The organism is Pseudonocardia spirodelae (assembly GCF_037727765.1).
Lineage (GTDB): Bacteria > Actinomycetota > Actinomycetes > Mycobacteriales > Pseudonocardiaceae > Pseudonocardia > Pseudonocardia spirodelae.
The window spans coordinates 56,927-112,836 of record NZ_JBBJUP010000014.1 but is presented as its reverse complement, the minus strand read 5'-3'; the positions used below and the strand labels follow the sequence as shown (position 1 = coordinate 112,836).

At 75.3% G+C, this 55,910-nt stretch carries 55 protein-coding genes and 1 pseudogene (2 of these 56 running past the window's edge); 26 read left to right on the top strand and 30 right to left on the bottom strand.

The window, feature by feature from the left end; translation table 11 throughout:
• Positions 1-513, top strand: partial view of a M20 family metallopeptidase gene (locus tag WJX68_RS17715; protein WP_340292310.1) — the final stretch only. 798 nt of this gene lie to the left of the window's left edge; the window shows 513 of its 1,311 coding nt (coding positions 799-1,311); its start codon lies beyond the left edge, outside the window; the stop codon is at positions 511-513.
• An 11-nt stretch (positions 514-524) separates the two neighbouring features.
• Here the strand turns inward: WJX68_RS17715 and WJX68_RS17710 are convergent, their stop codons facing one another.
• The gene (locus WJX68_RS17710; protein ID WP_422785725.1) at positions 525-1,094 is read right to left on the bottom strand and encodes a helix-turn-helix domain-containing protein; all 570 of its coding nucleotides are present in this window, start codon (positions 1,092-1,094) and stop codon (positions 525-527) included.
• Positions 1,095-1,200: 106 nt separating this feature from the next.
• Between WJX68_RS17710 and WJX68_RS17705 the strand changes: the two genes are divergently transcribed.
• Complete coding sequence (locus tag WJX68_RS17705; RefSeq protein ID WP_340292306.1) at positions 1,201-1,848, top strand: class I SAM-dependent methyltransferase; 648 nt, start codon at positions 1,201-1,203, stop codon at positions 1,846-1,848.
• Here the strand turns inward: WJX68_RS17705 and WJX68_RS17700 are convergent.
• The 8 genes from WJX68_RS17700 to WJX68_RS17665 form a co-directional block, all read right to left on the bottom strand.
• Positions 1,845-3,083, bottom strand: a complete 1,239-nt coding sequence (locus WJX68_RS17700) for a GNAT family N-acetyltransferase (RefSeq protein WP_340292304.1) — start codon at positions 3,081-3,083, stop codon at positions 1,845-1,847. The two genes, WJX68_RS17705 and WJX68_RS17700, sit on opposite strands and share 4 nt — an antisense overlap.
• A 74-nt stretch (positions 3,084-3,157) precedes the next feature.
• Positions 3,158-3,952 carry a DUF4333 domain-containing protein gene (locus WJX68_RS17695; protein ID WP_340292302.1) on the bottom strand — a complete coding sequence of 265 codons (795 nt, stop codon included), beginning with the start codon at positions 3,950-3,952 and terminating at the stop codon, positions 3,158-3,160.
• Positions 3,953-4,002: 50 nt separating this feature from the next.
• The gene (locus WJX68_RS17690) at positions 4,003-6,942 is read right to left on the bottom strand and encodes a DEAD/DEAH box helicase (RefSeq protein ID WP_340292300.1); all 2,940 of its coding nucleotides are present in this window, start codon (positions 6,940-6,942) and stop codon (positions 4,003-4,005) included.
• A 126-nt stretch (positions 6,943-7,068) separates the two neighbouring features.
• Positions 7,069-7,815: a UMP kinase gene (gene pyrH / locus WJX68_RS17685; RefSeq protein WP_340292298.1), complete on the bottom strand. Its 747-nt coding sequence runs from the start codon at positions 7,813-7,815 to the stop codon at positions 7,069-7,071.
• A gap of 123 nt (positions 7,816-7,938) precedes the next feature.
• On the bottom strand, positions 7,939-9,012 hold the full coding sequence (gene tatC, locus WJX68_RS17680) for a twin-arginine translocase subunit TatC (RefSeq protein ID WP_340292296.1): 1,074 nt from the start codon (positions 9,010-9,012) through the stop codon (positions 7,939-7,941).
• Positions 9,013-9,025: 13 nt separating this feature from the next.
• On the bottom strand, positions 9,026-9,316 hold the full coding sequence (gene tatA / locus WJX68_RS17675) for a Sec-independent protein translocase subunit TatA (RefSeq protein WP_340292294.1): 291 nt from the start codon (positions 9,314-9,316) through the stop codon (positions 9,026-9,028).
• Positions 9,317-9,475: 159 nt separating this feature from the next.
• The gene (locus WJX68_RS17670) at positions 9,476-10,522 is read right to left on the bottom strand and encodes a helix-turn-helix transcriptional regulator (RefSeq protein WP_340292292.1); all 1,047 of its coding nucleotides are present in this window, start codon (positions 10,520-10,522) and stop codon (positions 9,476-9,478) included.
• The gene (locus WJX68_RS17665) at positions 10,519-11,517 is read right to left on the bottom strand and encodes a helix-turn-helix transcriptional regulator (protein WP_340292290.1); all 999 of its coding nucleotides are present in this window, start codon (positions 11,515-11,517) and stop codon (positions 10,519-10,521) included. The genes WJX68_RS17670 and WJX68_RS17665 overlap by 4 nt, the downstream gene beginning before the upstream one ends.
• Positions 11,518-11,691: 174 nt before the next feature.
• On the opposite strand from WJX68_RS17665, the gene WJX68_RS17660 reads away from it, so the two are divergent.
• The 4 genes from WJX68_RS17660 (at position 11,692) to glsA (WJX68_RS17645) (ending at position 15,313) form a co-directional block, all read left to right on the top strand.
• Positions 11,692-11,931, top strand: coding sequence for a hypothetical protein (locus tag WJX68_RS17660; RefSeq protein ID WP_340292288.1), 240 nt, complete (start codon positions 11,692-11,694; stop codon positions 11,929-11,931).
• Positions 11,932-12,010: 79 nt separating this feature from the next.
• Entirely contained in the window at positions 12,011-13,060 is a 1,050-nt protein-coding gene (gene glsA, locus WJX68_RS17655) for a glutaminase A (protein WP_340292285.1), read from the top strand.
• Between the two features lie 106 nt (positions 13,061-13,166).
• A complete protein-coding gene (locus tag WJX68_RS17650; protein ID WP_340292283.1) occupies positions 13,167-14,255 on the top strand; it encodes a sugar-transfer associated ATP-grasp domain-containing protein in 1,089 nt (362 codons plus the stop codon).
• A gap of 62 nt (positions 14,256-14,317) precedes the next feature.
• Entirely contained in the window at positions 14,318-15,313 is a 996-nt protein-coding gene (gene glsA / locus WJX68_RS17645; RefSeq protein ID WP_340292280.1) for a glutaminase A, read from the top strand.
• Positions 15,314-15,359: 46 nt separating this feature from the next.
• On the opposite strand, the gene pafA is transcribed toward glsA (WJX68_RS17645), so the two are convergent.
• A complete protein-coding gene (pafA, locus tag WJX68_RS17640; protein ID WP_340292277.1) occupies positions 15,360-16,721 on the bottom strand; it encodes a Pup--protein ligase in 1,362 nt (453 codons plus the stop codon).
• Positions 16,722-16,805: 84 nt separating this feature from the next.
• Here pafA and WJX68_RS17635 point away from each other — a divergent pair, with 84 nt between their 5' ends.
• From WJX68_RS17635 to WJX68_RS17620, 4 genes are read left to right on the top strand one after another with little or no spacing between them, the layout of a single operon-like run.
• Positions 16,806-18,341 (top strand): bifunctional phosphatase PAP2/diacylglycerol kinase family protein, encoded by a 1,536-nt coding sequence (locus tag WJX68_RS17635; protein WP_340292275.1) that lies wholly within the window; start codon positions 16,806-16,808, stop codon positions 18,339-18,341.
• Positions 18,342-18,346: 5 nt separating this feature from the next.
• A complete protein-coding gene (locus WJX68_RS17630) occupies positions 18,347-19,864 on the top strand; it encodes an amidohydrolase (RefSeq protein WP_340292272.1) in 1,518 nt (505 codons plus the stop codon).
• On the top strand, positions 19,857-20,528 hold the full coding sequence (locus tag WJX68_RS17625; RefSeq protein ID WP_340292270.1) for a class I SAM-dependent methyltransferase: 672 nt from the start codon (positions 19,857-19,859) through the stop codon (positions 20,526-20,528). Before WJX68_RS17630 ends, WJX68_RS17625 begins: the two co-directional genes overlap by 8 nt.
• A gap of 52 nt (positions 20,529-20,580) precedes the next feature.
• Entirely contained in the window at positions 20,581-21,810 is a 1,230-nt protein-coding gene (locus tag WJX68_RS17620) for an MFS transporter (RefSeq protein WP_340292268.1), read from the top strand.
• A gap of 4 nt (positions 21,811-21,814) precedes the next feature.
• Here the strand turns inward: WJX68_RS17620 and WJX68_RS17615 are convergent, their stop codons facing one another.
• Positions 21,815-22,723, bottom strand: coding sequence for an SDR family oxidoreductase (locus tag WJX68_RS17615; protein WP_340292266.1), 909 nt, complete (start codon positions 22,721-22,723; stop codon positions 21,815-21,817).
• A 48-nt stretch (positions 22,724-22,771) separates the two neighbouring features.
• On the opposite strand from WJX68_RS17615, the gene WJX68_RS17610 reads away from it, so the two are divergent.
• Positions 22,772-23,362: a TetR family transcriptional regulator gene (locus WJX68_RS17610; protein WP_340292264.1), complete on the top strand. Its 591-nt coding sequence runs from the start codon at positions 22,772-22,774 to the stop codon at positions 23,360-23,362.
• Here WJX68_RS17610 and WJX68_RS17605 read toward each other — a convergent pair.
• The 4 genes from WJX68_RS17605 to mobA form a co-directional block, all read right to left on the bottom strand.
• Entirely contained in the window at positions 23,313-24,497 is a 1,185-nt protein-coding gene (locus WJX68_RS17605; RefSeq protein ID WP_340292262.1) for a 2Fe-2S iron-sulfur cluster-binding protein, read from the bottom strand. The two genes, WJX68_RS17610 and WJX68_RS17605, sit on opposite strands and share 50 nt — an antisense overlap.
• Positions 24,494-26,383 (bottom strand): NAD(P)H-dependent oxidoreductase subunit E, encoded by a 1,890-nt coding sequence (locus WJX68_RS17600; protein WP_340292260.1) that lies wholly within the window; start codon positions 26,381-26,383, stop codon positions 24,494-24,496. Before WJX68_RS17600 ends, WJX68_RS17605 begins: the two co-directional genes overlap by 4 nt.
• A complete protein-coding gene (locus WJX68_RS17595; protein ID WP_340292258.1) occupies positions 26,384-28,309 on the bottom strand; it encodes a molybdopterin oxidoreductase family protein in 1,926 nt (641 codons plus the stop codon).
• Positions 28,310-28,371: 62 nt separating this feature from the next.
• Positions 28,372-29,160, bottom strand: coding sequence for a molybdenum cofactor guanylyltransferase (gene mobA / locus WJX68_RS17590; RefSeq protein ID WP_340292256.1), 789 nt, complete (start codon positions 29,158-29,160; stop codon positions 28,372-28,374).
• A gap of 51 nt (positions 29,161-29,211) precedes the next feature.
• Here mobA and fdhD point away from each other — a divergent pair, with 51 nt between their 5' ends.
• Positions 29,212-30,045: a formate dehydrogenase accessory sulfurtransferase FdhD gene (fdhD, locus tag WJX68_RS17585; protein WP_340292253.1), complete on the top strand. Its 834-nt coding sequence runs from the start codon at positions 29,212-29,214 to the stop codon at positions 30,043-30,045.
• Here the strand turns inward: fdhD and WJX68_RS17580 are convergent.
• Entirely contained in the window at positions 30,035-30,985 is a 951-nt protein-coding gene (locus WJX68_RS17580) for a DMT family transporter (RefSeq protein WP_340292251.1), read from the bottom strand. The two genes, fdhD and WJX68_RS17580, sit on opposite strands and share 11 nt — an antisense overlap.
• A 73-nt stretch (positions 30,986-31,058) precedes the next feature.
• Between WJX68_RS17580 and WJX68_RS17575 the strand changes: the two genes are divergently transcribed.
• Positions 31,059-32,006: a LysR family transcriptional regulator gene (locus WJX68_RS17575; protein WP_340292248.1), complete on the top strand. Its 948-nt coding sequence runs from the start codon at positions 31,059-31,061 to the stop codon at positions 32,004-32,006.
• 4 nt (positions 32,007-32,010) lie between these two features.
• On the opposite strand, the gene WJX68_RS17570 is transcribed toward WJX68_RS17575, so the two are convergent.
• A complete protein-coding gene (locus WJX68_RS17570; RefSeq protein ID WP_340292246.1) occupies positions 32,011-33,036 on the bottom strand; it encodes an LLM class flavin-dependent oxidoreductase in 1,026 nt (341 codons plus the stop codon).
• Positions 33,037-33,123: 87 nt separating this feature from the next.
• Here WJX68_RS17570 and WJX68_RS17565 point away from each other — a divergent pair, with 87 nt between their 5' ends.
• Positions 33,124-33,621 carry a copper chaperone PCu(A)C domain-containing protein gene (locus WJX68_RS17565; protein ID WP_340292244.1) on the top strand — a complete coding sequence of 166 codons (498 nt, stop codon included), beginning with the start codon at positions 33,124-33,126 and terminating at the stop codon, positions 33,619-33,621.
• 6 nt (positions 33,622-33,627) lie between these two features.
• On the opposite strand, the gene WJX68_RS17560 is transcribed toward WJX68_RS17565, so the two are convergent.
• From WJX68_RS17560 to dop, 5 genes are all read right to left on the bottom strand, one after another.
• Positions 33,628-33,966: an SRPBCC family protein gene (locus WJX68_RS17560; protein WP_340292242.1), complete on the bottom strand. Its 339-nt coding sequence runs from the start codon at positions 33,964-33,966 to the stop codon at positions 33,628-33,630.
• Between the two features lie 176 nt (positions 33,967-34,142).
• Positions 34,143-34,958, bottom strand: a complete 816-nt coding sequence (gene prcA, locus WJX68_RS17555; RefSeq protein WP_340292240.1) for a proteasome subunit alpha — start codon at positions 34,956-34,958, stop codon at positions 34,143-34,145.
• Between the two features lie 41 nt (positions 34,959-34,999).
• Positions 35,000-35,887: a proteasome subunit beta gene (gene prcB / locus WJX68_RS17550; protein WP_422785723.1), complete on the bottom strand. Its 888-nt coding sequence runs from the start codon at positions 35,885-35,887 to the stop codon at positions 35,000-35,002.
• 170 nt (positions 35,888-36,057) lie between these two features.
• A complete protein-coding gene (locus WJX68_RS17545; RefSeq protein WP_020626587.1) occupies positions 36,058-36,255 on the bottom strand; it encodes a ubiquitin-like protein Pup in 198 nt (65 codons plus the stop codon).
• Positions 36,256-36,365: 110 nt separating this feature from the next.
• Positions 36,366-37,874, bottom strand: coding sequence for a depupylase/deamidase Dop (gene dop, locus WJX68_RS17540; protein ID WP_340292419.1), 1,509 nt, complete (start codon positions 37,872-37,874; stop codon positions 36,366-36,368).
• 110 nt (positions 37,875-37,984) lie between these two features.
• Here dop and WJX68_RS17535 point away from each other — a divergent pair, with 110 nt between their 5' ends.
• Positions 37,985-38,437 (top strand): NUDIX hydrolase, encoded by a 453-nt coding sequence (locus WJX68_RS17535; protein ID WP_340292233.1) that lies wholly within the window; start codon positions 37,985-37,987, stop codon positions 38,435-38,437.
• A gap of 262 nt (positions 38,438-38,699) precedes the next feature.
• Positions 38,700-38,894: a hypothetical protein gene (locus WJX68_RS17530; protein ID WP_340292231.1), complete on the top strand. Its 195-nt coding sequence runs from the start codon at positions 38,700-38,702 to the stop codon at positions 38,892-38,894.
• A gap of 313 nt (positions 38,895-39,207) precedes the next feature.
• Here WJX68_RS17530 and lpdA read toward each other — a convergent pair whose 3' ends face one another.
• Entirely contained in the window at positions 39,208-40,611 is a 1,404-nt protein-coding gene (gene lpdA, locus WJX68_RS17525) for a dihydrolipoyl dehydrogenase (protein WP_340292229.1), read from the bottom strand.
• A gap of 9 nt (positions 40,612-40,620) precedes the next feature.
• On the bottom strand, positions 40,621-41,139 hold the full coding sequence (locus tag WJX68_RS17520; RefSeq protein ID WP_340292227.1) for a MarR family winged helix-turn-helix transcriptional regulator: 519 nt from the start codon (positions 41,137-41,139) through the stop codon (positions 40,621-40,623).
• Positions 41,140-41,231: 92 nt separating this feature from the next.
• Between WJX68_RS17520 and WJX68_RS17515 the strand changes: the two genes are divergently transcribed.
• Together WJX68_RS17515 and WJX68_RS17510 are read left to right on the top strand one after the other, a co-directional pair.
• Complete coding sequence (locus WJX68_RS17515; protein ID WP_340292225.1) at positions 41,232-41,789, top strand: YceI family protein; 558 nt, start codon at positions 41,232-41,234, stop codon at positions 41,787-41,789.
• A gap of 75 nt (positions 41,790-41,864) precedes the next feature.
• Positions 41,865-42,662: a DUF6597 domain-containing transcriptional factor gene (locus WJX68_RS17510; RefSeq protein WP_340292223.1), complete on the top strand. Its 798-nt coding sequence runs from the start codon at positions 41,865-41,867 to the stop codon at positions 42,660-42,662.
• A 26-nt stretch (positions 42,663-42,688) separates the two neighbouring features.
• Here WJX68_RS17510 and WJX68_RS17505 read toward each other — a convergent pair.
• Both WJX68_RS17505 and WJX68_RS17500 read right to left on the bottom strand, forming a co-directional pair.
• Positions 42,689-42,949, bottom strand: a pseudogene (locus tag WJX68_RS17505) (VOC family protein); the annotation flags it as partial.
• Between the two features lie 64 nt (positions 42,950-43,013).
• A complete protein-coding gene (locus WJX68_RS17500) occupies positions 43,014-43,982 on the bottom strand; it encodes a LysR family transcriptional regulator (protein WP_340292220.1) in 969 nt (322 codons plus the stop codon).
• Positions 43,983-44,092: 110 nt separating this feature from the next.
• Here WJX68_RS17500 and WJX68_RS17495 point away from each other — a divergent pair, with 110 nt between their 5' ends.
• From WJX68_RS17495 to WJX68_RS17485, 3 genes are read left to right on the top strand one after another with little or no spacing between them, the layout of a single operon-like run.
• On the top strand, positions 44,093-45,394 hold the full coding sequence (locus WJX68_RS17495) for a CitMHS family transporter (protein WP_340292218.1): 1,302 nt from the start codon (positions 44,093-44,095) through the stop codon (positions 45,392-45,394).
• A gap of 10 nt (positions 45,395-45,404) precedes the next feature.
• Positions 45,405-46,706: an acyclic terpene utilization AtuA family protein gene (locus tag WJX68_RS17490; RefSeq protein ID WP_340292216.1), complete on the top strand. Its 1,302-nt coding sequence runs from the start codon at positions 45,405-45,407 to the stop codon at positions 46,704-46,706.
• Positions 46,693-47,007, top strand: coding sequence for an AtuA-related protein (locus WJX68_RS17485; protein WP_340292214.1), 315 nt, complete (start codon positions 46,693-46,695; stop codon positions 47,005-47,007). Before WJX68_RS17490 ends, WJX68_RS17485 begins: the two co-directional genes overlap by 14 nt.
• 20 nt (positions 47,008-47,027) lie before the next feature.
• On the opposite strand, the gene WJX68_RS17480 is transcribed toward WJX68_RS17485, so the two are convergent.
• Positions 47,028-47,183, bottom strand: coding sequence for a hypothetical protein (locus tag WJX68_RS17480; protein WP_340292211.1), 156 nt, complete (start codon positions 47,181-47,183; stop codon positions 47,028-47,030).
• A 142-nt stretch (positions 47,184-47,325) separates the two neighbouring features.
• Between WJX68_RS17480 and WJX68_RS17475 the strand changes: the two genes are divergently transcribed.
• Positions 47,326-48,990, top strand: coding sequence for an SLC13 family permease (locus tag WJX68_RS17475; protein WP_340292209.1), 1,665 nt, complete (start codon positions 47,326-47,328; stop codon positions 48,988-48,990).
• Between the two features lie 64 nt (positions 48,991-49,054).
• Here the strand turns inward: WJX68_RS17475 and arc are convergent, their stop codons facing one another.
• The 3 genes from arc to WJX68_RS17460 all read right to left on the bottom strand — a co-directional run bounded on the left by arc (position 49,055) and on the right by WJX68_RS17460 (position 52,580).
• On the bottom strand, positions 49,055-50,875 hold the full coding sequence (gene arc / locus WJX68_RS17470) for a proteasome ATPase (protein WP_340292207.1): 1,821 nt from the start codon (positions 50,873-50,875) through the stop codon (positions 49,055-49,057).
• Positions 50,876-51,101: 226 nt separating this feature from the next.
• The gene (locus tag WJX68_RS17465) at positions 51,102-51,890 is read right to left on the bottom strand and encodes a tRNA (adenine-N1)-methyltransferase (protein ID WP_340292417.1); all 789 of its coding nucleotides are present in this window, start codon (positions 51,888-51,890) and stop codon (positions 51,102-51,104) included.
• Between the two features lie 153 nt (positions 51,891-52,043).
• Positions 52,044-52,580 carry a signal peptidase I gene (locus tag WJX68_RS17460; protein WP_340292205.1) on the bottom strand — a complete coding sequence of 179 codons (537 nt, stop codon included), beginning with the start codon at positions 52,578-52,580 and terminating at the stop codon, positions 52,044-52,046.
• 85 nt (positions 52,581-52,665) lie between these two features.
• Here WJX68_RS17460 and WJX68_RS17455 point away from each other — a divergent pair, with 85 nt between their 5' ends.
• The 4 genes in view from WJX68_RS17455 to WJX68_RS17440 are tightly spaced (at most 52 nt apart) and all read left to right on the top strand, a layout consistent with a single transcriptional unit that may run on beyond the window.
• Complete coding sequence (locus WJX68_RS17455) at positions 52,666-53,247, top strand: TasA family protein (protein ID WP_340292202.1); 582 nt, start codon at positions 52,666-52,668, stop codon at positions 53,245-53,247.
• Entirely contained in the window at positions 53,244-54,485 is a 1,242-nt protein-coding gene (locus WJX68_RS17450; protein ID WP_340292200.1) for a hypothetical protein, read from the top strand. Before WJX68_RS17455 ends, WJX68_RS17450 begins: the two co-directional genes overlap by 4 nt.
• A gap of 52 nt (positions 54,486-54,537) precedes the next feature.
• Positions 54,538-55,401 (top strand): RecB family exonuclease, encoded by an 864-nt coding sequence (locus tag WJX68_RS17445; protein ID WP_340292198.1) that lies wholly within the window; start codon positions 54,538-54,540, stop codon positions 55,399-55,401.
• Positions 55,402-55,409: 8 nt separating this feature from the next.
• Positions 55,410-55,910, top strand: the 5' portion of a protein-coding gene (locus WJX68_RS17440; RefSeq protein WP_422785722.1) for a thioesterase family protein. Its footprint extends 345 nt past the window's final position; the window shows 501 of its 846 coding nt (coding positions 1-501); the start codon lies at positions 55,410-55,412; its stop codon lies off the right edge, out of view.

The following is a 55,910-nucleotide window of genomic DNA, read 5'->3' as shown; positions in this document are numbered from 1 at the left end:
GCCGCGGCGCGCTACTACCTGCGTTCCGCGCACCCGGAGACGCTGCGGGACCTCACCACGCGGGTCGAGGCGATCGCGGTCGCGGCGGCGGCGATGACGGGCTGCGGCTACACGCTGGACTGGGACCCGCGGCCGCCGTACCTGCCGATCCGGCACAACCGGACCCTCGCCGCGCGCTGGGCGGTGCACCAGGCCGGGCGCGGGCGCACGGTCCTGCCGCGCGGGGTGGTGCCCGAGTCCCTGACCGGGTCGACCGACCTGGGGAACGTGTCGCTGCGGGTGCCGGCCATCCACCCGATGATCGCGATCGCCGGGCCGGGCACCGCCCTGCACACGACCGGGTTCGCGGCGGCCGCCGCCGGGCCGGGCGGGGACCGCGCGGTGCTCGACGGCGCCGCCGGGCTGGCCACGGTGGTGGCCGACCTGCTGCACGACGCGGCGCTGCGCGACGCGGTCGCCGCCGAGTTCGCCGAGCAGGGCGGGGCGGTGGACGTGCCGTCGTTCTTCGACTGACCCCGGCGGGCTCAGCGGTCCTTCGGCGCCGCCCGGATGTGGATCTTCTCGCCCTGCGGGCCGAAGAGGCTGAGCACCTCCACGCTGCGGGCGGGGTCGGCGGAGCCGAACCAGTGCGGGACGTGGGTGTCGAACTCGGCGGCCTCCCCCGCACCGAGCACGACGTCGTGGGCGCCCAGGACCAGGCGCAGCCGCCCGTCGAGGACGTAGAGCCACTCGTAGCCCTCGTGCACGCGCGGGTCGGGCCGGTCCCCCCGGTAGGGGATCAGCATCTTGAACGCCTGCAGCCCGCCCGGGCGCTCGGTGAGCGGCACGACGGTCATGCCGTTCGCCCGGCGCGGGCGCAGCCGCACCCGGGGGTCGCCGACCGGCGGGGCGGCGACGAGCTCGTCGAGCGGCACCTGGTGCGCGGCGGCGATCGGCAGCAGCAGCTCCAGGGTGGGTCGGCGCCCGCCGGACTCCAGCCGGGACAGCGTGCTCACCGAGATGCCGGTCGTCTCCGACAGGCCGGCCAGGGTCATGCCGCGCGCGGTGCGCAGACCCGCCAGCCGCGGGCCGACGCCGGCCAGGGTGTCCGCGATCGCCTCGTCCACGCCCCCACCTTGCCAGTCCGACAACCCGGTTTGCCACCGTGCGGTCACGGCGAGCAGGGTGGCGGTACCGTCACCGCCTCCGGAGGGAGACCCCATGAGCACCCCGTCCACGACCGGGGACCGCTGGTCCGCCGAGTTCTGGGACGCCCACTACGCCGGGCGCCCGCAGGTCTGGTCCGGGCGGGTCAATCCCGTCCTGGCCGAGCAGGTCGCCGACCTCGCGCCCGGCCGCGCCCTCGACGTCGGCTGCGGCGAGGGCGGCGACGCCGTGTGGCTGGCCGGGCGGGGCTGGCGGGTCGACGCCGTCGACGTCTCCGCCGTCGCCCTGGACCGGGCCCGCGGCGCCGCCGAGGCCGCCGGGGTGGCCGAGCGGATCACCCTGCGGGCGGCGGACCTGCGCACCGACCCGCCGCCGCCGTCGTCCTACGACCTGGTCAGCGCCCAGTTCCTGCACCTGCCCCCGGACGTGCGCCGCCCGCTGTACGCCGCGCTGGCCGAGGCGGTCGCGCCGGGCGGGACGCTGCTGCTGGTGCTGCACCACCGCCGCGACCTCGACGCCGGCATCCCCCGCCCGCCCGAGCCGGAGGTGTTCCCCGACGAGCGCGAGCTCGCCGCCGAGCTCGACCCCGCGGGCTGGGAGGTGCTGGTCGCCCGGGCCCGGCCGCGTCCGGCGACGCTGCCCGACGGCACCGCGGTGACCGCGCACGACACCGTCGTGCGGGCCCGCCGTACCGGCGCCTAGAAGAACGTCCCGCACCACGGGGCCGGGCCGGTCACGGCGAACAGCGCGTCCGCCCGGGCCGCCGCCCCCGCGGTGTGCTCGCTGCACCGCCCGGCCGCGACCAGCCGCGACGGCGCCCGGTCCCCCAGGAACACCGTCGCCAGGCCGTCCGCGGCGCACTCCAGGTCCGCGACGGCGCCGGCGGCCGGCGCGGCGCCGCCGGGCCCGATCCGCCAGGTGCCCCCACCGAGCAGCGGGTCGTGCACCCGCAGCACCACCGGCATGCCCTCGCCCCAGCTGCGGGCCGCGAGGGCGGCGCCGGGGTCGACCAGGCGCAGCCACAGGTCGTCGCCGCGGCCGGTGACGCGGTGGCGGCGCGCGTCGGCGAGCATCAGGTCGAGGTCCTCGTCGAGCGGGCGCGACCACCCGCGCACACCGCTCGACAGGTCCAGGCCGGTCAGGAACCGCCACAGCCCGGCGGTCGCGTCCGGCCCGTCCGCCCACAGCTGCTGGATCTCGACCTCGTCGCCGCCGCCGGTGCGCAGGTCGCCCTCGACGACGCCCCAGACCGCGAACCCGTCGTCGGCGCCGTCGGCGCCGGTGTGCACGGCGACGCCCTTGTACTGCCCGGCGGTCGGCCCGGCCGGGCGCAGTGCGCGGCGCCACCAGCGTGGTGAGCGGGTCATCCCGCCGGGGCGCCGGGCGGCCAGGCGCTCCTGCAGCGCGGGCAGCACGGTGGCGGCCCGGTCGGGTCCGAGCATCCGCACGGTGCCGCCCGCCGGTGCGCCGGGGCGCCAGTCCGGGCGGGCGTCGAGCCGTACGTGCTCCCCGCGGGAGGCGACACCGTAGCCGTAGCGGCCGTAGATCGCGGCCTCGGAGGCCCGCAGGACGGTCGCCACGTCGCCGCGGTCGCGGGCGGCCGCCAGCTGGGCGCGCATCAGGGCCGACAGCCGGCCGGCGCGGGTCCGGTCCGGCCGCACGCCGACCCCGCTGACGGCGGCGGCGCCGACCACGGCCCCGCCGGGCAGCGTCAGCCGGGTCGGGAACGAGTACGCGGAGCCGACCGGGTCGTCCGGGCCGTCGCCGTCGAGGCCGAGCCAGTGCTCGTCGGGGGCGTGCCCGTGGGCCTCCCACGCCTCGTCGGTCAGCGGGCCGTGGTGCAGCGTGGACAGGAACAGGTCGAAGGCCCGGCGGCGCTCGGCGGGGTCGGTCAGGGTGCGGACGGCGTGCGGGGATGCGGGGGGCTCGGGGCTCACAGCCGCCGAGCCTGCTGCCCGCAGGGGGTGCGCGCCACCGGATTCGGGCCCGGTGGCGCGCGGCCGGGGCCCGGTCAGACCCGCGAGACCTGGTAGTCGCCCTGGTCGCTGGTGACCACGACCGGCACCTCGACCTGCTCGCCGTCGACGACGGCCTGGCAGGTGAACCGGGTCCCCGCCGAGACCGCGACGTCGTCGGGGCAGGCGACCTCGCCGACCTGCAGGCCGTAGTCGCGGCTCAGGACCTGGTTCACCCCGGCCTGCAGCGCGGTCCGGTCGAGGGTGTCGCTGCCGAGCACCCCGGTCCAGAACAGGGACCCGAGTACGAGCGCGGCGACCACGACGGCGCCGATCCCGGCCAGGACGTAGAGCCGGGTCCGTGACGGCCCCTGCACCGCGTCGCGCGACACCCAGGGCTGCTCGCCGCCGGTGCCCGGGTTCTCCCAGGCCCCACCGCCCCAGCTGCCGTCGGACGCGGCGCCCGGTCGGGCGTCCTCGCCCCGGGCCGCGGCGGGCGAGGTGGTCGGCACGGCCTCGGTGGGCGCGTCGGCCTCGGCGGCGCGACGCCGGCGGCGGCGCCCGGTCGGGACGGCCCAGCCGTCGTCGTCGCCGGTGCCCTCGTCGCCCCACAGCGGCTCGGCCGCACCGGGGTCGCGGCCGGCGTCCTGCCGGGCCGCGGACGGGTCCCACCCGGCGTCGGCACCCGGGTCGGCCCAGCCGGCCCGCTGGTCGTGCTCCGGCGACCACGCGCCGGTGGCGGCCGGGTCCTCGCCCCAGCCGCCGGGCGGTGGCGTGCCCCAGGCGGGGATCTCCCCGGTCCGCTCCGCGGCGTCCTCGCGGTGCCGCTCCGGTCCCTGCGGGTTGCTCATCGCCTACTCGTCCGCCCGTCCGTCTCTCGTCGTCGCCCGGTGTGCCGGGCTCACTGCATCCCCGCCGCGACCACGCCGCGGCGTACCGCACCGGAGGCCCGGTGCGCGGCCTTCCCGACCGCGCTCGACCGGCCCGCCACACCGGCGATCTGGTCGAGCAGGTCGAGGACCTGCCGTGCCCAGCGTACGAAGTCGCCCGCGGACAGCTCGTGCCCGTTCCGTTCCGCGGCCTCCAGCACCTGCGCCAGGGACTCCCCGCGGGCCCACCGGTGCATCGGCCAGGCGAAGGCCAGGTCGGGTGCCCGGGTGCGCTCGGCCTTGTGGCGGCGCTGGTCGGCGTCGAGATCCTCCCAGAGCCGCACGGTGCGTTCCAGCGCGTCGCTGACCGGCCCGGCGGGCAGCCGCGGCATCGGCGCGTCGTCGCGGCGGGACTCGTAGACCAGCGCGGACACCACCGCGGCGAGCTCGTCGGGCTCCAGTCCCTCCCAGGCGCCGTGGCGCAGGCACTCGGCGGCGAGCAGGTCGGACTCGCCCCACAGCCGGGCCAGGACGCGCCCGTGGTCGGTGATCTCCTCCTCGCCGGTGGAGCCCTGCCCGGCGGGCACGAGGTAGCCGCGCTCGGTGAGCAGCGCCCGGATCCGGTCGAACGCGCGGGCCAGCGAGTGGGTCGTCGCGCGCACCTTCTGGCGCAGCGTCTCGACCTCGCGGTCGAGCCGGGCGTACCGCTCGCCCCAGCGGGCGTGGGCCTCGCGGTCGTCGCAGCCGTGGCAGGGGTGTGCCCGCAGGGCGCGGCGCAGCGTCGCCAGCTCCGGGTCGTCGTTCACGCCGTGCCGGCGCCGCCGCCCGGTCGCGGCCCGGCCCTCGCCGAGCCGCGAGGCGCGCAGCGAGGACGCCAGGTCCCGGCGGACCTGCGGGGAGCGGTGCTCGACCCGCTTGGGCAGCTTGATCCGGCCCAGCACCTCGACGGCGTCGGGGAAGTCGGCGGAGGACAGGCGCCCGGCCCACCGGTCCTCGGTGCAGACCAGCGGACGCGGCTCGGCGTCGCGCCCGGCGGCCGACACCGCCCCGATGCCCGGGTCCAGCACGACCGCGATCCCGGCCCGCTTGCCCGAGGGCACCGCGATCACGTCGCCCGGGCGGAGCTCGCGCAGCGACTCGGCGGCCTCGTCGCGGGCCGCGGCGGTGTTCTGGCGGCGCAGCGACCTCTCCCGCTCGGAGATCCGGCGGCGCAGGTCGGCGTACTCGGCGAAGTCGCCGAGGTGGCAGGTCATGGCCTCGCGGTAGCCGGCCAGCGCCTCGGTGTCGCGGTCGATGCGCCGGGCCAGGCCGACCACCGAGCGGTCGGCCTGGAACTGGCCGAAGGACCGCTCCAGCAGCTCGCTCGCCGCGTCGGTGCCCAGCCGGCCGACGAGGTTGACCGACATGTTGTAGACCGGGCGGAACGAGCTGCGCAGCGGGTAGGTGCGGGTGGAGGCCAGGCCACCGACCTGCTCCGGGTCCATGCCGGGGGTCCACAGCACGACGGCGTGGCCCTCGACGTCGATCCCGCGCCGCCCGGCGCGCCCGGTGAGCTGCGTGTACTCCCCCGGGGTCAGGTCGACGTGGGCCTCGCCGTTGTACTTCACCAGCCGTTCCAGGACGACGGTGCGGGCGGGCATGTTGATGCCCAGCGCCAGGGTCTCGGTGGCGAACACGCAGCGCACCAGCCCGGCGACGAACAGCTCCTCGACGGTCTCCTTGAACGCCGGCAGCAGCCCGGCGTGGTGGGCGGCGATCCCGCGCTCGAGGGCGTCGCGCCACTCCCAGTAGCCGAGCACCCCCAGGTCGGCCTGCGGCAGGTCACCGGTGTGCTTCTCGACGATCCGGCGGATCTCGTCCACCTCGTCGGGCTCGGTGAGCCGCACCCCGGCCCGCACGCACTGTCCGACCGCGGCGTCGCACCCGGCCCGGGAGAACACGAAGGTGATCGCCGGGAGCAGGCCCTCGCGGTCGAGCCGGTCGATGACCTGCACCCGCGACGGCGGGCGGAACCCGCCGCCGCGCCCCGGCCCGCCCGGCCCGCGCCCGACGACGGCCTTCGAGTCCGGCTGCCCGCCGCGGGTCCGGCGGCGCCCGTCGCCGCCGCGCCCGGCCCCCCGCCCCGGGCCGCCGCGCCCGCGCGGCCCGCGGTCCCCGGCCCGGTCGGCGGAGCGGGCGCCGGCGGAGTCGCGGCGCTGCATCTCGCGGGTGTGGCGCAGCAGCTCCGGGTCGACGACGAGCGCGGCGCCGCCGGCGTCGCCGGGTGCGCGCCGCTCCCCGAACAGGTCGAACATGCGGTTGCCGACCATCATGTGCTGCCACAGCGGCACCGGGCGGTGCTCGTCGACCACGACGCGGGTGTCGCCGCGGACCTCGACCAGCCAGTCGCCGAACTCCTCGGCGTTGCTCACCGTGGCCGACAGGCCGACGACGGCGACGTGCTCGGGCAGCTGGAGGATGACCTCCTCCCACACCGCGCCGCGGAACCGGTCGGCGAGGTAGTGGATCTCGTCCATCACGACGTAGCCGAGGTGGTCCAGGCGCCGGTTCGCCGCGGCGTCGGAGTCGGCGTAGATCATGTTGCGGAGCACCTCGGTGGTCATCACGACCACCTGGGCGTCGCCGTTGACGGCGGTGTCCCCGGTGAGCAGCCCGACGGCGTCGGCGCCGTAGCGCTGGACCAGGTCGGCGTACTTCTGGTTCGACAGCGCCTTGATCGGGGTGGTGTAGAAGCACTTGCGGCCCTCGGACAGGGCCAGGTGCACCGCGAACTCCCCGGCGACGGTCTTGCCGGCGCCGGTCGGCGCGCAGAGCAGGACGCCGTGGCCGTCCTCCAGGGCCTCGCAGGCCTCGCGCTGGAACGGGTCCAGGTCGAAGGGCATCAGGCCGGTGAACTCGGCCAGCCGCGGGTACGCGGCGCGGGCCTTCGCCGCCGCGTACGCGGCGGCCGGGTCGGCGGCGGAACCAGTCACGGCCCCAGGCTGTCACACGGCGCCGACAGCACGCGCCGTCACGCGGTGAGCCGCGCCACGACCGGGCCGGGACCGGGGCGCCGTACCCCGCCCGGCCGCTGCGCACCGGCCGGGCGCCGCCCCGCGCTACTCCGCGCGGGCGAACTCCGGCTCGACGATGTCGGCGTTGATCTCGGTGCCGTGGTGCTCGCCGCGGCAGATCGCGGCCATCAGGCCGTCCTTCTCGATGTCGAACACGTGCAGCGGCAGACCGTGGTCGCGGGCCAGGATGAACGCGGTCTGGTCCATCACCGCGAGCCGGCGCGACAGCACCTCGTCGTACGGCAGGCGCTCGTAGCGGCGCGCATCGGGGTTGGTGCGCGGGTCGGTGTCGTACACGCCGTCGACGCCGTGCTTGGCGACCAGCAGCGCGTCGGCGCCGATCTCCAGTGCGCGCTGCACGCTCGGGTAGTCGGTCGTGATGAACGGCTGCCCGTTGCCGCCGGAGAAGATCAGGATCGCGTCCTTCTCCAGGTGCCGCTTGGCCCGCAGCCGCAGGAACGGCTCGGCGACGGCGTTGATCGGGATGGCGGTCATGACGCGGACGTTGTCCTCACCGCCCGCGGACAGCTTGCCGCGCAGCAGCAGCCCGTTGATGACGGTGCCGAGCATGCCGATGTTGTCGGCCTCGACGCGGTCGATCCCCCAGGTCTCCGACCGGTTGCCGCGGAAGACGTTCCCCCCGCCGACGACGACCGCGACCTGCACGCCGAGCGCGCGCATCTGCCGGATCTGGTCGGCGAGGTGGGCGAGGGCCTGTGCGGAGAACCCGAAGCCGTCGGCCCCGGCCATCGCCTGGCCGCTGAGCTTGATGACCACCCGGTTGTACTTCATCTGTCTCCGACCCGCTCCTCACCGTGCCGCCGTCCGGTCCGGTGGCAGCCTACGCAGGGCCCGCCGCGCCGGGGCGCGGCGGGACCACGGGCCGGGGCCGCGCCACCGCTGCGCAGCCGGTGATCAGGTGATGTCGTCGTAGCGGGGCGGCTCGGCGGGCGGGGCCGGCGCGACGGGGCCGGCGCCGTTGCCCGTGGACGCCGGGGGGCCGGCCGAGGACGGGCGGTCCGCGGCGCGCCCGATCACCGGGACGGCGGCCGGGACGGGGGCCGGCGCGGAGACCTCCGACGGCCCGCCGACGTCGGACGGCCCGTCGATCCGCGACGGCGTCACGTCCAGCGGGGAGGGCTCGTCCGGGTCCAGGGAGTCCCAGCCCTCGGCCGCGCGGCGCCGCGCGCGCCGCCGGTCGGTGATCCGGCAGACCTGGATCGCGGCCTCGAACAGCAGGGTCAGCGCGAACGCCAGCGCCAGCATCGAGATCGGGTCCTGGCCGGGGGTGGCGATCGCGGCGAAGCAGAACAGGCCGAAGACCAGCCCGCGGCGGCTCCTGCGCAGCAGCTCGTAGGACACGACCCCGGCGGCGTTGAGCGCCACCACCAGCAGCGGGATCAGGAAGCTGACCCCGAAGATGACGATCAGGTTCACGACCAGCGAGAAGTACGACGTGCCGGTCAGCGCGGTCGTCTGGATCTCGCTGCCGATGGTGAGCAGGAAGCCCAGCGCCTGCGGGATGATCAGGTAGGCCAGCACCGCGCCCGCGACGAACAGCACCGCGGCCACCGAGACGAAGCCCAGCGCGTAGCGGCGCTCCTTCTTCAGCAGGCCCGGGGTGATGAAGCCCCACAGCTGGTAGAGCCACACCGGGCAGGCCAGGATCACCCCGGCCGTCGCCCCGACCTTCAGGCGCAGCATGAACTGGTCGAACGGCGTGGTGCCCAGCAGGGTGCAGGTGTTCGGGTCGGCCGTCAGCGACGCCCGCGACGACGCCGGCAGCGAGCAGTACGGCTCCTTGAGCAGCTCACCGAGGCTGGGGAGGCCGAAGAACGCGACCTCGAACCAGATGTAGCCGAACACCGTCGTCACCACGATCGCGACGATCGAGATGCCGAGCCGGTTGCGCAGCTCGTAGAGGTGCTCGATCAGGGTCATGGTCCCGTCGGGGTTGAGCCTGCGCTTCCGACGGAACGGGGCCTTCACGGCGGCGGCTGCCTCAGGACGCCTGGCCGGTGCCGCGGTCGGTCGACTGCGGCGCGGCCGGGGGCTGGGCCTGCGGGGCGGCCGCGGGCGGGGTCTGCTGCGGCGCCGCCGGCGGGAGCTCCTGGGTGCGGGCGGGCTCGTCGGCCTGCTTGGCGCGGGCGTCGTCGTCCTTGAGGCCCTTCATCTCACCCTTGAACACGCGGGCGGACTGGCCGACCGACCGTGCCATCTCGGGCAGCTTCTTGGCGCCGAACAGCAGGAGCAGAACGGCGATGATGATCAGCCACTCGTAGCCACCGGGCATGGGGTCCACCTCGTCGTCGTCGTGCCGGGTCCGTCCCGAGTGTAGACACGGGTACGGGGTCGTCCCGGTCCCCCCGCCGCCGTCGGTGCCCGCGGTCACCCCGTGTTCACGTGCCGGACGCGCGGCCCCCGGCCGGGTGTCGGCGGGCGGCACGCACGGTCACGGCGCGTCGGCGACGTGCAGCGCGGCGCGGGCACGCTCGCGCACCGCCGCCGCCAGCGCGGGCGGGTCGACGATGCGCGCCGCCCCGCCGAGGCCGAGCACCAGGCGGACCAGCCAGTCGTCGTCGGCGAAGCGCAGCAGCACCCGCAGCCGCCCGTCGCCCGGGGGCGCCGCCGCGGCCCGCTGCGGGGTCCCGGGCGGCAGGTCGCCCTCGACGGCCGCGCCGTCGTCGGGGGCGGGCGGCGGGCCGGTGCGGATCTCGTCGACCGGGTAGTACTCGGCGACCCAGTGCGCCTCGGGCCCGAGCTCCAGCACGGCGAAGCGGTGCTCCGCGCGCGGGCTGAACAGCCCGTGCGAGACGTCCGTGGGCCGGGCCTCGGGGTGTGCGCGGGCGGGCTCGTCGAGCTCCTGCGCCTGCTCGACGCGGTCGAGCCGGAACAGCCGCACGTCCTCCGCGCGCCGGCACCACGCCTCCAGGTAGCCGCGCCCCCCGGTCACGACCAGCCGCATCGGGTCGACGTCGCGGCGCGAGACGGCGTCGCGGCCCGCGGTGAAGTACACGATCCGCAGCGCCCGGCCGGACTCCAGCGCCCGGCGCACCACCGCGGTCGTCTCCCGCTCGCCGATGCCGGGCTCGACGGTGACGAGCCCGCCCGGGCCGGCGGCCTCCCCCACCGCGGCCTCGACCTTCGCGATCGCGCGCCCGACGGCGTCGGAGTCCACCACCCCGGCGGTCTGGTGCAGCATCCGCAGCGCGACCAGCAGCGCGGTCGCCTCGGTGGTGGTCAGGCGCAGCGGGCGGGTCAGCCCGGCGTCGAACACGACGTCCACGGTGTCCCCGGCGAAGGACAGGTCCACGAGGTCACCGGGGCCGTAGCCGGGCAGCCCGCACATCCACAGCAGCTCGAGGTCCTTGCGGAGCTGCCGCTCGTCGACGCCGAAGTCGGCGGCCGCCTCCGCGACCGGCACGCCGGGGTGCGCCCGCAGGTAGGGCACCAGCGACAGCAGCCGGGGCAGGCGCTGCGCGACCCCCTGGCGGCTCACCGGCCCGTCCCCGTCCCGGTCGCCGCCGGGCCGAGTGCTGCGGTCCACAGCGCGCGCACGGCGGCGGCGAGCTCCGGCGGGTCCAGGACGGCGACGTCCGGGCCGTGCCCGGCGAGCCAGCGCGCGACCACGGCGGGGTCGCGCACGTCCAGCTCGATCTCGACGCCGTCGCGCCCGGCGCGGGTGAGCGGGCCCCGCTCGCGTCCGGTGCGGCGCAGCCCCGTGGCCCGGCCCGCGGCGACCCACACCCGGGCGGTGCCCGACACCGGGCGCGGGCCGGCCGAGGCCCGCACCAGCGCGCGCAGGTCGACGCCGTCCGGGATCCGCACCGCGCCCTCCGGGCCGGTGGCGCGGACCGCGCCGTCGATGCGCGAGAGCCGGAAGCAGCGGACGTCGTCGCGGTCGCGGTCGTGCCCGACCAGGTACCAGCGGCCCCGGAAGGACACCACCCCCCAGGGCTCGACGGTGCGGTGCACCGCCTCCCCGGTGGGGCCGCCGCGGCGGTGGTCGAACCCGACGACGCGCCCGGTGCGCACCGCGGCCAGCAGCGGGGCGAGCGCGGGCTCGCCGGCGGCCGCGCCGGGCGCGATCGCCGCGGCCGGGGTCTCGGCGACCTCGACGCCGGCCGCGCGCAGCTTGACCAGCGCCCCGTGCGCCGCGCCGGACAGCTCCGGGGAGTCCCACAGGTTGCCCGCGAGGGCGACGGCGGTGGCCTCGTCGGGGGCGAGCTCGATCTCGCCGAGCTCGTAGTCGGCGCGGGCGATGCGGTAGCCCTCGACGGTGTCGAACACCGAGGTGTGCCCGGTCTCCAGCGGCACACCCAGCTCGCGCAGCTCGGCCTTGTCCCGCTCGAACATGCGGAAGAACGCCTCGTCGCCGGCCGCCTCGGCGTAGCCGGGCACGATCGAGCGGATCCGCTCGGCGGTCAGGTACTGGCGCGTCGACATCAGGCACAGCACCAGGTTGACCAGTCGCTCGGCGCGGGCGGCGGACACGACCGGCATCGTAGCCAGGCCCGCCCGGCCGGGCCGGAGGGCCCGCACCGGCGGGCACGGCCGGCCGCGACCGGGTGTCTCATCCTGCGACAGGGTCGTTGACCGGCCGTCGTACCGGGGACCAGGCTCGGCGGGGGTGCGGCACCGCGGCCGTACCGGCCGTGGAGGTGGCGCATGTCCGGTGAGCAGGAGACCTTCAACCCGTGGACCGTGGTGAACCTCGTGTTCCACCATCTCGCCGGAGAGGGGCTGCACCCCGCGCTGGGCGGGGCCGGCGACCCGGCCGTGGCGGCGACGCAGCTGCTGCGCTCGATGGGCATCGCCCCGGCCCCGGAGAAGGCGGGCCCGGCGGACCCGGACGTACAGGACGAGCTCGCCGAGCTGCGCCGCCGGATCATGCCCGGGATCGAGTGAGCACCGGGGTGTGATCTAGGTTCCGCCACGCACCGGTCGTGGGGCGGGCCCGCCGCCGGGCGTCCGGCGGAGGGGCGGGATGGAGCAGACCGAGCGCGAGATCGTGCAGCTGCAGCTCGACGAGCTGCACCGGACCCTCGGGCGCCCGGGCGGTGTCCCGGACGCGCGCGTGGTCGCCTACTACCCGCCGTCGATGGCCGCGCAGGCGCACCTGTTCGGGCTGGCCGCCACCGACGTCGAGGGCACCCGCTGGACGGTCGGCGACGCCGACGTGCGCTTCCCGCTGCACTCGATCTCCAAGGTCTTCACCTACGGCCTGGCGCTGGAGGACAACGGGCGCGAGGAGGTCCTGCTGCGGGTCGGCGTCGAGCCGTCGGGCGACCCGTTCAACTCGATCACCTTCGACGAGGTCAACCACCGGCCGTTCAACCCGATGATCAACGCCGGTGCGCTGGTCGCGGCGAACCTGGTGCACGGCGGGTCCAAGGAGGAGAAGGTCGAGCGGCTGCTCACCCGGCTGCGGATCTACGCGGGCAACCCCGACCTGGCCGTCGACGAGGACGTGCTCGCCGAGCAGCTGGTCTCCAACGACCGCAACACCTCGCTGTCCTACCTGATGCGCAGCCTCGGGATGCTGCACGGCGACATCGAGGACAACCTCTACGTCTACCTGGCCGCCTGCTCGGTGACGGTGACCGCGGCCGAGCTGTCGACGATGGCCGCGACCCTGGCCCGGGGCGGCGCGAACCCGTTCACCGGGGTCCCGGCGCTGCCGCGCACCTACACCCGCGACGTGCTGAGCGTGATGAGCATGTGCGGCATGTACGACGCGGCCGGGCAGTGGGCCTACGACGTCGGCATCCCGGCCAAGTCCAGCGTCTCCGGGGCGATCCTGGCCGCGATCCCGGACGCGATCGGGGTCGGCGTGTGGTCCCCCGGGCTGGACCGGCACGGGAACTCCGCGCGCGGCGTCGCGGTCTGCCGGGAGCTCTCCGACCGGTTCGGGCTGCACGTGTTCGCCGACCCCTCGGAGTCGCGGCTGGGCCGGATCGTGCGGCCCGGGCGGCGCGACGCCGACGCCACCGAGATGTACCCCTCCGGCGACGGCTGGCTGCCCGACGGCCTCTGAGCTCCCGCGGCGCCCGCGACCCGGCGCGGCGTCCCCCGATCGGGTGTCCCCCGGGCCGGTCCCGTGCCAGGGTGTCGTTCCACGACGACACACGGGAGTGCGCCGCATGACATCGCTGGAAGCCGTCGCCGAGCGGGCCGCGCGCAGCGCCTTCGCCTACCGGTTCCACCGCAGGCACCGCAGCGAGGCGGCGCGCCTGCTGGCCACGATCGAGGCCGACCGCGGCCCGCTGCCCGGCGCGGTCGCGCAGCAGTGCGACGACTGGGCGGGCGACGTGCTGGGCTGGCGCGGCTACGCCCCGTGGCTGCGGGTCTACGCCGCCGTCGCCGGGCGCTTCCGGGAGGGGTGGATCCCGGACAACTACTACGGCCGCGTCGTGCTGCCCGCGGTGCAGGGCCCCTACGGCGAGGTGTCCAAGCTCAAGCCGCTCTCGCGGCGGCTGCTGCAGTCCGACCTGATCGCCGACGTCGCCTACTGGGTCAACGGCGGCCTCTACGGCCGCGACCTGCAGCACCTGGACCGCGCCGACCTCGCCGCGGCGCTGTTCGACGGCGCGGACCGTGCGGTGTTCAAGTCCGACGACTCCATCCAGGGCGCCGGGGTGCGGGTCCTGCACCGCTCCACGTTCGACCCCGCCGCGCTCGCGACGCTGCCGTCGGGGGTGTTCCAGAGCTGGGTCGAGCAGCACCCGGTGCTGGCGGCGGTCACCCCGGACTCGGTGGCGACGGTGCGCGTCACCACCGCGGTCACCGACGACGGGAACGCGTCGGTGCGGGCGGCGTACCTGCGCTTCGGGCGGGCCGCGGACACCCACGTGCGCTCCGACAGCCACGTGCGCGTCGCCGTCGGCACCACCGACGGGCGGCTCGCCGCGGAGGGCTTCACGCCGCGCTGGACGACGGTGGCGGCGCACCCGGACTCGGGGGCCGGGTTCGCCGGGCTCACCGTGCCCGGCTTCGCGGCCTGCACCGGCGCCGTGCTGGAGCTGCACCGGCGGATGCCCTTCGCCCGGTGCGTGGGGTGGGACCTGACCGTCGACGCGGGCGGGCACCCCGTCGTGCTGGAGTGGAACGCCGGGCACAACGACATCAAGTTCTCCGAGGCCACCCAGGGCCCGTGCTTCGCGGACATGGGCTGGGAGCGGCTGTGGCGGCGCGGGCGGACGATCCCGGCCCAGCGGGGCCCGGGCGACTGAGAGGCCCGCCGCGGCCCACGCCGCTACGGTGCGACCGGACACCGCAGACGGAAAGGGACGCCATGGTCGCGCAGGACGAACAGGACCTGGTGCAGCGCCAGTTCGAGGAGCTGCAGCGCTCCTGCACCGCGACCGCCGGGATCCTGCTGCCCGGCGAGGAGGTCGTCAGCTACTACCCGCCGGAGATGGAGGCCCGCGCCGGGGAGTTCGGGCTGGCCGGCACGAACGTCGACGGGACCCGCTGGCAGGTCGGCGACTGCGACGTCCGGTTCCCGCTGCACTCGATCTCGAAGGTCTTCACCTACGCCCTGGCGCTGGAGGACCACGGCCTGGACGCGGTGCTGGACCGGGTGGGCGTCGAGCCGTCCGGGGACCCGTTCAACTCGATCACCTTCGACGAGGCGCGCAACCGGCCGTTCAACCCCATGATCAACGCCGGTGCGCTGGTCGCCGCGAACCTGGTGCGGGGCGGGTCGAAGGAGGAGCGGGCGCAGCGGCTGCTGGAGCGCGACCGGCTGTTCACCGGCAACCCCGGCCTACAGATCGACGCGCGCGTGCTGGAGGAGCAGCTCGTCGCCAACGACCGCAACCTCGGGCTGTCCTACCTGATGCGCAGCCTCGGGATGCTGCACGGCGACATCGACGACAACCTCTACGTGTACCTGGCCGCCTGCTCGATCGCCGTCACCGCACCGGAGCTGTCGGCGATGGGGGCGACGCTGGCCAACGGCGGGGTGAACCCGCTGACCGGTGAGCGCGCGCTGCCGCGCGAGCACCTGCGCACGGTGGTCAGCGTGATGAGCATGTGCGGCATGTACGACGCGGCCGGCGAGTGGGCGCACGACGTCGGCATCCCCGCCAAGAGCGGGGTCTCCGGCGGGATCATGGGCGTGCTGCCGCGCTGGTTCGGGCTCGGCGTCTACTCCCCCGGGCTGGACCGGCACGGCAACTCGGTGCGCGGCGTCGCGGTGTGCCGGGAGCTGTCGCGCCGCTTCGGGCTGCACGTGTTCGCCGACCCGTCGGAGTCCCGGTTCGGGCGGGTCGCGCAGCCGGAATGAGCCGGCGCCCCGGGGGCGGGCACGGACCCACCCCCGGGGACGGCGGTCACAGCGAGGCGATCAGCCGGTCCACGCGCTCGTCGACGGCGCGGAACGGGTCCTTGCACAGGACGGTGCGCTGGGCCTGGTCGTTCAGCTTCAGGTGCACCCAGTCGACGGTGAAGTCGCGGCCGGCTGCCTGCGCGGCGGCGATGAAGTCCCCGCGCAGCTTGGCCCGGGTCGACTGCGGCGGGGTGTCCTTGGCCGCCTCGATCTCGCCGTCGTCGGTGACCCGGTCCACCAGTGCCTTGCGCTGCAGCATGTCGTAGAGGCCGCGGCCCCGGCGGACGTCGTGGTAGGCGAGGTCCAGCTGGGCGACGCGGGCGCTGGACAGCTCCAGGTCGTGCCGGGCGCGGTAGCGCTCCACCAGTCGGTGCTTGATGGCCCAGTCGATCTCGCGGTCGATCAGCGACAGGTTCTGGGACTCGACGGCGTCGAGCGTGCGGCCCCACAGCTCGACCACGCGCGCCATCGCCGGGTCGGCGTGCCCGTTCGCGGCGAGGTACTCCACGGCGCGGGCGTGGTACTCGCGCTGGATGTCCAGTGCGCTGGCCTCGCGTCCCCCGGCCATCCGCACCGGGCGCCGCCCGGTGAGGTCGTGGCTGATCTCGCGGATCGCCCGGATCGGGTTGTCCAGGGTGAAGTCCCGGAACTGGACGCCGGCCTCGATCATCTCCAGCACCAGGGTGGCCGACCCGACCTTGAGCAGGGTCGTCACCTCGGACATGTTGGAGTCGCCGACGATGACGTGCAGCCTGCGGTAGCGCTCGGCGTCGGCGTGCGGCTCGTCGCGGGTGTTGATGATCGGGCGCGAGCGGGTGGTCGCCGAGGAGACGCCCTCCCAGATGTGCTCGGCGCGCTGGGACAGGCAGTAGACGGCGCCGCGCGGGGTCTGCAGGACCTTGCCGGCGCCGCAGACGAGCTGGCGGGTGACCAGGAAGGGCAGCAGGACGTCGGCGATGCGGGAGAACTCGCCCTGCCGGGCGACCAGGTAGTTCTCGTGGCAGCCGTAGGAGTTGCCCGCGGAGTCGGTGTTGTTCTTGAACAGGTAGATGTCGCCGCCGATGCCCTCGTCGACCAGCCGGCGCTCGGCGTCGACGAGCAGGTCCTCGAGGATGCGCTCACCGGCCTTGTCGTGCGACACGAGCTGGGTCAGCGAGTCGCACTCGGCGGTGGCGTACTCGGGGTGCGACCCGACGTCGAGGTAGAGACGGGCACCGTTGCGGAGGAAGACGTTGGAGGAGCGGCCCCACGACACCACCCGCCGGAAGAGGTAGCGCGCCACCTCGTCCGGGGACAGTCGGCGCTGCCCGTGGAAGGTGCACGTGACACCGAACTCCGTCTCGACCCCGAAGATCCGACGCTGCATGCCCTTCAGGGTATGCGTCCGACCCCCTCTAGTGTCACGACTGTGAGTGGATGGTTCGAGCGCGTCGCACGTCGGTCCCGCCGGTTGGACAGGAGCGTCGACTCCGTCTCGCGGGCGGACAAGGCCGTCACCGACTTCATCGCGAGCCGCCCGCCCAGCCGGGTGGACACCTCCCTGCGCCGCCTGACCCGCACCGCCGACCACAGCGTGCTGTGGTTCGCGATCGCCGCGCTGCTCGCCGCCCGCAAGGGCGCGGGGCGCCAGGCCGCGCTGCGCGGGGTCGCCTCGATCGCGCTCACCAGCTTCACCGCGAACGCCGTGCTGAAGCCGCTGCTGCCGCGGCGGCGCCCGGCCGCGGCCGAGCTTCCGGTGTACCGGACGGTGGCCGACCCGCCGTCGTCGTCGTCGTTCCCGTCGGGGCACGCGGCCTCGGCCGCGGCGTTCGCGACCGCGGTGGTGATGGAGAACCGGCGCGCCGCCCCGGTCGTCGTGCCGCTGGCGGTGCTGGTCGGGTGGTCGCGGGTGCACGTGGGCGTGCACTGGACCTCCGACGTGCTCGTCGGTGCGGCCATCGGCACCGGCGTCGCGCAGGCCACCCGGCGCTGGTGGCCGGTCCGGCCCTCCGACGAGGCCCGGGCCCGCCCGATGGACACCGTGCCGGTGCTCCCCCAGGGCGAGGGCCTGGTCATCGTGTCGAACCCGTTCTCCGGCCCGCCCGACCACGACGTGTCCGAGGAGGTCCGCGAGCGGCTGCCCGCCGCGCACCACCTCGTCGTCGGCGACGGGGTCAAGGTCGAGGACATGCTGGAGGACGCGCTGCGCGAGCGCGGGCAGTGGGTCCGCGCGGTCGGCGTCGCCGGCGGCGACGGCACCGTGGCCACGGCGGCGTCGGTCGCCGACCGGCACGGGCTCCCGCTGGTCGTCGTGCCGGGCGGGACGCTGAACCACTTCGCCCGCGACGTCGGCGTCTACGACACCCAGGAGGCCGTCGACGCCACCCAGGCCGGCGAGGCCGTCGCGGTCGACCTGGCGCTGGTCGAGGCGCACCCCGGGCGCCTGGACGACCCGGAGGACGTCTCGGTCACGCGGACCCGCTACTTCATCAACACCGCCTCGATCGGCTCCTACCCCGAGCTGGTCCGGCTGCGCGAGCAGTGGCAGCCCCGCTACGGCAAGTGGCCCGCCTTCGCCGCGGCGCTGATCACCGTGCTGCAGCGCTCGGAGAAGATCAGCGTCAAGATCGAGGACCGCTGGTACAAGGTGTGGTTCCTGTTCGTGGGCAACGGGCCCTACTTCCCGCGCGGCGCGGTGCCGGCGTGGCGCCCGACGCTGGACTCCGGCCTGCTCGACGTGCGCTGGCTGCGCGCCGACGTCCGGTTCTCCCGGCTCCGGGTGGTCCTCGCGCTGATCCTGGGCGCGCTCGGGCACAGCCGCGTGTACCACCAGCGGGAGGTGTCGCGCCTGGACGTCGAGCTGCTGGAGCCGAGCATGCTGGCCACCGACGGCGAGGTCGTCGAGGAGGCGGGCCGCTACACCTTCCGCGTGGCGGAGAAGCCGATCCCGGTCTACCGCCGCGACGAGGACCGCTGGACCGGGCGCGACCGGCCCTACCAGGGGTGACGGGCGTGCTGCTGCGGTCGGTCCGGCCCCTGCTGCCCGGCTGCGACGGCCTCGCCGATCCCGTCGACGTCCTGCTGGGCGAGGGCCGGGTGCTCGCCGTCGGTCCCGGGCTGGACCCGGGCGGCGCCGAGGTGGTCGAGGCCGACGGCCGCGCCCTGCTGCCGGGCCTGTGGGACCACCACGTGCACATGGCGCAGTGGGCGCTGGCGCGGCGCCGGCTGGACCTGTCCGGCGCGCGGTCCGCGGCCGACTGCGCCGCGCTGGTCGCCACGCGGCTCGCGTCCGCTCCCCCGGAGCCCGGTGAGGTGCTGGTCGGGTTCGGCTTCCGCGACGCGCTGTGGCCCGACGAGGCGCACCGCGACCTGCTCGACGGCCTGCACGGCCCGGGCACCGCGGACGTCCCCGTGGTGCTGGTGTCGGGCGACCTGCACCAGGGCTGGCTCAACGGGCCCGCGCTGGAGCGCTTCGGGCACCGTGGCCACCCGACCGGGCGCATCCGGGAGTCGGAGTTCTTCGCCGTCACCGTCGCGCTGCAGGACGTGCCCGACGCCGTGCTGGACGGCTTCGTCGCCGACGCGGCCGCCGCGGCGTCGGCGCGGGGAGTGGTCGGGATCGTCGACTTCGAGGCGCCGTGGTCGCTGCCGGACTGGCGGCGCCGCATCGACGCCGGTGTCACCGGGCTGCGGGTGGAGGCGTCGGTGTGGCCCGAGCGCCTCGACGACGCGCTCGCGACCGGGCTGCGCACCGGCGACGTCGTCGAGGGCACCGGGGGGCTGCTCACCGCCGGGCCGCTGAAGGTCATCACCGACGGCTCGCTCAACACCCGCACCGCCTACTGCTACGACCCCTACCCCGCGCCGCCGCGGAACCCGCTGGAGCACCCGTGTGGGCTGCTGCTGGTACCGCCGGCGCAGCTGCGGCCGCTGCTGGCGCGGGCACACGCGGGCGGGCTCGACGCCGCGCTGCACGCCATCGGCGACCACGCCAACACCCTGGTCCTCGACGCGTTCGCCGCGACCGGTGCCCGCGGGCGGGTGGAGCACGCCCAGCTGCTGACCGGCGAGGACGTGCCCCGCTTCGCCGAGCTGGGCCTCGTGGCGAGCGTGCAGCCCGAGCACGCGCTGGACGACCGCGACGTCGCCGACCGGCTCTGGGCGGGCCGCACCGCGCGGGCGTTCGCGTTCGCGACGCTGCACGCGGCCGGGGCCCGCCTCGCCCTCGGCTCCGACGCACCCGTCGCGCCGCTGGACCCGTGGATCGCCCTGGCCGCGGCCGTGCACCGCTCCGCCGACGGGCGCGAGCGCTGGCACCCCGAGCAGGAGATCGACCGGGCCACCGCGCTCGGCGCGTCGTCCGGGGTGGTGGCGGGCTCCTACGGTGCGGGCGCGCCGGCCCCGGGCGCGCGGGCGGACCTGGTCCTCACCGACGCCGACCCGACCACCTGCGACGCGGCGACGCTGCGGTCGATGCCGGTCGCGGCGACGCTGGTCGGCGGCCGGCTCACCCACCGCGCCGGTGTCTGAGCCGGTGCGCCGGGCGGTGCCGGGCCCGACCGGTCCCGGTGTGCTGGAACACCTCGCGCTGCCGCGGGGCCCGCTGACCCTGCTGCGCCCGGCCGACCCGGACGCCGTCGCCCCGGACCCGGTGCCGGGCCCCGCGGGCGTCGAGGAGCTGCACCCGGCGCACTGGGCGCGGCCGTGGCCCGCGGGTCGGGCGCTCGCCGCCGCCGTCGACGGGGCCGGGCCCGCCCGGCTGGCCGGGCGCCGGGTGCTGGAGCTGGGCTGCGGGCTGGGGCTGCCGTCGCTGGTGGCCGCCCGCGCCGGCGCCGCACCGGTGCTCGCGACCGACCGGTCGGCCGCCGCGCTCGCGTGGGTGGCGGCCAACGCCCGCCGGGCGGGTCTGACCCTGCAGACCGCGACGACGGCGTTCGACGCGCCCGCCGAGGCGGTGCGCGGGCACCGGTGGGACCTGGTGCTCGCCGCGGACGTGCTCTACGGCGCGGCCGCCGCCGATGCCCTGCTGGGGCTCCTGGTGCAGCTCACGAGCCGCCGCGCGGCGGTGTGGCTGGCCGACCCGGGGCGCCCGGAGACGCCGCGCTGGCTCGCCGCGGCCCGCGCGGACTGGACGGTGCGCACCCGCCCGCTGCCGCACGGGGTCGACCTGCACGTGCTGCGGCGCCGCCCCTGACCGCCCGGCGGGGCCGGGCTGCGCCGCGGGCGCCGGTCGGCGATCATGACCGGTGCACCGCGCAACGCGAGAGGGGTCCGTCATCCGCCGCCTGCCACCGGCCGCCGCCTTCGCCGGTCTCGCCGTCACGTTCGCCGTCGTCATGCTCGGCGCGACGATGCCCACCCCGATGTACGCGCTCTACCAGCGCGAGCTCGGCTTCTCCCCGGTCGTGCAGACGGTCGTCTTCGCCGCCTACGCGGTCGGGGTGCTCGCCGCGCTGCTGGTGACCGGACGCTGGTCCGACCAGCTGGGCCGCCGCCCCGTGCTGCTCGGCGGGGTGGCGCTGTCGCTGGCCAGCAGCGTGGTGTTCCTGCTGGCCGGTCCGGTGTGGGTGCTGCTGCTGGGACGGCTGCTGTCGGGGCTGTCGGCCGGCATCTTCGCCGGTGCCGCGACGGCCGCGGTGATCGAGGCCGCCCCCGGGTCGTGGCGCTCGCGCGGCCCGGCGGTCGCGACGGCGGCGAACATCGGCGGCCTCGGGCTCGGCGCGGCACTGGCCGGGCTGGCGGTGGAGTACCTGCCCGCGCCGCTGCACCTGTCGTTCGCGGTGCACGCGGTCGCCGTCGCGCTGTGCGGGCTGCTGGTGTGGGCGGCGCCGGAGACCGTGCGCGACCGGCCGCGGCGGCCGGTGCTCGCGCCGCAGCGGATGGAGGTCCCGCCGTCGGTGCGCGCGGTGTTCGCCCCGGCCGCGACGGCGGGGTTCGCCGGGTTCGCGGTGCTGGGCCTGTTCACCGCGCTGTCCCCGCGGATCGTCGCCGAGCTGATCGGCGACCCCGACCACGCGGTGGCGGGGGCGATGTCGCTGCTGCTGCTGGGCGCCTCGGTCGTCACCCAGATCCTGGTGCAGCACACCGACACCGACCGGACCCTGGACGCCGGCTGCGTGCTGCTGGCCGCCGGGGCCGGGCTGGTCGCGCTGTCGGTGGCCCAGGGTTCGATGGCCGAGCTGGTCGCGGGAGCGCTGGTGGCCGGGGCCGGGCAGGGCATGACGTTCTCCAAGGGGCTGGCCGCGGTGAACTCCCGGGTCGGGGCCGCGCAGCGGGCGGGGACGACGTCGTCGTACTTCGTGGTGGTCTACGTGGCGATCTCGCTGCCGGTGGTGGGGCTCGGCGCGGCGAGCCAGTCGTGGGGGCTGCGCACGGCGGGGATCGTGTTCTGCGCCGGGGTCGCGGGGCTGGCGATGCTCGCGCTCGCGGCGCTGCTGGTGCTGCAGCGCCGCGAGGCGCGGACCGCGGCGGCGTGAACGCTCAGCGGTAGCCGGTGACGTCGGCGGGGCGGCCGGGGTCCTGGACCTCGACGACGTAGCGCCAGGCGTCCGGGCGCGACCCGTCGACGTCGTCGACGCCGTAGACGCGTCCCAGCTCGCCCGAGGAGGTGGAGCGGCCGGTCCAGCGGTGCCGGTCGGGGTCGGCGGCCAGCGCGGCGATGCCGCGCCCGACGAAGCGCGGGGTCTCCGAGATCGCGAAGTGCGGCTGCGCGGCGAGGGCGTCGCGCCAGGTGTCCTCGGTGACGCCGAAGGCGTCCAGCATGATCTCCGAGCGCAGCCAGCCGGGGGTGACCGCGACCGCGGTGCCGCCGTGGTCGCGCAGCTCGTGCGCCCAGCTGCGGGCCAGCCGGATCGGGGCGATCTTGGCCAGGTCGTAGTAGGCGTTGAGCCGGTAGTGCTCGGCGTTGTAGTCCGCGGTGCCGTCGGTGACCTCGACGACCAGCCCGCCGGGGGTGGCCGCGAGCAGGCGCAGGGCGTGGTGGGCGGTGACGAGGTGGGTGTCGATCGCCAGGCGGAGCGTGCGCAGGCCGCCGGCGAGGTCGTGCTCCCACACCGGGACCTCCCACTCGACCAGCAGCTCGGCGCCCCAGATGTCGTTGACGAGCACGTCGAGCCGACCGTGGTCGCGCCCGATCCGCGCGACGAGCGCGGCGACGGCGTCGGGGTCGAGGTGGTCGCACGGCACCGCGATCCCGGTCCCGCCCGCGGCGGTCACGAGCTCGGCGGTGTCCTCGATCGTCTCGGGCCGGTCGTACTCCGAGCGCCGGGCACGCGTGCTGCGCCCCGTGCAGTACACGGTGGCCCCGGCCGCGCCGAGCTCGACCGCGATCCCCCGTCCCGCGCCCCGGGTGGCCCCCGCGACCAGTGCGATCCGTCCGTCCAGCGACATGTGCCCTCCACGTTTATGAACAAGTATTCGTTTATATACGATGGTGGTATGCCCCGGCGCAAGCAGGTTCCCGACTCCGAGGTGCTCGACCACGCCCTGGCCGTCCTGCACGACGGCGGGCCCCGCGGGCTCACCTTCGCCGCGCTGGCGGCCGTGTGCGGACTGGCCCCGGCCACCCTGGTGCAGCGCTTCGGGGGCCGCGGGGAGCTCCTGCGCCGGGCGCTGCTGCACGCCTGGGACGGCCTGCAGGCCCGCACCGCCCGGCTCGGCGCGGACGCCGAGCCCACCCCCGGCGGGGCGGTGGCCTTCCTGGTGGCGCTGTCCGAGCAGTACGGCGGCATCGACAGCTACGCCGACGCGCTGCTCGTGCTGCGCGAGGACCTGCGCGACCCGCAGGTCCGGCGGCGCGGCGTCGCCTGGCGCGAGACGCTCACCGCGGTGCTCGCCGGCTGCCTGGGCGGCGACCGGGTCGCCGCCGGGGCACTGGCCACCCAGTGGCAGGGCTGCCTGCTGTGGTGGAGCTTCGACCCGCACCGCCCGGTGACCGAGCACGTGCGCGACGAGCTGACCGCGTTCGTGGACCGGGTGCTCAGCCCTCCGGCAGGTTCTGCACGTGGCGGAACCCGAACCGGCCCTTGATGCACAGGTGCCCGTGGGTCACCGAGTGGTCCGACGGGCTGGTGACGTTGACGATCTCGCCCTGCTGCACGTGCAGTTCCAGGTTGCAGCCGACCCCGCAGAACGAGCAGATCGTCGTCGTGACCGTCTCGTCCTCGGGGTGCCAGTCCCCCGCCTCGCGCCGGTCGTACTCGGCCACCGACACCAGGGCCCCGGTGGGGCAGACGCCGATGCAGTTGCCGCAGTACACGCACGCCGACTCGGGCAGCGTCACGTCGTGCTCGGTGGCGATGCGGGCGTCGAAACCGCGCCCGGCCGCCGCGATCGCGAAGGTGAACTGGGCGTCGGTCCCGCAGGCGTGCGTGCACTTGTAGCACATGATGCAGCGCGAGTAGTCCCGCACGTAGAGCTCGTTGTCGATCTTCACGGGCTGGGCGACGGTCTCCCGCGTGCGCCCGTCGGGGGCCCGGTGGTGCCCGGCGTGGCGGCGGTCGCGCTCCCCCTCCCCCGCCGGCGGGGCGGGCGGGCCGTAGCGGTCGGCGTCGACGCCGTACTCGCTCATCCAGCGGGCCACGTCCGCGCTCGCCCGGGACATGTCGGCCGAGGACGCGAGCAGCTCCAGCACCATCCGCCGGCTGTGCCGGACCTTCTCGGTGCCGGTGCGGACCTCCATGCCGTCCTCGCAGCGCCGCGCACAGGACGGCACCAGCGTGCGCGACCCCTCGACCTCGACGACGCAGGCCCGGCAGGCGTTGATGGGGTCCATGTTCGGCGCCCAGCACAGCGTCGGGGTGTCGGCCTGCTCCGGGGTGCCCTCGGCGTGCAGCGCCTCCAGGATGGTCGTGCCCTCCGGGACGCGGACCTGCGTGCCGTCCAGCGTCAGCCCGACGGTGCGCCGGATCGCCCCCAGCATCACCGGGCCCGCGGCGAGCCGCTCGGCCGGCCCGGGGGCCGTGCCCGCGGGGTCGGCCACGGTGACGCCGGGACTGGTGTCGGTGCGGCGCAACGACGCGACGCCCTCCCCGGCACCGGGCCCGTCGCCGGGGGTGCCGTTGCCGGTGACGACCGACTCGGGCGTGCCGTCGACGTCGCCGGCCGCCGGCGCGCCCGACCCGCCGCCCGGTCCGGCCGGGCCCTTGCCGCTGGTGGTCGTCATCGCGTCCCCCGGTGTCCGTTGCTGCGCGCGGGCGGCGGCGCGGCGATCAGGCCCAGGTCGATCGCCGAGAGCACCGCCGACGGCGCGGTCTGCCCGAGCCCGCAGATCGAGGCGTCGCGCATCACCCGGGCCAGGTCCGACAGCAGCGCGAGCTCGGTCTCCCGTGAGCCCAGCGGTGCGCCGCGTTCGAGCCGGGCCAGCGCCTCCTCCTGGCGGACGGTGCCGACCCGGCACGGCACGCACTGCCCGCAGGACTCGTCGCGGAAGAACGCCGCGATCCGCCGCAGCGTGCCGGTCAGGTCGGCGGCGGTGTCGAACACCAGCACCACGCCCGAGCCGAGGGTGGCGCCGATCTCGCGGGCGCCCTCCAGGGTCAGCGCCACGTCGAGGTCCGAGGGCAGCACGAACCCGCCCGCTGCCCCGCCGAGCAGCACCGTGCGCAGCTCCCCGCGCACGCCGCCGGCGAGGTCGAGCAGCTCGCGCAGGGTCGTGCCGAAGTCGACCTCGTACACCCCCGGCGTGGCGACGGCGCCGGACACGCAGAACAGCTTCGACCCCGTCGAGCGGCCGCCGCCGACCCCGGCGAAGGCCTCGCCGCCGATGTTCAGGACCTCGAGCACGTCGTAGAGGGTCTCGACGTTGTTGATGGCGGTCGGCCTGCCGAACAGGCCGGCGGTGGCGGGGAACGGCGGCTTGTTGCGCGGCTCGCCGCGGTGCCCCTCGATCGACTGCAGCAGCGCGGTCTCCTCGCCGCAGATGTAGGCGCCGGCGCCGCGGCGCAGCTCGACGTCGAACGCGAAGCCCTCGCCCATGACGTCCCCGCCGAGCAGGCCGCGCGCGCGGGCCGCGGCGATCGCGTCCTGCAGGCGGCGGGTCGCCAGGGGGTACTCGCCGCGGACGTAGAGGTGCCCGACGGTGGCGCCGGTGACGTAGCCGGCGATCGTCATCGCCTCGATCAGCCCGAACGGGTCACCCTCCATCAGCACCCGGTCCTTGAAGGTGCCGGGCTCGGACTCGTCGGCGTTGCACACGAGATGGTGCGGCCGTTCCGGGGCCGCCGCGACGGTCTCCCACTTGACGCCGGTCGGGAACGCGGCGCCGCCGCGCCCGGTCAGCGAGGACGCCTTCAGCTCCTCGATCACCCGGCTCGGCCCGAGCGCGACCGCGCGGCGCAGCGCCGAGTAGCCGCCGCGGGCCCGGTAGTCGTCGAGCGAGGACGGGTCGACGACGCCGACCCGGCGCAGCAGCCGCAGATGCTCGCCCGTGCCCGTCTGGGGTGCGGAGACCCCGGCGTCGGCGAACGCGGTGTCGGCGGTCTCCGCCTGCGCGCCCGCCGGGTCGGCGGGGGCGGTCGCGGCGCCCAGCACGCCGTCCGGGGTGGCCGGGGCCTGTGACAGGTCGGGCTCCCCGGCGCGCTGGTGCAGCACCGCCGGTGCCCGCTCGCACAGGCCCAGGCAGGGGCTGCGCACCACGCAGGTCCGCTCGTCGGACAGCCGCTCGTCGAGGGCCGCGAGGATCTCCTCACCGCCGGACGGGCCGCAGGCGACGTCGTCGCACACGTGCACCACCCGCGGCGGGCGCGGCTCGACGGAGAACATCGCGTAGAAGGTCGCGACGCCGTACACCTCCGCGGGCGGCACCTGCAGGGTCCGCGCGACGTGGGCGAGCGCGCCCTCGGAGAGCCAGCCGACGGTGTCGTGCACCGCGTGCAGCAGCGGCAGCAGCAGGTGGCGCCGCGACCGGACGGCGTGCCCGGCGTGCCGCGAGCGGGTCGCCCGGTCGCCGGCGGTCAGCTCCGCGGCGGCCGGGGCGAGCAGCGCGAACGCGGTGTCGACGGCGTCGCGCTCGGCCGTGGTCGGCTCCGCCGCGGAGATGTGCAGGTCCATCTACAGCCTCTCGATGCGGACCGCGGTCGCCTTGAACTCCGAGGTGCCCGACTTGGGGTCCCAGGCGTCGTTGGTCAGGACGTTCACGTCGACCTGCTCGGTGAAGTGCGGGGTGAACGACGCCAGCCCCGGCCGCAGCGACGGGTCGACCCACACCGGCGCCTCGACGCTGCCGCGCCGGCTGGTCACCCGCACCCGGTCGCCGTCGGCGACGCCGAGGTCCGCGGCGTCGGCGGCGTCGATGCGCAGCGACTCGCGGCGGCGCAGCGGCGAGGCGTAGCCCCCGCTCTGCACGCCGGAGTTGTAGGCGTCGAGCAGCCGGACCGTGGTGAGCCGGATCGGGAACTCCGCGGTCAGCTCGTCGACCGGGGCGACGTGCTCCACCGGTGTGAACGGCGCCGGCGCACCGCGCTCGTCCTCGTCGTCGGCCCACAGCCGGGCGTGCATCAGCGGCGTGCCGGGGTGGTCCTCGTCCGGGCACGGCCACTGGATTCCGCCGAGCGCGTCGAGCCGGGCGTAGCTCATGCCGTGGTGCCAGTTCAGCGACACCGACCGCAGCTCGTCCCACACCTGCTCGGCGGTCGGGATGCCCCAGTCCTGGCCGAGGCGGGCCGCGACGTCGCACAGGATGTGGGTGTCGGGCCGGGCCAGGCCGGGCGGGTCGAGGGCCTTGCGGACGCGCTGCACCCGCCGCTCGGAGTTGGTGACGGTGCCCTCGTACTCGCACCAGTCCGCGGCCGCGGGCAGCACGACGTCGGCGAGCTCGGCGGTCGCGGTCCGGAAGATGTCCTGCACGACGAGGTGGTCCAGGCCCGAGAGCAGGGCGCGGGCGTGGGCGGCGTCGGCCTCGGACTCGGCCGGGTTCTCCCCGACGCAGTAGAGCGCGGTCATCTCCCCGGACTCCATCGCCTCGAACATCTGCGACAGGTGCCTTCCCGGGCGGTCCGGGAACTCCTTGCCGCCGTAGACGGCCCGGAAGCGGGCGCGGGCGTCGGGGTCGGCGACGTCGTAGCCGCCGGGCAGCTTGGCCGGGATGGAACCCATGTCGCCGCCGCCCTGCACGTTGTTCTGCCCGCGCAGCGGCACCAGCCCGGAGCCGTAGCGGCCCACGTGCCCGGTCAGCAGCGCGAGGTTGATCAGCGCGAAGACGTAGTCGGCGGCGTTGTGGTGCTCGGTGATGCCCAGCGTCCAGCAGATCTGGGCGCGGTCGGCGCGGGCGTAGGCGTGCGCCAGCTCGCGGATCGACGCCGCGGGCACACCGGTGATCTCCTCCGCGCGCTCGAGCGTGTACGGCTCGACGGCGGCGGCGTAGTCGTCGAAGCCGGTGGTCGCGCGGCGCACGAACGCGCGGTTGACCAGCCCGGCGTGGATGATCTCGCGGCCGACCGCGTTGGCCAGCGCGATGTCGGTGCCCACGTCGAGCCCGAGCCAGGAGTCCGCCCAGTGGGCGGTGGAGGTGTGGCGCGGGTCGACCGAGAACATCCGGGCGCCCTTGCGGATCCCCTGCAGCACGTGGTGGAAGAAGATCGGGTGCGTCTCACGCGCGTTGGAGCCCCACAGCACGAGGAGGTCGGCGTTCTCCGCCTCGACGTAGGAGGAGGTGCCGCCACCGGCACCGAACACAGCCGTCAGACCGACGACACTGGGAGCGTGTCAAGTGCGGTTGCAGCTGTCGACGTTGTTGCTGCCCATCACCGCCCGGGCGAACTTCTGCGCGACGTAGTTCATCTCGTTGGTCGCCTTGGAGCAGCTGAACATGCCGAAGCGGTCGCCCGGGACACCGGCGAACCCGGCCGCGGCGCGGTCGAGCGCCTCGTCCCACGACGCGGGGCGCAGGACCCCGTTCTCGCGCACGAGCGGCTCGGTGAGACGGACGTGACGGGGGCGGAAACCCCGGCGCGATCCCTGCGGGCGGGTGGCGGTCATCGTCGACCTCCGGCGTGGTGGTGTCCTTCGGTCCCCGCACCGTAGCAAGGTCGAGACCGGCGTCACACCCCTTCGAGCTCGTCGCCGGTCACCAGCGGGAACCACGACGGCAGCGGCCCCGTCCCGCCGGCGACGGCCACCGGGCGCCCGAGCTCCCCCGCCGTGCGGGCGTGGACGGTGCGGACCCGGCCGTGCGCGTGCAGCAGCACCGCGGGCAGCGGGCGGGCGCGGGCGGAGGCCAGCTCACCGGGGGTGTTGACGTTGGTCAGCGACGCCAGCTCCGGGTCCAGGCGCGCCAGCACCGGGTCGGCGCGCAGGGACGGCTCGTCCAGGCGGCGCACCGCGCAGCGGGCGAACAGCGACGGCGGGCGGCCCTGCCCGGCCGCGGTCAGCCCGTCGATCACCGGGGCGAGCGCGGTGGCGTAGGCGGCCGCCAGGGGCTGGTGGTGGCCGAACGCCTCGGGCAGCGCGACGTCGTGGGTCCCGCGCAGGTCGAGCACCCGCGCCGCGAACGCGGGGTGCAGCAGCGGCAGGTCCACCGACGCGACGAACGCGGCCTGCGCCCGGTCGGCGACCGCGGCCAGCCCGGCCCCGATCGCGGGCAGCGGGCCCAGCCCGGGCACCGGGTCGTCGACCACCTCGGTGCCCGGCGGCAGCTCCGGCAGCTCCTGCCCGGCGGCGCGCACCACGACCACCGGCCCGTCCACCGCCCGGCCCAGCACGGCGACGGTGCGGGTCAGCAGCGCGGCCCCGTGCCAGTCCAGCCACGCCTTCGGTGTCCCCATCCGCGACGAGGCGCCCCCGGCCGGCACGATCCCGGCCGCCGGCCGTCGTCCCCCGTACCCGCGCACGTCCCCGATCCTGCTCCTAGGCTGGAGGGCGACGTCGGGGAGGGGATCGGAATGGGACGGCTGACCGTGCGGCGCCCGGTGCTGCGGCTGAACCCGGACGGCGGCACCCGCTCGCGTCCGGACACCCTGGTCGTCGAGGAGCCGCTGGAGCTGCGGGTCGGCGGGAAGGCCCTGACGGTGACGATGCGCACCCCGGGCCACGACGTCGAGCTCGCGCACGGCTTCCTGCTCACCGAGGGCGTGATCGCCTCGGGCCTGGACCTGGCCGGGGCGCGCTACTGCAACTCCGTCGACGAGGACGGCCGCAACACCTACAACGTGCTCGACGTCGACCTCGCCGAGGGCGTCGCCCCGCCGGACACGTCGGTGGAGCGCAACTTCTACACGACCTCGTCGTGCGGGGTGTGCGGGAAGGCGTCGCTGGACGCGGTCCGGCTGAAGACCCGCCACTCGCCCGCGGCGGACCCGCTGCGCATCGGGCGGGAGCTGCTGCTGTCGCTGCCCGGCCGGCTGCGCGAGCACCAGAAGGTGTTCGGCTCCACCGGCGGGCTGCACGCCGCGGCCCTGTTCGACGCCGACGGCACCCTGCTGGCCGCCCGCGAGGACGTCGGCCGGCACAACGCGGTGGACAAGGTGCTGGGCCGGATGGTGATGGACGGGCGCGTGCCCGCCGCCGGCACCGTGCTGATGGTGTCGGGGCGGGCGTCGTTCGAGCTGGTGCAGAAGGCCGTCATGGCCGGGGTGCCGGCGCTCGCGGCGGTGTCGGCGCCGTCGTCGCTGGCGGTGGAGCTGGCCGAGGAGTCCGGCATGACGCTGGTCGGGTTCCTGCGCGGGGAGACCGGCAACGTCTACACCGGCCGGGAGCGGCTCGACCTCACGGCGTGAGCGTCGCCCAGGCCCGCTCGTGGCGGCGGGCGAGGCCGCGCAGCCGGGCCCCCGTGCCGGGCGGCCCGACCAGCGCCGCGACCGTCGCGACGACCAGCGCGCAGCCCGCGAGCTGCACGGCGGTCGGCGACTCGCCCAGCACCAGCATGCCCAGCAGCACCGACAGCACGGGGTGCACCAGCAGCAGCGCGCCCGCGGTGCCCGGCGCGAGCCCGGCCGAGCCGCGCCCGATGAGCACCCAGGACACGACCTGCCCGGCCAGTGCCAGCACGATCAGCCACGCCCAGCTCGCCGCGGGCAGCGCGACCGCGATCCCGTCCCCGGCGAGGCCGACCGCCCCGCACAGCACCCCGGCACCGACGGTGGCCAGGGCGACCGGGGTCACCAGGTGGCGCGGGCTCGTCCGCGACACCGACCGGTTGAGGTGCAGGAACCCGGCGTAGGCGACGCCCGCGAGCGTGCCGAGCACCGCGCCGCGCACCGGCTCGGGACCCCCGACACCGGCACCGAGCACCCCGCCGGCCAGTGCGATCCCGCCGAGCAGCAGCGGGGCGGCGAACACCAGCCGCCGCGGTACCCGCTCGCCCGCGACCACCCACGCGATCAGCGGCAGCGCCAGCACCTGGATGTTGAGCACGACGTTCGCGACGCCGGCGCCTGCGTCGAGCACGGCGCGGGTCCACAGCAGGAAGTCCGCGCCCAGGAACAGCCCGGACAGCAGCGACCAGCCGGCCGTCGCGAGCGGCAGCCCGCCGGAGCGCCGGCACTCCGCCAGCGCCCACGGGGCGAGCACGACCAGCGCGAGCACGCAGCGCCAGAACGAGGCGCTGGCCGGGTCGGTCCCGGCCAGGGCGACGAGGACGCCGGTCCAGGACAGGACGGCGGCGCCGGCGAGCAGGAGCAGGACCGACTGCGGGTCGGGGGCGGTGCGTGCGTTCACGATCTCCACGATCCCCGCCGACACCGCATAGTTCCAATGATTGTTCCTACGGTGTACCGCTAAGCTGAGCTGTGTGATCGCATGGGATCGACTGCGGGTGTTCCGGGCGGTGGCCGAGCACGGGTCGGTCGGCGCCGCCGCGGCCGCGCTGCACATCACCGGCCCGGCGGTGACCCAGCAGCTGCGCAAGCTCGAACGCGAAGCCGGGACCCGGCTCGTCGAGCCCGACGGGCGCGGGATCCGGCTCACCGCCGCCGGGCACGTGCTGGCCGGGCACGCGGCCGTCGCCGCGACCGCCGTCGCCGACGCCGAGCGCGACCTGGCCGCCCTGCACGACGACGCGGCCGGCCCGCTGCGCATCGGCTCGGTCGCGAGCGCGCTGCGCAGCCTGCTGCCCGAGGTGCTACACGCGCTCACCACCCGCAACCCGCGCCTGGTCCCCACCGTCGACGACGGCGAGGTCGTCGACCTGCTGCCCGCGCTGCGCTCGCGCGACCTCGACGCGGTGCTGCTGGAGAGCTGGACCCAGCGCCCGGCCCGGCTGCCCGCGGGCGTGCGGGTGACGGCGCTGGTCACCGAACCTGCCCAGCTCGCCGTGCCCGCCGAGGACCCGCTGACCGGACCCGACCCGGTGCCGCTGCGGACGCTGACCGGGCGGGTGTGGGCCTCGGGACCGACCGGGACCGAGCCGTACGAGGCCCTGCTGCAGCTGCTGCGCGGCGCGGGCGCCGAGCCCGACATCCGCTACCGGGTCGGCGACTTCGCCACCCAGCTCGCGCTCGTCCGGGCCGGGCTGGCGGTCGCGCTGCTGCCGGCGATGGCCGTCGCCGGGCTCGCGGTGCCCGGCGGCACCGGCCCGGTCCCCGCGGGCGACGACGACGGCGTCCGCCTGCTCCCCTGCCGGCCCGCGGTCGGCCGCTCGCTGCTGCTCGCGACCCGCGAGTCCGACGCCGGGCTCCCCTCGGTGCGCGCGCTGGTCGACGGCCTGCGCGCCGCGGCCGCCCGGCTCGGCCCGTCCTGAGCGCTCAGGCCAGCAGCTCGCGCACCATCGGGATCACCCGCGTGCCGTAGAGCTCCACGGCACGCAGCCGCGCGGACACCGGCTGCGGCCCGACCGTGTAGATCAGGTCGAACCGCTGCGCGCCCAGCGACCGCACCGAGTCCGCGATCCGGCGGGCGACGGTCTCGGGCGACCCGACGTGCAGCGCGCCCCCGGCGACCTCGGCCTCGAACCGCGCGCGGTCCAGCGGCGGCCAGCCGCGCTGGGCGCCGATCCGGTCCATCTGGGTCTTGTAGGGGCCGTAGAAGACCTCCATGGCCTCCTCGTCGGTGTCGGCGACGAAGCCCGGCGAGTGCATGCCGACCGGCTTGGGGGCGTTGCCGAACTGCTCGACGGCGCGGTGGTAGAGGTCGACGTAGGGGGCGAAGCGGCCGGCCGGGCCGCCGATGATCGCCAGCATCAGGCCCAGGTCGTGGCGCGCGGTCCGCACGACCGACTCCGGCGAGCCGCCGACCCCGACCCACACCGGCAGCCGCCGGCCGGTCGTCGGGAAGACCTCGGCGCCGGCCAGCGCCGGGCGGGTGGCGCCGCGCCAGGTCACCGGCTTCTCGTCGAGCAGGGCCACGAACAGCTCGAGCTTCTCCTCGAACAGCTGCTCGTAGTCGTCCATGGAGTAGCCGAACAGCGGGAAGGACTCGGTGAACGAGCCGCGGCCGACGATGACCTCGGCGCGGCCGTCGGACAGGGCGTCGAGGGTCGCGAAGCGCTGGTACACGCGCACCGGGTCGTCCGAGCTGAGCACCGTCACCCCGGAGGACAGCCGGATCCGCGACGTCCGGGTCGCGATCCCGGCCAGCACCGTCTCCGGCGTCGAGATCGCGTACTCGGGGCGGTGGTGCTCCCCCAGCGCGACGACGTCGACGCCCGCGCCGTCGGCGAGGACGACCTCGTCGACGACCTGGCGGATCGCCTGCGGGTGGGTCAGCAGGTCGCCGTCGTCGCCGACCGGGACGTCGCCGAAGGTGTCCAGGCCGAACACGATCTCGCTCATGCGCTCCTCCACGGATGGTTGATCCTTCAATCATGCCATCGCCGGCGGACGCGCGTGGCCCGGGCCCGGAACGGGCACACCGCGCACATGCGACGTACCGTGCCCGCCCTGCTGGCCCTGTTCCTGCTCGCCGGCTGCGGGACCGCCGCCCCCACCATCGACGTCGACGACCCGATGGGCACCGCGGGCGACGCCGTCGCCACCGCCGGGACGGTCGAGATCCGCGACGCGGCCGTCGAGCCCGGTGACACCGGCTCGGACATCGCCCACCCCGCCGGCGGCGACGCGGAGCTCACCCTGGTCGCCGTCAACACCGGCGACGCCGCCGACCGGCTCGTCTCGGCGAGCTCACCGGTCGCCTCCGCGGTCGACGTGTCCGGGGAGACCGTCCTGATCGGCGGGACGACGCTGCTGGTCGGCGACACGGGCTCGGCGGTCCCGGCGGGCTCGGCGTCGGTCACCCGGGCCGCCGTCACCCTCGACGACCTCCGCCAGGCCCTGTCGGTGGGCCCGACCTACCCGGTCACGCTGGTGTTCGAGCGGGGCGGGCCGGTGACGCTGGAGGTGCCGGTCGACAACCCGTGAGCGGGCTCAGCGCTCGCGGGCCCCGAGGCGGCGTAGCAGGTTCGCCGCGAACCGGTCACCGGTGGCGTCCATGGTCGCCTTCATCGTGCGCGTGACGACCGGTGCGGCCAGGCGCGAGAGCGGCATGTCGACGTCGACGGTCAGCGAGATCTCCAGGTGCGTCGCCGGGGACCCGTCGGGCTCGGGGTCGGCGTCGCGCAGGGCGTAGTGGCCCTCGGCGCCCGCCCACTCGGTGACGCCGGCGGGCGGCGCGTGGGTGAACTCGATGCGCTTGCCCTCGGTGAAGGTCATGCGCTCGGTGAACACCGGCTTGATGCCCACACCGAGCACGGCGATCCGCACCATGTGCCAGCGCCACAGCTCGTAGCCGTCGGTCGCGGCGTTCGTGCCGGTGTCGGCGTCGATCCGGTTGAGCAGCGGTGTCAGGGTCGGCAGGATCTCGGGATCGGTCAGGACGCGCCAGACGTCGTCGCGGGCCGCGGTGACGACGGCCTCGGACTCGGTGGTCGCGGAGAAGCGGGTCAGGACGTCCCGCCCTCGCCCAGCGCCCCGCCCGCGGCCGGTGCGTCGTCCCCGCCCGCGACGTCGGGCTCCGGCTCGTCGGTGCCGCGGTTGGCCGCCGGCAGCAGGTCGGCCAGCGCCGCGCCCTCGATCCGGCGGAACGTGCGCCGCGGACGGGCGCGGTCGAGCACCGCGACCTCCAGCGCCTCGGCGCCCAGCACGCGGGGCTGGGCGTTCGCGCCGTTGCCCGGCGACGCCGGGTCCGCGCCGGGGACCTGCAGGCCGCCGAGCGCGACCTCGATCGCCGCGCCCAGCTCGAGGCCGTGGGCGTAGGTCTCGGACAGCTTCTGCGAGATGGGCTCGGTCTGCCCGCCCATCACGACGAAGCGGGGCTCGTCGGTGATCGAGCCGTCGTAGGTGATGCGGTAGAGCTGGTCGCCGTCGGCCTCGGCACCGACCTCGGCCACGCACAGCTCGACCTCGAAGGGCTTCTGCTGCTCGACGAACGCGGTGCCCAGCGCCTGGGCGTAGGCGTTGGCCAGCATCCGGCCGGTCACGTCGCGCCGGTCGTAGGTGAAGCCGCGGAAGTCGGCCATCCGGATGCCACCGGTGCGCAGGTTCTCGAACTCGTTGTAGCGGCCGACCGCGGCGAAGCCGATCTTGTCGTAGATCTCGGAGACCTTGTGCAGGGCCGTCGAGCGGTTCTCCGCGACGAACAGGACGCCGCCCGCGTAGGTCAGCACCACGACGCTGCGGCCGCGCGAGATGCCCTTGCGGGCCAGCTCGGACCGGTCGCGCAGCAGCTGGTCGACGGAGGAGTAGAACGGCATCGTCATGGGGAGACGCTCCAGGCTCGTGCTCGTGCGGTGCGGAGAGGTCAGCGGGTGGGACCGCCCGGGCGCTCGCGGCGCCCGGCGATCACCTGGTCGACGACGGCGGCGATCTCGTCCTCGTCGCGGCGGGCGGCGCCCTCGGCAGTGATGCCGACGACCACCGGGTAGATGCGCCGCACCGTGTCCGGCCCGCCGGTGGCGGTGTCGTCGTCCGCGGCGTCGTAGAGCGCCTCGATCGCGGTGCGGACCGCGCCGGCCAGGTCGGCCCCGGGGTCGTGCAGCTTCTTCAGCGACGACTTCGCGAACACCGAGCCCGAGCCGACGGCGTGGAAGCCGAGGTTCTCGTCGTAGCGCCCGCCGGTGGGGTCGAAGGTGACGATCCGCCCGGCGCGGGCCGGGTCCGGCTCGTGGGTGTCGTAACCGGCGAACAGCGGGACGACGACGAAGCCCTGCATCGCCGCGCCCAGGTTCTGCCGGATCATCCCCGCCAGCTTGTTGGCCTTGCCGTCGAGGGAGAGCGGCACGCCCTCGAGCTTCTCGTAGTGCTCCAGGTCGACCGAGAACAGCCGGACCATCTCCAGCGCGATGCCCGCCGAGCCGGCGATGCCGACCGCGGAGTGGGTGTCGGTGACGAACACCTTCTCGATGTCGCGCTGGGCGATGACGTTGCCCGCGGTCGCGCGCCGGTCACCGGCGATGACGACGCCGCCGGCGAACACCAGCGCGACGATCGTGGTGCCGTGCGGGACGCCGAGGGCGTCGGCCGCGGTGCCGCCGCCCGCCTGCGGGGCCAGCCCCGCCCCGGGCAGCAGGTGCGGGGCCGCACTCCCGACGAAGTCGGAGAAGGACTGTGACCCCGTCATGTAGGTGCCGAGCTGACCCGTGTGGTGCCCGGGCAGCAGCCCGGGGGTGACCGACGGCCGGAACTCCATCTTCTCGGACGTGCCTTTCGTTCGAGCTGCGTACGCCGGCGGTCCCGCTCCCCCGCCGCGGCGGGGTGACTGCGGCCCTTCCGGCACGGCCGGGTCCGCAGGTGCGGACCCGGCCGGAACGGTACTGCGATGCTGGACGGTGCGCTCGTGAGCGGCCCGGGCAGGGGCGCTCACTCACCGCCCTTCTGGACGTAGGACCGCACGAAGTCCTCGGCGTTCTCCTCCAGCACGTCGTCGATCTCGTCGAGGATGGTGTCGACGTCCTCGCCGAGCTTCTCGCGCCGCTCCTGTCCGGATCCCGACGCGTTCTCGCCGGACTCGTCGTCGCCGTCGCCGCCACCCTGGCGCTTGGTCTGCTCCTGGGACATGACGCCTCCTCCTCGCAGAGTCCTCTGCTGTGCACTCACACTACCCACCGGGACCGACAAAATCGCCTGTTGCGCAGCGGCGTGTGATCGGCTCCGCGGCCCGGCCGGGATCACGACGCGGTGAGCTTGTCCACCAGTTCCTCGGCGGTCGAGACCGCGTCGAACAGCTCCCCGACGTGGCGCCGGGTGCCGCGCAGCGGCTCCAGCGTCGGGATGCGGACCAGCGACTCGCGGCCCAGGTCGAAGATCACCGAGTCCCACGACGCGGCGGCCACCTCGACCGGGAACCGGCCCATGCAGGTGCCCCGGAAGTAGGCGCGGGTGTCGGTGGGCGGCGCGGTCATCGCGGCGGCGACCTGCTCCTCGGTGACCAGCCGGCGCATCGACCCGCGGGTGACGAGCCGGTTGTAGAGCCCCTTGGCCAGGCGGACGTCGGAGTACTGCAGGTCGACCATGCCGAGCCGGCCCGAGGCCCAGCTCAGACCGTCGCGCTCGCGGTAGGCCTCGAGAAGCTTGAGCTTCGCGGTCCAGTCGAGGCGGTCGGCGGTGAGCATCGGGTCGCGCTCGAGGTCGACGAGCACCGACTCCCACTCCTCGACCACCTCGCGGGTGTCGGCGTCCCACTCCGCACGCTGCGCGGACACCGTCTGCTCCATGTGCTCGACGGCGCGGGCCAGGTACTCCTGCTGGATCTGCACGGCGGTGAGGTGACGCCCGTCGGCCAGCGGCACGGTGCACCGCAGCGTCGGGTCGTGGCTGATCCGCGAGACCGACTTGACCGGCTCGGCCAGGCGCAGGTCCTCGAACGAGCGGCCCTTCTCGATCATGTCGAGGACCAGTGCGGTGGTGCCGACCTTGAGCAGCGTGGCGATCTCGGACAGGTTCGCGTCGCCGATGATGACGTGCAGGCGGCGGTACTTGTCGGCGTCGGCGTGCGGCTCGTCGCGGGTGTTGATGATCCCGCGCTTGAGGGTGGTCTCCAGCCCGACCTCGACCTCGACGTAGTCCGAGCGCTGGGCGATCTGGTAGCCCTCCTCGTCGCCCTGCTGGCCCAGCCCGACCCGGCCTGCGCCGCACACGACCTGGCGGGTGACGAAGAACGGCGTGAGGCCGGTGACGATCGAGGGGAACGTCGTCGAGCGGGCCATCAGGTAGTTCTCGTGCGAACCGTAGCTCGCGCCCTTGCCGTCGACGTTGTTCTTGTACAGCTGCATCCGGGGCGCGCCCGGCACGGTCGCCGCCCGGTTCGCCGCCTCCAGCATGATCCGCTCGCCGGCCTTGTCCCAGACCACGACGTCGCGCGGGGTGAGGACCTCCGGCGTGGAGTACTCGGGGTGGGCGTGGTCGACGTAGAACCGCGCGCCGTTGGTGAGGATGACGTTGGCGGCGCCGAGGTCGTCGAGGTCGGTGTCGAGCTGGGGCGCCAGCGACGGTGCGGACAGGTCGAAGCCGCGGGCGTCGCGCAGCGGCGACTCCACCTCGTAGTCCCAGCGTGCGCGCCGGTTGCGCGGCACGTCGGCCGCGGCCGCGTAGGCCAGGACCACCTGCGTGGAGGTGACGACGGGGTTCGCGGTGGGGTCGCCGGGCACGGCGATGCCGTACTCCACCTCGGTGCCCATGATCCGGCGGGCCGTCACGACGTGCCCCCTGCGCGAGACTGCATTGCACGAGCCTAACCGTCCGTGGCCCCCGCCGTCGCGAACCGCGCCCCGGCGGGATCATCACCGGTGTGACCGATCCCGCGCGCGAGCTCCTCACCGTCTTCGACGCCGACGGCCGCCCCACCGGGTCCGCCGAGCGCGGCGAGGTCTACGCCCGCTCGCTGTGGCACGCGACCACCGCGATCGCGCTGCGCTCGACCGACGGCGAGCGGCTCTACGTCCACCGGCGCACCGACACCAAGCTCGTCATGGCGGGGCTGTGGGACTGCTGGGCCGGCGGGGTCCTCGACGACGGCGAGACCCCGGACGAGTGCGCCGCCCGCGAGCTCGCCGAGGAGCTCGGGGTGCGCGGTGTCGCGCTGCAGAAGCTGTTCGTCCTGCCCTTCGACGCGGCCGCGCTCGGCATCGACACCGGGCCGGGCACCGGCCCGGCGGGGCTGCGCGCCCACGTGCACGCCTACCAGGCCTTCTCCGACGGCCCGGTGACCCACCAGCCGTCGGAGGTGGCCGAGGGCGGCTAGTGGACCCTCGACGAGCTGCGCGGCCGGCTCGGCACACCGGGGTGGCCGTGGGTGCCCGACGGTCTGCACGTCACCCGCCGCTGGCTCGCCGACGGCGTCGGTTAGGGTCCCTGGGCCGCGCGTTTACCGGTGGGTAACATACGTCACCCACACCGGTACCTGTATCGGTCAACACCCGGCGGGTCGCGCGACGCCACCACCGGAAGGGCCCAGCGTGGGGCTCCCCGGACGACACCACCACGCCCACCCAGCAGGAGTTCCCATGGTCAGCATCTCGGTCTCGGCCCGCTCCCTCGCCGCCGCCCGGCTGATCGACCCCGACGTCAACACCGCCGCCGTGCAGGCCGCCGTCGAGGCGGCGCTGGCCGCCGACGGCCGCGAGAAGCGCGACGGCGTCCGCCCCTCCGCCCGCCGCGAGCACACCGCCCGCCGCGAGCCCGACGCCCTGCGCTCCTGACCCGCCGCCCGGCTCCCCCGCCGGCCCGCGCCGTCCCGCCACGGCTCCCGCGCCGCCGCTCCCGGGGTGCCGCGCACCCTGCCGCCGGGCACCCTCCGGGTGCTCCCAGGGGCACTCTCGGGGCTTAGAGCGCCACGAGGGTTCCCCTCGGAGCGCCGGGAGGCAGGGGCGCAGGGCGCCGGGAGGCAGGGGCGCCGGGCGCAGGGCGCCGGGCGCGCCCCGGTACGCGCTCGCCGGAGCGCGGGGCGCCACGGGGTCGGAACGCGACGGAGCCCGCCCCCGGGTGCGGGGACGGACTCCTGTGTACCCGCGGTCAGAAGTTGATCATGTGGCCGGCGAGGCCGTGGATCGACTCCTGCAGGCACTCGGACAGGGTCGGGTGCGCGTGGACGTTGCGGGCCATCTCGTGGACGGTCAGGTCCCACTTCTGGGCCAGGGTCAGCTCCGGCAGCAGCTCGGTCGCCTCGGCGCCGATGATGTGGCCGCCGAGGAGCTCGCCGTAGGTGTCGTCGGAGATCAGCTTGACGAAGCCGGCGGGCTCGGCCATGCCGTGCGCCTTGCCGTTCGCGGTGAAGGGGAAGGTCGCGACGTTGACCTTCCAGCCCTTCTCGTCGGCCAGGTCGCGGGCCTCGGCCTCGGTGTAGCCGAACGACGCGACCTGCGGGTTGCAGAAGGTCGCGCGCGGCATCATCTTGTAGTTCAGCTCCTGGGTCTCGGCGCCCGCCAGGGTCTCGGCGGCGACGATGCCCTGCGCCTCGGCGACGTGGGCCAGCATGAGCTTCGCGGTCACGTCGCCGATGGCGTAGACGTGCTCGACGTTGGTGCGCATGTAGTCGTCGATCGCGATGGCGCCGCGCTCGGTGAGCTCGACACCGAGCTTGTCGAGGCCGTAGCCGTCGACCCGCGGGGCGAAGCCGATGGCCTGCACGACCTTGTCGGCGCGCAGCTCCTCGGTGCCCTTCTTGGACGACACGGTGACGGTGACGCCCTTGCCGTCGTCGTCGATGGACTCGACCTTGGTCGAGGTGCGCACGGTGACGCCGAGCTTCTTGTAGGCCTTGGCGAGCTCCTTGGACACGTCGGCGTCCTCGAGCGGCAGCAGGCGGTCCAGGTACTCGACGACGGTGACGTCCACGCCGTAGTTGGCCAGCACGAACGCGAACTCGACGCCGATCGCCCCGGCACCGGCGATGATCACGCTCTCCGGCAGCTCGCGGGTGAGGATCTGCTCCTCGTAGGTCACCACGCGCTCGGACAGCTCGGTGCCCGGCAGCAGCTTGACCGTGGAACCCGCGGAGATGATGACGTCGTCGTAGGTGACGGTCTCGTTGCCGCCCTTCGACAGGTCGACCTCGATCTCGCCCGGCTTGGTGAAACGGCCGAACCCGTCGAACTCGGTGATCTTGTTCTTCTTCATCAGGAAGTGCACGCCCTTGACGCGCCCGTCCGCGACGGACCGGCTGCGGTCGAAGGCCGCGCCGAAGTCCAGCGACACCTCACCGGAGAGACCGAAGGTCTTCTGCTCCTTGGTGACGATGTGCGCGATCTCGGCGTTGCGCAGCAGCGCCTTGGACGGGATGCAGCCCACGTTCAGGCACACACCGCCCCAGTACTTCTCCTCGATCACCGCCACACTGCGGCCGAGCTGGGCGGCCCGGATGGCCGCCACGTATCCGCCGGGTCCGGCTCCGAGTACGACGACGTCGAAATGAGGCATGTGCCCAGCCTAGGACGCGCGGGCCGGCTCCGGGCCCTCCGGTCCCGAGTCACCCGTCACGGGCCAGGACCCGCCCCCGGACAGGTGCGCGACGACGGCCTCGCACGCCTCGCGCAGGGCGGACCGGTGCTCGGGGCTCAGGCCGTCGAACAGGGCCTCGCGCACGCTCTCGACATGGTCCGGCGCGGCCGCCTCCAGAACCGCGAACCCGGCGTCGGTCAGGTGCGCCAGCTGGCCGCGGCGGTCGGTCGGGCAGGACCGCCGTTCGATCCAGCCGGCCTCCTCCATCCGCGCCACCGCGTGCGAGACGCGGCTGCGCGAGGACAGCGCGCAGTCGGCCAGCACGCTCATCCGCAGCGTCCGCTCCGGCGCCTCGGAGAGCCGGACGAGGATCTCGTAGTACGCCTGCGGCATCCCGGCCCCGGCCTGCAGCCGCCGCTCGACCTTGTCCGAGACGAGCCGCTGGGCGGAGAGGAACGCCCGCCAGGTCCGCTGCTCCTCGTCGTCGAGCCAGCGCGTGTGAGCCACGACACCCTCCGAAACATTTGAACGTTCATCTTCCTTGGTTCTAGTATCGCTCTCAACAAGTGAGAGTTCAACTAGCACGCGAGGGAGTCACCATGACCACCGCCACGCAGATCCCCGGCTACGTCGTCGGCACCTGGGACATCGACCCGGTCCACTCCGACGTCTCCTTCGTCGTCCGGCACATGATGGTGAGCAAGGTGCGCGGCCGCTTCGAGAAGGTCGCCGGCGAGCTCGTCACCGGCGAGACCCTCGAGGGTTCCTCGGTCTCCGCGACCATCGACGCCTCCTCCATCACGACCGGCAACGACCAGCGCGACGGCCACATCCGCTCCGCCGACTTCTTCGAGGTCGAGAAGTACCCGGAGTGGACCTTCCGGTCCACCGGGATCGCCGCGAAGGGCGACGAGTACGTCCTGGCGGGCGACCTCACCATCAAGGGTGTCACGAAGCCCGTCGAGCTGGAGCTCGAGATCAACGGCTTCGGCCCGGACGCCTGGGGCGGCACCCGCGCCGGGTTCTCGGCCACGACCACGATCAAGCGCTCGGACTTCGGCGTCGACATCGAGATGCCCCTCGACGGCGGCGGCGTCGTCGTGAGCGAGAAGGTCGGCATCGAGCTGGAGATCCAGGCGGTCCTGCGCGCCGCCTGAGCCGCACCCCGACGCGCCCCGCGACCCCGGACCGGACCACGGCCCGGGGTCGCGTCGCGTCCGTAGGATGACGCGGTGACCGGCTACCGGGAGAGCGCGCCCCCCGGTCCGCTGCGCGACGTCGTCGAGGCGGCCTGGTGCAGCACCGCCGGCCCGGTGGCGCACACCCAGCGGGTGCTGCCCGACGGCTGCATGGACCTGATCGCGCTCGGGGGCGAGCTCGTCGTCGCGGGGCCGGACACCACCGCGCACCTGGCCACGGCCACCCCCGGCGCGACGACGACCGGGCTGCGCTTCCGTCCCGGGGCGCTGCCCGCGCTGCTGGGCCTGCCCGCCGACGCGCTGCGCGACCGCCGGGTGGCGCTGGCGGAGCTGCTGCCCCCGGAGCGGCGCACGGCCCTCGCCGGGCTCGGCCCGCCCGACCCCGCCGCGCCCCGGGGCGAGCTGCTCCGGCAGGTCGCCCAGGCGCTGCGCCGGGCGGCGGCGCAGGGCACCGGCGCGGCCGTCGCGGCGCCGTTGCCCCACCCGGCGCTGCACGCGCTGGCCCGCGGGATGCCCGCCGCCGAGCTGGCCGACCGGCTCGGCGTCACCGGCCGCACGCTGCACCGGCGCTGCCTGGCCACCCTGGGCTACGGCCCCGCGGTCGCCCGCCGCGTGCTGCGCTTCCGCGCGGCGAGCGCGCTGCTGTGGGACGGCGTCGCCCCGGCCGCCGTCGCGGCCGCGACCGGCTACGCCGACCAGCCCCACCTGTCCCGCGAGGTCCGGGCACTCGCCGGCGTCTCCCCCGGCGCGCTCGCCGCGCCCCGGCCCGCGGGTCGGACCCAGGCGAACAGGTCCAGCGGGGCGCCGTCGGGGTCGCGCACGGTGGCGTAGCGCTGGCCCCACGGGGCGTCGAACGGGTCGAGCACCGAGCCGTACCCGGCTCCCGTGACGCGCGTCCAGGCGTCGTCGACGGCCGCCGCGGTCGGCAGCCGGAACGCGAGGCCGACCCGCCCCTCCGGCGCGGGCGCGACGCCGGGGTGGAAGCCCTCGACCATGGACTGCAGGTCCAGCGCGAGCCGCAGCCCGCCGCGCAGCGTGGTCTCCACGTGCGGCTCGCGTTCCGCGCCGTCGGGGAACTCCAGGCCCAGCAGCCGGTAGAAGGCCACCGAGCGGGCCATGTCCGTCACCAGGATGCCGATCATGTCGAGCTCGGCGCCGATCGTCTCGTCCATGGCCGCGACGCTAGGGGCCCGGCGCGGGCGGCGTCGTGAACGGATCGGACACCGGCGCGGTCCAGGCCGCGTGTCCGGGCAGGGCCGGCCGCGGGCCCGACCCGGTGAGCAGCGCGGCGAACGCGGCCGCGGCCGGGACCGGCCGCCGCCCGCGGGGCACGACCAGCGCGATCCGCCGCCGGACCACGGGGTCGGTCAGCGGAACCGCGACCGGCCCGGCGAACGCGGTGAGCGGCACGACCAGGCCGGGTACCGCCGTCACGCCCAGGCCGGCGGCCACCAGGCCCGCGACGGCGGCGATGTTGCGCGCGGCGACGCCGCGGCCCGGGCGGCTGCCCGCCTCGGCGAGGGCGCGGTCGACGTGCTGGCGGATGCTCGTCGTCGGGTCGAAGTCGACGAAGTCGGCGCCGTCGAGGTCGGCCCACCGCAGCGACGCGCGCCCGGCGAGCGGGTGCCCGGCGGGCAGCAGGGCGCAGAACCGGTCGGTGGCGACCGGCGTGACGGCCAGGTCGTCGGGTGCGCGGCCGTGCACGACGGTGACGGCGAGATCCGCGCGACCGGAGCGCACCCGGTCGGTCACCTCGTCGGCCAGGGCGTCGGAGATCTCCGGGCGCACCGCCGACCGCTCGCGGCGGAACGCCGACACGACACCGGGCAGCAGGATCGCCGCGAGCGAGGGCAGGGTGGCGATGCGCACCGTCCCGGCCCGCCCGTCCAGCACCCGCTCGACGTGCCGCAGCTCGGCCGCGACGCCGTCCAGCGCGCGCCGCGCCGCCGCGACGACCGCCTCGCCGACCGGCGTCGGCTCCAGGCGCCGGGTGGTCCGCTCGAACAGCCGCGCCCCGAGCAGCCGCTCGACGTCGGCCACCGTCCGGCTCAGCGACGGCTGCGCGGTCCGCAGCACCGCCGCGGCGGCCGTGAAGCCGCCGGCGTCGTGCACCGCCACGACGGCCCTGAGCTGCGGCAACGTCAGATCCATGTGCCCTCCGCATCAGTCGATCCGGATTCGGTCTTTGACGATCATAGGTGCAGGCGAGCACGGTTCCCCCGGGCCGACGCCGGCCCGCCCCGCCGACGAGGAGGTCGACGATGCTCGCCGCGATCGGATTCCTGACCATCGCCGTGTTCCTGGCGGCCGTGCTGTCCGGACGGGTGTCGGTGCTGCTCGCGCTGACCGTCGTCCCGGCGGCCGCCGCCGTCGCCGCCGGCCTGGCGGGCGGGCTGGGCGACTACGTCGCGACCGGGCTCGAGACCGTCGCCCCGGTCGCCATCATGATCACGTTCGCGATCCTGTACTTCAGCCTCATGCTCGACACCGGGCTGTTCGACCCGGCCATCCGCCGGGTCGTGCGGTGGGCGGGCGGCGACCCGCTGAAGATCTGCGTGGGTACCGCCGCGCTGACCGTCCTCGTCGCGCTCGACGGCGACGGCGCGTCCACCTTCCTGATCATGGCGAGCGCGATGCTGCCGCTCTACGACCGGCTCGGGATGCGCCGCATCGTGCTCGCGGCACTGATCTGCCTGGGCGCCGGGGTGATGAACATGATCCCGTGGGGCGGCCCGACGGCGCGGGCGATGGCGGCGCTGGACCTCACCGCGTCCGACGTGTTCCTGCCGCTGCTGCCCGCGATGGCCGCGGGCATCGCCTGGGTGCTCGTCGCGGCCTGGATCATCGGGCGCCGTGAGCGCGCCCGCCTCGGTGTCGTCGAGCTCCCCGCGGCCCCGGCCGACGTGCCGGGCGCGGCGCCGGCGCCGGTGCGCTCGCGGGCCGACCGGATCCGGTTCGCGGTCAGCGTCGTGCTCACCCTGGCCCTGGTCGTGGTGCTGCTGCTGCAGCTGGCGGAGCTGCCGGTGGTGTTCCTGTGCGCGTTCGTCGTCGCGCTGCTGGTCAACCGGCCGACCTGGGAGGGCCAGCGGGCCCTGTTCGAGAAGCACGGCCACAACGTCGTCCTCGTGACCGCCATGATCTTCGCGGCCGGCGTGTTCACCGGCGTCCTCGGCGGGACGGGCATGATCACCGCGATGGCCGAGACCCTGGTCGGTCTCGTCCCGGACGGCGCGGGTGGGGTGCTGCCCGTCGCGGTCGCGCTGACCTCGATGCCGCTGAGCCTGGTGTTCACCCCGGACGCGTACTACTTCGGGGTGCTGCCGGTCCTCGCCGAGACCTCCTCGGCGCTCGGCGGCGATCCCGCCGAGGTGGCCCGCGCGGCGATCCTGGGCCAGATGACCACCGGGTTCCCGCTCAGCCCGCTCACCGCGTCCACGTTCATCCTGCTGGGCCTGACCGCCGTCGAGCTGGGCCGCCACCAGCGGTTCGTGTTCGGGTGGGCGTTCGGCACCACCGTCGTCATGACCGTCGTCGCGCTGCTCACCGGCGCCCTGACCGTCTGAGGAGACGCAGATGTCACCGACCACGACCCGGATCGGCAGCGGCGCGGGATTCGCCGGGGACCGCATCGAGCCGGCGGTCGACCTCGCCCGCCGCGGACGGCTCGACGACCTGGTGCTGGAGTGCCTGGCCGAGCGGACCATCGCGCTGGGCCACCGCCGCCGGCTCGCCGACCCCGCGACCGGGTACGACCCGCGGCTCGCCCAGCGGCTGACCGCGCTGCTGCCGGACCTGCTCGCGAACGGGGTCCGGCTGCTGACGAACATGGGCGCGGCGAACCCGGCCGCGGCCGGGCGCGTCGCCCGCGAGCACCTGGACCGGCTCGGCTCCGCGGCACCGGTCGCCGTCGTGACCGGCGACGACGTCCTGGACCTGGTCGACCCGGCGGCGGCCGCGACCGAGGACGGGCGTCCGCTGGGCGAGCACGGCGAGCTCGTCTCGGCCAACGCCTACCTCGGCGCCGACGCGATCCTGCCCGCCCTGGACGCCGGGGCGGCCGTCGTCGTCACGGGGCGGGTGGCGGACCCGTCGCTGTTCCTGGCCCCGCTGGCACACCGTCTGGGCTGGGACCTCGACGCCCCGGGCCCGGCCGCCGCGGGCACGCTGGTGGGACACCTGCTGGAGTGCGCCGGGCAGCTCACCGGCGGGTACGCCGCCGACCCCGGCCGGCTCGACGTCCCGCGGCTGGCCGAGCTGGGGTTCCCGTTCGCCGACGTCGGCGCCGACGGCACCGCCCGCTACGGCAAGCTCGACGGGACCGGTGGCCGGCTCGACCGTCACACCGTGCGCGAGCAGCTGCTCTACGAGGTCACCGACCCCGCCGGCTACCGCACCCCCGACGTGGTGCTCGACCTGCGCGGCGTCACCGTCGAGTCCGACGGCCCCGACCGCGTCCGGGTCGCCGGTGCCACCGGCCGGACCCGCCCGGACGAGCTGAAGGTCAGCGTCGGACACCGGGCGGGACACCGCGTCGAGGCCGGGATCTCCTACGTCGGCCCGAACGCCGGGGCCCGCGCCCGGCTGGCCGCCGACGTCGTCGCCGAGCGGGTGCGGGGCCTCCCCGTCACCCCCCGGATCGAGGTCCGCGGCGGCCCGGCGGACGCGCGGCTGCGGGTGGCCGCGCTGCACCGCGACCCCGGGCTGCTCGACGTGCTCGCCCACGAGGTCGAGTCCCTCTACACCAATGGCCCGGCCGGCGGCGGCGGCGTCCGGACCCGGGTCGACGAGGTGATCGGGGTCCTGTCCACGTTCGTCCCCCGCGAGGCCGTCGCCCCGCGGGTCACCGTCCTGGAGGCCGGTCGTGCTGCTGCATGAGATCGCGCACTGCCGTGCGGGCGACAAGGGCACCGTCGCCACCCTCACCGTCGTCCCGCACGACGACGCCGACTACCCGGCCCTGCTCGCCGTGCTCACCCCGCAGCGCGTCCGGGAGGGGCTGGACCGGTGGGTCGGCGGCGAGGTGACCCGCCACGAGCTGCCGCTGCTGTGCTGCCTGCAGTTCGTGTGCACGGGGATCCGCGGCGGCGGGGTGACGGTGTCGACCGAGCTCGACACCCACGGCAAGTCGCTGTCGTCGCGTCTGCTCGCACTCGACGTGCCGCTGCGCCGGGGCTGAGCCGCCGCGGGCCCCGGGGCTCAGTGCCCGCCGCGGCCCCCGCGGAAGCGGCGCAGGAACTGCTGGGCCCTCGCGCGGTTGCGGGGGTCGCTCGCCATCCGCTTGGCCTGCTCGCTGTAGCGGCGCCCCTTCGGGCTCCTCAGGAACGCGCTGATCCGTCCGACGATGCCGGCCACGGTGACCTCCGGGTGCTGGGCCGCGACCGGTGCGCGGCGTCCTGTCCGGAGTGCCCGTTTCGTCTCGCGGCGAACCCCACGACCAGGTAAGCGACATACGGTACGTTCCGGACGCCGATGACGCCGCACGAGGGGATCGCCCATGCCCACGACCGAGTCCGACCGGCACGACCCGGGCGGGTCCCCGCGCGGCACCGCCGCCGCCGACCCGCCCGCCGGGCCCGCCGCGGCCACCGCCGCCGACGGCCGCGGTCCCGGCCGGACCTGGACCTTCCGCCTGCTCGGGGTCGCGCTGGGCCTGCTGACCTGGCTGCTGCTCGGCGCCGCGGACACCATCGCGCCCGACGCCCGCATCGTCGCCGCGATCGGCGTCCTGATGGCCACCTGGTGGGTCACCGAGGCCATCCCGCTCTCGGCGACCGCGCTGCTGCCGCTGGTGCTGTTCCCGGCGTTCGGCGTCGTGTCGGTGTCCGACGTCGGCTCCCGCTACGGCGATCCGATCGTCTTCCTGTTCCTCGGCGGGTTCCTCATCGCGATCGCGATGCAGAAGTGGCACCTGCACCGCCGGATCGCGCTGCTCACGCTGCGCGCGGTCGGCACCACCCCCACCCGGATCGTGCTCGGCATGATGGTGGCGACGGCGTTCCTGTCGATGTGGGTGTCCAACACCGCCACCACGCTGATGATGCTGCCGATCGGGCTGTCCGTGCTGGCGCTGGTGGCCGAGCGGGCCGGCTCCGGTGCCGACGAGGTCCGCCGCGGCGCGCCGCTCAGCGAGACGATCCGCGACCCCGCGGTGCGGTCCTTCGGCGTCGGGCTGATCCTGTCGATCGCCTGGGCCTCCTCGATCGGCGGGCTCGGCACCCTGCTGGGCAGCCCGCCCAACGCGATCGTCGCGGGCTACGTCCGGGACGAGCTCGACCGCGAGATCTCCTTCCTCGGCTGGATGCAGCTCGGGGTGCCGATCGTCGTCGTGTTCGTGACCCTCGCCTGGCTGCTCATCACCCGGCTGCTGTTCCGCACGACGCTCACCGAGATCCCCGGCGGCACGGAGATGATCGACGAGCAGCTGCGCGAGATGGGGCCCGCCTCGGCGGCGGAGAAGCGGGTGCTGGCGGTGTTCGCCGGGGCCGCGTTCCTCTGGATCGTGCCGGGCCTGCTCACCGAGTTCGACGCCGTCGAGGCGGCCGTTCCGTGGCTGGGCGAGTTCGACGACACCGCCATCGCGATCCTCGCCGGCATCGTCCTGTTCCTGATGCCCGCGAGCACCACAACCCCCGGCGAGCCGGCCGGGCGGGCCGCACCCGGCCGGTACCGGATGCTGCTGGCCTGGGACGACGCGCAGAAGGGCCTGCCCTGGGGCGTGCTGCTGCTGTTCGGCGGCGGGCTCGCGCTCGCCGGTGCGGTCTCGGAGAGCGGCCTGGACGAGTTCATCGGCACCAGCGTCGCCGGGCTGGGCGTGCTCCCGGTGTTCCTGCTGGTCGGCGCCGTCGTACTGATCGTGCTGTTCCTGACCGAGGTCACCAGCAACACCGCCACCGCGGCCACGTTCATCCCGGTCCTCGGCGGCGTGGCGATCGGCATCGGTGCGGACTCGATGACGCTGCTCATCCCGGCGGCGCTCGCGGCCACCTGCGCGTTCATGCTTCCGGTCGGGACCCCGCCCAACGCCATCGTGTTCGGTTCCGGCGTGGTCACCATCGGGCAGATGGCCCGCGGCGGCGTGGTGCTGAACGTCGTCGGCGTCGTGCTGATCACGCTGTTCGCGTTCCTGCTCGGCGGCTGGGCGCTCGGCCTGCAGTTCTGACCCCGGACGCACCCCGGGCCCCGTCGCGACGGCGACGGGGCCCGGGGCCCGGCGGTGCGGGCGGCTACAGGTACTGGCCGGTGTTCGACGCGGTGTCGATCGCGCGGCCGGTGGCGTCGTTCTTGCCGGTGACCAGGGTGCGGATGTAGACGATCCGCTCCCCCTTCTTGCCCGAGATCCGCGCCCAGTCGTCGGGGTTGGTGGTGTTCGGGAGGTCCTCGTTCTCGGCGAACTCGTCGACGATCGCGTCCAGCAGATGCTGGACCCGCAGGCCCGGCTGGCCGGTCTCGAGCACCGCCTTGATCGCCGACTTCTTCCCGCGGTCGACGATGTTCTGGATCATCGCGCCGGAGTTGAAGTCCTTGAAGTAGAGGGTCTCCTTGTCCCCGTTGGCGTAGGTGACCTCGAGGAAGCGGTTCTCCTCGGACTCGTCGTACATCCGCTCGGTGATCCGCTGGATCATCGCGGTGGTGCACGCCGTGCGGTCGCCGCCGAACTCGGCCAGGTCGTCCTCGTGGATGGGCAGGGTGTCGGTGATGTACTTGGAGAAGATGTCGATCGCGCCCTCGGCGTCCGGGCGCTCGATCTTGATCTTCACGTCGAGCCGGCCCGGCCGCAGGATCGCCGGGTCGATCATGTCCTCACGGTTCGACGCACCGATGACGATGACGTTCTCCAGTCCCTCGACGCCGTCGATCTCGGCGAGGAGCTGGGGGACGATGGTGGTCTCGACGTCGGAGGACACGCCGGAGCCACGGGTGCGGAAGATCGAGTCCATCTCGTCGAAGAACACGATCACCGGGGTGCCGGCGCTGGCCTTCTCCCTGGCCCGCTGGAAGATCAGCCGGATGTGCCGCTCGGTCTCGCCGACGAACTTGTTGAGCAGCTCCGGGCCCTTGATGTTCAGGAAGAACGCGCGGCCCTCGTCCGGGTCGTCGCCCCGCTGCCGGGCGATCTTCTTCGCCAGCGAGTTCGCGACGGCCTTCGCGATGAGGGTCTTCCCGCAGCCGGGCGGCCCGTAGAGCAGCACGCCCTTGGGCGGGCGCAGCTCGTAGCGGGTGAACAGCTCGGTGTGCAGGAACGGTAGCTCGACGGCGTCCTGGATCTGCTCGATCTGCCGGGACAGGCCACCGATGTCGGAGTAGGCGATGTCGGGGACCTCCTCCAGCACGAGGTCCTCCACCTCGGCCTTGGCGACGCGCTCGTAGGCGTAGCCCGCCCGCGAGTCGACCATGACCGAGTCCCCGGACTTGAGGGGGCTGGTGCCCTCCTCCTGACCGAGGTCGAACAGCGGCGCCGCCAGCCAGACGACGCGCTCCTCGTCGGAGTGCCCGACGACCAGGCCGCGGCCCGCGGAGCCGTCCTCACCCGGCCGCGAGATGATCTCCCGCAGCGAGTAGAGGTCGCCGACCTGCTCGAAGCCCATGGCCTCGACCACGGTGAGGGCCTCGTTGAGCCGGACCGACTGGCCGCTGCGCAGCGTCTCGCCCTCGACCGCCGGGGAGACCGGGACCCGCATCCGGCGGCCGGAGGTGAAGACGTCGACCGTGTCGTCGTCGTAGCGGCCGAGGAAGACCCCGTAGCCGGACGGCGGCTGCGCGAGCCGGTCGACCTCCTCGCGGAGCGCGACGAGCTGGCCGCGGGCCTCCTTGAGGGTCTCGGTGAGCTTCTCGTTGCGGGCGTTCAGCGCGGAGAGCCTGCTCGTGGTCTCGGCCAGCCGCTGCTCCAGCACTCGGGCGTGCCGGGGCGTCTCGGTCAGCCGCTGACGCAGCGTGGAGATCTCGTGTTCGAGATGACGGATGTGCTCGGCGGCCTCAGCGGGGCTGAGGTCGCGGTCAGACTGGAAACCCTGGTTGCCGGGACCGTCGTCGTAGGGGTGGTTCACGGCAGCCTCCCTCCGTGTTCCGTCTCACCACGGTACCCGTACCGGGTGACCGCGATAGTGCGTCGAACCGGTGATCCGGGCCTCAGCCGGTCGGCACCATGTGGTCACTCTGCGGCTTCGCGCCCGTCACCGCCACGTCCACACGGAGGGGAGTTCGTAACGTTCTTGTTCCGCGCCCGGGGGTGTCGCGGGCGTCCGGGCGTACCGGCTGCGGCGAACGGCCTGCTCAGCGCCCGGTGGGCCGGCGCTGCTGGCGGGGCGGGGTGACACCGTCGGCGAGCCGCCTGGTCGTCAGCAGGAAGGCCGTGTGGCCGATCATCCGGTGCTCCGGACGGACGGCGAGGCCCACCACGTGCCACGGACGGACCATCGCCTCCCACGACTCCGGCTCCGTCCAGCACTGCATCTCGCGCAGCGTCTCGGTGAGCACGGAGAGCTGGGTCGTCGTCGCCACGTACCCGACGAGGATCCCGCCGGGGACCAGGCAGTCACGCACGGTGTCCAGCACGTCCCACGGGGAGAGCATGTCCAGCACGACGCGGTCGACCTCGCCGCGGTGGTCCTTCACGTCACCGACGGTGAGGTCCCAGTGCGGCGGCCGGTGCCCGAAGAAGGTCTCGACGTTGCTGACCGCGTGCGGGGCGTGGTCGTCGCGGACCTCGTAGGAGATCACCCGCCCGGTCGGGCCGACCGCCTGCAGCAGCGAGCAGGTCAGCGCGCCGGACCCCGCCCCGGCCTCCAGCACCCGCGCGCCGGGGAAGACGTCGCCCCACATCAGGATCTGCGCGGCGTCCTTGGGGTAGATCACCTGCGCCCCGCGCGGCATGGACAGCACGTAGTCGGCCAGGCGCGGACGCATCGTCAGGTACGGCGTGTTGGCCGCGGAGTGCACCAGCCCGCCCTCGGGCGAGCCGATGATGTCGTCGTGGTCGATCTGGCCGCGGTGGGTGTGGTAGGCGCCGCCGGTCTCCAGGACCACCGTGTAGCGGCGCCCCTTGGGGTCGGTGAGCTGCACCCGGTCGCCGACACGGAACGGGCCGCCGCGCCGCGGCGGCTCCCAGGTCCCCCCGTCCGCGGTCGGGTCGGGCCGGTCGGCTTCCACGCTGTCGTGCACGCCGGGACGCTATCCGTCCCGGCCCCGCGGGGGTCGGGCCGGGGTGCCGGGGTGTCAGCCCTCGCGGCGGCGGGGCAGCAGCAGCGCGCCCGCCGCCAGCAGCAGGACCACTCCCCCGGCGACGACCAGGCCGGGCCCGCTGCGCAGCCGGTCGGCCAGCCCGCCGACGAGCGGGACGTCGTACCAGTAGCGGCCCAGCAGGGCGGCGGGCGCGACCGGGTGCGGGTCGTCGGCGGCGTTGGCGTCGCCGCGGGTGCGGAACACCGGCCCGGGCTCGACGGCGACCACCCGGTGGGTCACCGTGCGGTCCGCCGAGCCGGGCTCGCGGTCGGTGAAGGAGATGATGTCGCCCGCCGCGACCCGGGCCGGTTCGACCGGCCGCACGGCGACGGCGGCCCCGACCGGCAGCGTCGGCACCATGCTGCCCGAGAGCACCGTGTACACACGGCCACCGGCGAGGGCCGGGACGACGGCGAGGGCCAGCGCCAGCACGACCAGGCCGACGACGAGCAGGGTGAGCACGAGCCCGGCCAGGCGGCGGACGGGTGAGCGGCGGGCAGCCGGAGCGGCCGGCGCATCGGGACGCGACATGCGGCGACCCTACGTGTCGTCACGGCAACGCAAAGCACACGATCGGGCGGTGACCTGCGACGACGCCCGGGGTACATCCTGCCGCATGAACACTCGTACCAAGGCGGGGATCGGGATCGCCGCGGCGGTCGTCGCCGTCGTCGCCATCGGCCTCGGCACCTACGCGGCCTTCACCGACAGCGCGGGCGGGCCCAGCGGCACCGCGGCCGCGGGCACCCTCGACCTGACCCTCGACAACAACGCCTCCAAGGTCCTGTTCAACCAGAACAACCTGGCCCCCGGCTTCAGCACCGAGGTCGACGTCTCCGTGCGCAACGTGGGCAGCATCGACGGCACGCTGAGCAGCGCGTTCACCGTGTCCGGCGCCGACGGCCAGTGCACCGACCCGGAGAGGGCGCTCGAGGCGCTGACCGGTGGTGGCTGCGCTCCCGGCGGGAACCTGCAGGACCAGATGACCGTGCAGGTGCTCGACGGGCCCGGCGTCACCGCGGGCAACGCGGTGCCGCTGAAGACCTTCGTCGCCACCGGGCTGCCGACGACCACGCTCGCCGCCGGCGCCAGCGGCACCTACAAGCTGCTGGTCGCGCTGCCGGCGGCCGCGGACAACCGGGTGCAGGGCGACGCGATCACCCTCGGGTCGACGTTCACCCTGAACCAGAAGACGTGAGCCGCGCGGTCGGCCGCCGCCGTCTCGTCCTCGCGCTCGTCGTCGGGGTGGTCCTGGTCGCGAGCGCGGCCTGGGGCACCTGGGCGGCGTTCACCGCGGGCGGCGGCGGCCCGGCCGGGACCGCGTCGGCGGCGACGGTCGTCCTCGGCGGGCGGTCCGCCCCGCCCGCGCTGGACCTGGGCGTCCCGCTCGCCGGCGGCACCGCGACCGCCACCCTGTCGATCGACTACCGCGGCTCGGTCCCGGCGACGGCGTCGGTGGCGTTCCCCGCCACCACCGCCACCGGCTGCGTCTCGTCCCCCGCCGGACTCACCGACGGGCCGACGGTCGGTTCGCTGACGGTGCGGCTCGGATCCCGCGCGCCCGAGCCGTGGTGCCGGCTGCTCGACGGCGTGCCGCGCCCGGTCGCCACGCTCGTCCCCGGCACGGTGACCACCGTGCCGGTGTCGGCGACGGTCGGGACGACGCTGCTCGCCGCACGCACCGAGAGCGCGACCATGCGGGTCTCGGCGGCGGGCGGGTTCACCGACACCGTCACCGGCAGCCTGAGGCTGTCGACCCGGCTCCTGCCGGCGGTGACGCCACGGGCGCAGGCGCGGGTGGCCTCCCCGACTGTCGTCGCCGTGTCCGCGCCGCCGCCTCCGGCCGAGTGCACGGCCGCCGGGCTCACGACCTTCGCCGAGACCGTCGTGCTGTCCGCGGACGCCCCGTCCTTCGACGCCGCGCGCGATCGGCCGGGGTCGAACGGCCCGTTCCTGATCGTGGGCACCGACGGTGCCGACACGATCGTCGGCTCACCGGGGCGGGACTGCGTGCGCGCCGCCGGGGGCGACGACGTCGTCGACGGCGGTGGCGGCGACGACGTGCTGGTCGGCGGGACCGGCGACGACCGGCTCACCGGCGGCGACGGCGCGGACGGGCTGCACGGCGGCGTCGGCGCCGACACCCTGCTCGGCGGCCCGGAGAACCCGGCGGCACCCGACGTCCTCGACGGCGGGCCGGACGGCGGCACGTGCCCGGACCCCGGTCCGGAGGACACGGTGAGCGCGTGCACCGTCCCCGTGCCGGGCACCGCGCCGGCCGCGCCCGCCACCCCGGCCGCGCCGGGCGCGGTCGGCGAGGGCTCCGCGGACCCGACGTCGCCCGTGTCCCCCGCGCCGGCCACGACCACCCCGGTGGTGCCGACGACGGTGCCCGCCACGCCCACGGTCCCCGGCGCGGTGGGCGGTGTGCCGTGAGCAGCCGCACCACGGCCGGGAACCGTCGGGGGTGGCGCCTAGCCTGCGGTACGTGACCGGGACCGAGACCACCACCCGCGGCGGGGCCGGCGAGGCCCCGCCGCGGCCGCCCGCCCTGTCGCCGTCGCGGGCCGCGGACTTCCGCCGCTGCCCGCTGCTCTACCGGCTCCGCGCGGTCGACCGGCTGCCCGAGGCACCCTCGCGCGCACAGGTGCGCGGCACGCTGGTCCACGCGGTGCTGGAGCGCCTGTTCGCGCTCGGCCCCGCCGAGCGCACCCCCGGGGCCGCGCACGCCCTGCTCGGGCCCTGCTGGGACGCGCTGGCCGCCGACCCGGCCGTCGCCGCCCTGTTCGACGGCCCGGCGGACCCGGGGTTCGCGGTGTGGCTCGACTCCGCCGCGGCGCTGCTGGACACCTACTTCGCGCTGGAGGACCCGTCCGCGGTCACCGCGACGGCCGTGGAGACCCGGGTCGAGGTCGAGCTGCCCGGTTCCGGCGGTGCCGCGGTGCCGCTGCGCGGCATCCTCGACCGTCTCGACGACGGCCCGGACGGGCTGCGCGTCGTCGACTACAAGACCGGCGCGACCCCCGGCGAGGGCTACGAGTCCGGGGTGCTGTTCCAGCTGAAGTTCTACGCGCTCGCGGTGCTGCTGGCCCGCGGCCGCGTCCCCGACGAGCTGCGGCTGCTCTACCTGTCCGACGGCACCGCCCTGACCTACCGGCCCGACGCCGGGGAGCTGCACCGCTTCGGGCGGCTGCTCGACGCCGTCTGGGCGGCGATCCGCCGGGCGGCGCCGGCCGGGGACTTCCCGCCCCGCACCGGCCCGGCCTGCCGGCACTGCGACCACCGCGACCGGTGCCCCGCCTGGGGCGGCACTCCCCCGCCCTACCCGGGGTGGCCGGGCGAGGCGGCATGATCACGGGCGTGATCCCCGCCCCGATCCCGCCCGGCCCCTTCTACCTCCCCCGCGGCACCAGCACCGACGCGACGGGCACGGTCGTCGAGGAGTTCGAGGCGACCCCGTCCACGACCGGCCCCTGGTTCGCCGACGCCCAGCACATGGGCCCGCCCTCGGCGCTGCTGGTCCGGGTGATGGAACGGCTGCCCGCCTCCCGCACGGGCGGTGCGGAGACCGGGTGGCGCCTGGCGCGCGCCGCCGTCGAGGTGCTGGGCGCGGTCCCGGCCGGACCGGTCACCGTCACCGCGTCGGTCGAGCGGCCCGGCCGCACGATCGAGCTGCTGTCGGCGACGATGCGCGCCGGTGGCCGCGACGTGCTGCGGGCGCGGGCGTGGCGCCTCGCCGCGTCCGACACCGCCGCCGTCGCCCAGGGGCAGGCCCCGGCGCTGCCCGGCCGCGACGCCGCCGTCGTGCGGACCGGGCGGCCCACGGGCTGGCTCCCCGGCTTCCTCGACGCCATCGAGTGG

What these genes read in the sequence shown, in the direction of transcription:
- WJX68_RS17705 (WP_340292306.1), top strand. Translation starts at nt 1,201, where the DNA reads ATGAGCACCCCGTCCACGACCGGGGACCGCTGGTCCGCCGAGTTCTGG.
- WJX68_RS17695 (WP_340292302.1), bottom strand. Translation starts at nt 3,952, where the DNA reads ATGAGCAACCCGCAGGGACCGGAGCGGCACCGCGAGGACGCCGCGGAG.
- pyrH (WP_340292298.1), bottom strand. Translation starts at nt 7,815, where the DNA reads ATGAAGTACAACCGGGTGGTCATCAAGCTCAGCGGCCAGGCGATGGCC.
- tatA (WP_340292294.1), bottom strand. Translation starts at nt 9,316, where the DNA reads ATGCCCGGTGGCTACGAGTGGCTGATCATCATCGCCGTTCTGCTCCTG.
- WJX68_RS17660 (WP_340292288.1), top strand. Translation starts at nt 11,692, where the DNA reads ATGTCCGGTGAGCAGGAGACCTTCAACCCGTGGACCGTGGTGAACCTC.
- glsA (WP_340292285.1), top strand. Translation starts at nt 12,011, where the DNA reads ATGGAGCAGACCGAGCGCGAGATCGTGCAGCTGCAGCTCGACGAGCTG.
- WJX68_RS17650 (WP_340292283.1), top strand. Translation starts at nt 13,167, where the DNA reads ATGACATCGCTGGAAGCCGTCGCCGAGCGGGCCGCGCGCAGCGCCTTC.
- glsA (WP_340292280.1), top strand. Translation starts at nt 14,318, where the DNA reads ATGGTCGCGCAGGACGAACAGGACCTGGTGCAGCGCCAGTTCGAGGAG.
- pafA (WP_340292277.1), bottom strand. Translation starts at nt 16,721, where the DNA reads ATGCAGCGTCGGATCTTCGGGGTCGAGACGGAGTTCGGTGTCACGTGC.
- WJX68_RS17615 (WP_340292266.1), bottom strand. Translation starts at nt 22,723, where the DNA reads ATGTCGCTGGACGGACGGATCGCACTGGTCGCGGGGGCCACCCGGGGC.
- WJX68_RS17610 (WP_340292264.1), top strand. Translation starts at nt 22,772, where the DNA reads ATGCCCCGGCGCAAGCAGGTTCCCGACTCCGAGGTGCTCGACCACGCC.
- WJX68_RS17605 (WP_340292262.1), bottom strand. Translation starts at nt 24,497, where the DNA reads ATGACGACCACCAGCGGCAAGGGCCCGGCCGGACCGGGCGGCGGGTCG.
- WJX68_RS17600 (WP_340292260.1), bottom strand. Translation starts at nt 26,383, where the DNA reads ATGGACCTGCACATCTCCGCGGCGGAGCCGACCACGGCCGAGCGCGAC.
- fdhD (WP_340292253.1), top strand. Translation starts at nt 29,212, where the DNA reads ATGGGACGGCTGACCGTGCGGCGCCCGGTGCTGCGGCTGAACCCGGAC.
- WJX68_RS17570 (WP_340292246.1), bottom strand. Translation starts at nt 33,036, where the DNA reads ATGAGCGAGATCGTGTTCGGCCTGGACACCTTCGGCGACGTCCCGGTC.
- WJX68_RS17565 (WP_340292244.1), top strand. Translation starts at nt 33,124, where the DNA reads ATGCGACGTACCGTGCCCGCCCTGCTGGCCCTGTTCCTGCTCGCCGGC.
- WJX68_RS17560 (WP_340292242.1), bottom strand. Translation starts at nt 33,966, where the DNA reads ATGGTGCGGATCGCCGTGCTCGGTGTGGGCATCAAGCCGGTGTTCACC.
- prcA (WP_340292240.1), bottom strand. Translation starts at nt 34,958, where the DNA reads ATGACGATGCCGTTCTACTCCTCCGTCGACCAGCTGCTGCGCGACCGG.
- prcB (WP_422785723.1), bottom strand. Translation starts at nt 35,887, where the DNA reads ATGGAGTTCCGGCCGTCGGTCACCCCCGGGCTGCTGCCCGGGCACCAC.
- WJX68_RS17545 (WP_020626587.1), bottom strand. Translation starts at nt 36,255, where the DNA reads ATGTCCCAGGAGCAGACCAAGCGCCAGGGTGGCGGCGACGGCGACGAC.
- dop (WP_340292419.1), bottom strand. Translation starts at nt 37,874, where the DNA reads ATGGGCACCGAGGTGGAGTACGGCATCGCCGTGCCCGGCGACCCCACC.
- WJX68_RS17530 (WP_340292231.1), top strand. Translation starts at nt 38,700, where the DNA reads ATGGTCAGCATCTCGGTCTCGGCCCGCTCCCTCGCCGCCGCCCGGCTG.
- lpdA (WP_340292229.1), bottom strand. Translation starts at nt 40,611, where the DNA reads ATGCCTCATTTCGACGTCGTCGTACTCGGAGCCGGACCCGGCGGATAC.
- WJX68_RS17515 (WP_340292225.1), top strand. Translation starts at nt 41,232, where the DNA reads ATGACCACCGCCACGCAGATCCCCGGCTACGTCGTCGGCACCTGGGAC.
- WJX68_RS17500 (WP_340292220.1), bottom strand. Translation starts at nt 43,982, where the DNA reads ATGGATCTGACGTTGCCGCAGCTCAGGGCCGTCGTGGCGGTGCACGAC.
- WJX68_RS17495 (WP_340292218.1), top strand. Translation starts at nt 44,093, where the DNA reads ATGCTCGCCGCGATCGGATTCCTGACCATCGCCGTGTTCCTGGCGGCC.
- WJX68_RS17490 (WP_340292216.1), top strand. Translation starts at nt 45,405, where the DNA reads ATGTCACCGACCACGACCCGGATCGGCAGCGGCGCGGGATTCGCCGGG.
- WJX68_RS17475 (WP_340292209.1), top strand. Translation starts at nt 47,326, where the DNA reads ATGCCCACGACCGAGTCCGACCGGCACGACCCGGGCGGGTCCCCGCGC.
- WJX68_RS17460 (WP_340292205.1), bottom strand. Translation starts at nt 52,580, where the DNA reads ATGTCGCGTCCCGATGCGCCGGCCGCTCCGGCTGCCCGCCGCTCACCC.
- WJX68_RS17455 (WP_340292202.1), top strand. Translation starts at nt 52,666, where the DNA reads ATGAACACTCGTACCAAGGCGGGGATCGGGATCGCCGCGGCGGTCGTC.